This window comes from Brachybacterium sp. EE-P12, from assembly GCF_003711805.1.
Lineage (GTDB): Bacteria > Actinomycetota > Actinomycetes > Actinomycetales > Dermabacteraceae > Brachybacterium.
Window position 1 is genome coordinate 57,672 of sequence record NZ_QXCP01000005.1, and the last position, 56,957, is coordinate 114,628.

Genomic DNA, 56,957 nt, shown 5'->3' on the forward strand with positions numbered 1-56,957 from the left:
GAGCCGCCCCGCACACGGCTCCCGAAGGGCCCGGACGACGTCCCGCGACGTCGTCCGGGCCCTTCCGCATGTGATCGTGGCGACGCGCAGATCACGGAGCGATCACGGCGCGGAGGAACGGGAGGTCCACGGTGGGTCGAAGTGCTCGCACCACCCTCCGGACGCCGTATGATGACGGGGTGCCGTCAAGTGACGGGGCCACCGGTCCCTCACGGCTCGTTCCCCAGGAGCGGGCGCGGCACTGTGGGCATGTTCAGCCCATGTCAGTACCAGCTCCGCGAGGCGGAGCCGCCAGCGGCCCACGGACCGCGGCGGCGACGAGGACCGGAGACGACGAGCGGAAGGTCATCACCTGTGATCCCCCAGGTCCCCCAGCGTGCGCGGCGCGGACGCCGCGCAGCGGCAGTCGGCCTCGCCCTGGCCACTCTGGTCCTCGCCGGCTGCACCCAGGCGCAGCAGCGCGGATTCCTCCCCGGCCCCGACGACGGCCAGGAGGTCACCGACAGGACCGAGAGGATCACGAACCTCTGGGTCGGCTCCTGGTCGGTGCTCGTGCTCGTCGGCCTCATCATCTGGGGGCTGACCATCTGGTGCGCGATCGCCTACCGCCGGCGCAGGAACGACAAGGGCTTCCCCGTCCAGCTGCGCTATCACGTGCCGCTCGAGCTGATGTTCACGCTCGTGCCGGTGGTCATGGTGCTGACCCTCTTCTACTTCACCCAGCGCGATGCGCGCGAGGTCGAGATGCACGTCGCCGAGCCCGACGTCACCGTCAACGTCGTGGCCAAGCAGTGGAGCTGGGACTTCAACTACGTCGACGAGGACGTCCACGAGCCCGCGGGCGTGCAGTCCTTCGCCACCGGCGAGCCGGGCGCGGCGGACTCGCTGCCCGAGCTGTGGGTGCCCGTCGACCAGACCGTCGAGTTCCGCCTCGACTCCCGTGACGTGGTCCATTCCTTCTGGGTCGTGGACTTCCTCTACAAGAAGGACATGTTCCCGGGCCACACCACGAGCTTCCAGGTCACCCCGACCCGCGTGGGCGACTACTACGGCAAGTGCGCGGAGCTGTGCGGCGAGTACCACTCGGACATGCTCTTCACGCTGAAGGTGGTCTCGCAGGAGGACTACGACGCCCACATCCAGGAGCTGCGCGAGCAGGGCTATGAGGGTCAGCTCGGCGTGGACCTCAACCGCAACCAGGAGGAGTGGAGCATGCGTCAGAAGCAGGACGACGCAGGGCCCCGCTACACCGAGGAGACCGCCACGCGCGGCAACGAGGGAGAGAACCAGTGAGCACCGACGTCACCGCCACGCCGAGCACCGCGGCGCCGGAGCGGTTCCAGGAGGAGCGCCCCACCGGTCTCGGGCGCCAGTTCTTCCAGCTCCTGACCACCACCGATCACAAGCTGATCGGCAAGATGTACATGGGCATGGCCTTCGCGTTCTTCGCGTTCGGGGGTCTGCTCGCGCTGGGCATCCGGTCCGAGCTGTGGGAGCCCGGGCTGCAGGTCGTGGTCTCCAAGGACCAGTACAACCAGCTGTTCACCATGCACGGCACGATCATGCTGCTGATGTTCGGCACCCCGCTGTTCAACGGCTTCGCGAACTACCTCGTGCCGCTGCAGATCGGCGCCGTGGACATGGCGTTCCCGCGCCTGAACATGTTCGCCTTCTGGATCACGCTGTTCGGCTCGCTGATCGTGGTGGCCGGCTTCCTCACCCCGCAGGGCGCCGCGTCCTTCGGCTGGTTCGCCTATGCGCCGCTGTCGGACACCACGTTCTCGCCCGGCCTGGGCGGTGATCTGTGGGTCTTCGGATTGGCGTTGCAGGGCTTCGGCACGATCCTGGGCTCGGTCAACTTCATCACCACGATCCTGTGCCTGCGCATGCCCGGCATGACTATGTTCCGGATGCCGATCTTCACCTGGAACGCGCTGATCACCGCCGTGCTGGTGCTGATGGCCTTCCCGCCGCTCGCCTCCGCGCTGCTGGCCCTGGGCGCCGACCGCCGCTTCGACGCGAACATCTTCGACCCCGCCAACGGCGGACCGGTCCTGTGGCAGCACCTGTTCTGGTTCTTCGGCCACCCCGAGGTGTACGTCCTCGCGCTGCCGTTCTTCGGCATCGCCACGGAGATCATCCCGACGTTCTCCCGCAAGCCGGTCTTCGGCTACAAGACCCTCGTCGGCGCGACGATCTCGATCGCGGCCCTGTCGGTGACCGTGTGGGCGCACCACATGTACACCACCGGCGCCGTGATGCTGGACTTCTTCGCCTTCATGACGATGCTGATCGCCGTCCCGACGGGCGTGAAGTTCTTCAACTGGATCGGCACGATGTGGCGGGGCTCGGTGACCTTCGAGACGCCGATGCTGTTCACGCTCGGCTTCCTCACCACCTTCATCTTCGGCGGTCTGACCGGTGTCATCCTGTCGTCGCCGGTGCTGGACTTCCACATCTCCGACACCTACTTCGTCGTCGCGCACTTCCACTACGTGATGGCCGGGACCGTGGTCTTCGAGATGTTCGCCGGGTTCTACTTCTGGTGGCCGAAGATGTTCGGCTACAAGCTCAGCGAGAGGATCGGCAAGATCCACTTCTGGCTGTTGGCCATCGGCTTCCACATGACCTTCCTCATCCAGCACTGGCTGGGTGTCGCCGGTGCGCCGCGCCGCTACGTGAACTACCTCGCGGAGGACGGGTTCGACTGGATGAACCAGATCTCCACCGTCGGCTCGTTCATCATGGGCGTCTCGACGCTGCCGTTCCTGCTGAACGTGGTCCTCACCCACATGAAGGGGAAGAAGGTCGAGGTCGACGATCCGTGGGGCTACGGCTCGTCCCTCGAGTGGGCGACGTCCTGCCCGCCCCCGCGACACAACTTCCACTCGCTTCCCCGCGTGCGCTCCGAGCGTCCGGCCTTCGATCTCCACCACCCGGAGGTCGCGCTGCAGGACCACATGCTCGCCGAGGAGCCCGCCGCGAACCCGAGGAGCAACTGACATGAGAGCCACTGCCAAGATCTTCTGGATCCTGGGCGCCTTCTTCGCGATCGTCACCATCGCGTACGGACTGCTCACGGGATACTTCGAGCCGCACGGCGTCGAGCCCGTCGGCTTCCCGGCGATGATCGCCCTGACCGGTCTCGCCGTCATGATCGCGATGGCGACCAACCTCGCGGTGCGGAAGAACGATCTCGGGTCCTCCGACGAGGAGGACGGCGAGGTCGAGCACTCCGCCGGTGTGCAGGGCAGCTTCAGCCCCTACAGCTGGGCTCCGCTGTGGGCCTCCATCGGTGCGGCGCTCTGCTTCCTCGGGGTGGCCGCCGGCTGGTGGATCTTCGCCTTCGGCATCCTCGCCGCGATCTACGGCGTCCTGCTGTGGGTGCTGGAGTTCTCCCAGGGCCAGCACGCCCACTGAGCACGCTCCGGCCTCGTCCCCGAGGCCGTACCCGGACAAGGCCCCGCATCGTCGATGCGGGGCCTTCTTCATGCTCGAGGCACGCTCGGCGCCTGCTTCCCGGTCAGAACGCATGCACGGCCTCCGGGTTCGCAGGGCCTGACGGCGGTGCGGCCCGGGGGAGTCGTCCCATCGGGACGCGGGGCGTGATCGCCATCGTGACAGCCAGCTGCCGTCGAACGCCACATGGGTGCACGGCGACGGGTCTTCGCGGTGCGACACCGCTCCAGACGTCGCGGGGATCGCCGCCACGGATCAGCGCGCAGGGATCGAGGGCACCGCGCGGGTGGTCACTCGTGCCGGGGGTCACCCGATACACGCTGTATGGGGCAACACGGCGGAAATATGCTGTAGCGTGCTCTCGTCTACGCCGTGCCGCCGTGCCGCCGTCCTGCGGTGCTCGCGCCGTTGCGTGCGTGCTCGCCCATCGCGGCGGACATCGCGCCCCATAGGAGCGGCACAGCGAGGGAGTGCGCAGGCTGGCGAGTGCTACGTTGTGCTCGACATGCACCGCGAGCGCGCGCTGTGCTCGACGGGGCCGGTCTGGACGCCTCCGGGGCGCCCCTGCGTGCGCTGCGCGCCCTCCGGCGCGGCGCGGACCGCCGTCTCAGCCCGATCGCGGCGCGGTATCTCGTCGACGCGGTCACCGGACGCAGCGACCGGGGAACCGCACGGCCGGCCTGGAACCCGCTCCTGCACTGAGCCCGCCGGGGCCGCGACGGACTCGCGGCTGCCGCCGCGCATCCCGCAGTCGCCCCGTCGGCGTGCGACAGGTGCGGGCCTCGACCGCTCAGGCATCCGTCCGCCCTCGATGCGGCAGCGGCCCCGGGAGCGCTGACGGGAGGGAAGGACGCCCAGCACCCCGCGAAAGCCGGAAGGGCCCCGAGGATCACTCCTCGGGGCCCTTCCGGCGTCGGTCGCCGATGCCTCGGCGTCCGGTACGGCTCAGTGCACGACCTTCTCGGCCGGAGTGCGGTAGTCGCCGCCGGTGGCCTCGTCGATGACGTGCTTCTCGTGTCCCGCGTGCTCGAGCGCCGCACGCAGCTCAGCCGGGGTGACCGGTTCGATGCGGTCCTTGAAGAAGAAGCTCGTCGCCTTCGCCCGGAGGGAGGAGACACCCTTGCCGGCCTTGAGCGGACGGTAGTCGTCGTGTGCGATGAGCTCCCAGCGGTCGTACTCGTTGAGCGGCTCGTGGATCTCGATCATGTCGCCGGAGCCCGTGCGCACGATGCGCGAGGTCTCCTGGCCGTGCAGCGCCAGATCGCGCTTGTGCCGCTGGATCGACAGGCACAGCCGCTTGGTGATGTAGAAGGCGAGCACCGGCCCCACGAAGAACGAGATGCGGAACAGCCAGGTCAGGTCGTTGATCGACAGCTGCAGGGCGATCGCGATGAGGTCGTTGGACGCCGCCAGGACCAGGATGAGGTACATGACGATCCATGCGACCCCGAGTCCGGTGCGCACGGGAGCGTTGTAGGGCTTGTCCGCGAGGTGGTGCTCGCGGTCGTCCCCGGTGACCCAGGCCTCGATGAACGGGAAGAGGGCGAGGAACGCGAGCATCGCGCCGTAGATCGCCATCGGGATCAGCATGTTCAGCGAGACCACGTAGCCGAAGATCGTGAACTCCCAGCCCGGGATGAGGCGCAGGCCGCCGTCGGTCCAGAGCATGTACCAGTCCGGCTGCGAGCCGGCGGAGACGGGGGAGGGATCGTAGGGGCCGTAGACCCACATCGCGTTGATCGACGTGGTCGCCGAGATCAGCGTGATGATGCCGAACACCAGGAAGAAGAAGCCTCCCGCCTTCGCGCCGAACACCGGCAGGACCGGATGGCCCACGACGTTGCGGTTGGTGCGTCCCGGACCCGCGTACTGGGTGTGCTTGTGGACGACCACGAGCACGAGGTGGATCACGATGAGCCCGAGGATCGCAGCGGGCACCAGGAGGATGTGGATCGTGAAGAGCCTCGGGATGATGTCCGTGCCCGGGAACTCGCCGCCGAAGAGCAGCATCGACAGGTACGTGCCGACGATCGGGATCGCCTTCATCAGGCCATCGGCGATGCGCAGGCCGTTGCCGGAGAGCACGTCGTCGGGGAGGGAGTAGCCGGAGAAGCCGGCCGCCATGCCGAGGATCATCAGGGTGAAGCCGATGAGCCAGTTCAGCTCGCGCGGCTTGCGGAAGGCACCGGTGAAGAACACGCGGAACATGTGCACGAAGATCGCGACCATGAACACGAGCGCGGCCCAGTGGTGCATCTGGCGGAACAGCAGACCGCCCTTGACCTCGAAGGCGATCTCCATCGTCGACTCGAAGGCGCGAGAGACCGTCTCGCCCTGGAGCGCGGTGTAGGGGCCGGTGTAGACGACCTCCTCCATCGAGGGGTCGAAGAACATCGTGAGGAAGGTGCCCGAGATCAGCAGGATGACGAAGCTGTACAGCGCCATCTCGCCGAACATGAAGGACCAGTGGTCCGGGAAGACCTTGCGGGCGAAGAACTTCACGAAGCCCGCGCCGGAGAGGCGCTGGTCGAGGAAGTCGCCGCCGACCGCGCCGAGGCGGAGCAGGCGGGTGTCGCCGTCGGAAGACTGCTTCCGGGAGCTGGGAGTCGTGGTCGTCATGAGATCACTTGTCCTTGTGGATGTTCCAGAAGCTGGGACCGATCGGCTCGGTGAAGTCGCCGGGGGCCACGAGATAGCCCTCGGCGTCGACCTCGATCGGGAGCTGCGGCAGCGGGCGGTGGGCCGGGCCGAAGATCACCTTCGCACCGTCGGTGACGTCGAAGGTGGACTGGTGGCAGGGGCACAGCATGTGGTGGGTCTGCTGCTCGAACAGCGCGACCGGGCAGCCCACGTGCGTGCAGATCTTCGAGAAGGCGAGCACGCCCTCGACCCCCATCGCCATGGACTCGTCGTTCTTGGCGACCTTCGGGTCGATGCGCACGATCACGGCCGCGGCCTTCGCACGCTCCTCGAGATGGTGGGGGGTCTCGTGGGTGAGGCCCTCGGGCATGACGTGGAAGATCGAGTTCATCGCGACGTCGGAGAGCTTGATCGGCGTGCCGTCGTGGTCGCGCGCGAGTCGCTGGCCCGGGTTGTGGCCCCAGAAGGTGTGGTGGAGCTTGTTGCCCGGCAGCGGCCCGAGGGTCGAGAGCGGGGCGAGCACGGCGATCGGCAGGGCCGCGATCGCGGCGACCATGGCGGTGACCATCACGGGGCGACGACCGATGCCCGTCTCGGAAAGGCCGCCGGTGATCATCTCGGCAGCGACCTTCCGGGTCTCGTCGGAGCCGCGGATGTCATGGCGCTCCTCGACCCACTCCTTGTCGGGCATGAGGGTCTTCGCCCAGTGCACGGCGGCGGCGCCGATCGCGCCGACCGCGATGGCGAGGCCGAGACCCGTGATCAGGTTCGACCACCACAGGGCCTTCGGCGAGCCCTCCTCGGCGAAGAGGTTCGTGTCCAGCGGCGTGACGAGGAAGTACGCCGCGATGAAGACGGCCGTCCCGACCACGCTGAGGAGGAACATGGCGGCCACGAGCCGCTCCGCGCGCTTCTCCGCGGGCTTGGAGATGTCGGACTGACGGGGGGAGTGGGGAGGCAGACCCGGGTTGGGGAAGCCGCCGCCCTCCTTGGGGGCGAGGGCGCTGACCCGGGCGGGGGAGCTGCCGTCGGTGTTGGTGTTCATGCTCGCATTCACTTGGCCTTCGCCCCCAGCCACACGGCGGAGCCGATCAGCAGGGACAGGATGATCGTCCAGGCGTACAGGCCCTCGGTCACGGGGCCGAGGGAGCCCAGGGAGATGCCGCCCGGCGAGCCGGTCTCGTCGAGGGCCTCGAGGTAGGTGATGACGTCGCGCTTGTCCTCGGGGGACAGGTTCGTCTCGTTGAAGACCGGCATGTTCTGGGGGCCGGTGTCCATGGCCTCGTAGACGTGCTTGCCCTCGACGCCCACGACGGGCGGGGCGTACTTGCCGCGGGTCAGCGCACCGCCCGCGCCGGCGGCGTTGTGGCACATGGCGCAGTTGATGCGGAAGATCTCGCCACCGCGGGTGGCATCGCCCTGAGAGGTGTCCAGCCACTCCTCGTCGGGGACCGCCGGGCCGGGGCCGAGCGAGGCGACGTAGGCGGCGAGCTGGCGGGTCTGCTCCTCGTTCATCTGCTGCGGCTTCTCACGGGCCTGCGCGCCGGAGTGCTGCATCGGCATGCGACCGGTGCCGACCTGGAAGTCGACCGCCGCCGCGCCCACGCCGATGAGCGAGGGGCCGAGGGTCTGGCCGTCGGGATCGGTCTGTCCCGCGGCATCGAGACCGTGGCAGGTCGCGCAGTTGGCGAGGAAGAGGGCCTCGCCGGCCTCGACGTCGCTGTCGGTGTAGGCCTCGGCCTGGGCCGTCTGCGGCTGCAGGGCCGCGTACAGCCCGCCGGTCGCGACGAGCGCGAGCAGCAGGATCACGAGTAGCGCCATCGGATGATGGCGACGTGCGGCGAGAGCCTTCACGGTTCGGACCTCGATTCGTGGAGGGGGCGGTCGGGGAGGGGCAGGTGTACGGGGGAGCGGAGGGGCCCGGCGGCCGCTGGGCGGCTCAGAAGATCGTCCAGTCGAAGTCGACGGGGATGACGTGTCCGGGGGAGGTGGCGGTCATGATCGGGTCGAGCATGTACACGACGAAGAACAGCACGATCCAGACCACGTCCACGAAGTGCCAGTAGTAGGACACGCAGATAGCGGAGACCTGCTCGTGAGCGGTGAACTTGTCCGCCACGTACGCCCGCATCAGCACCATGAGGAAGGCGATGAGGCCGCCGAGGACGTGCAGGCCGTGGAAGCCGGTGGCGAGGAAGAAGATCGAGCTGAAGGGCGAGGACGACATCGTCACGCCGTGGTGCACGAGCTCCGCGTACTCGAAGGCCTGACCGGAGACGAAGAACGCGCCGAGGAGGAAGGTGAGCGTGTACCACTCGATCATCCCCCAGCCGGCGATGTTGAAGATCGATCCCTCGCGACGCTTGCGGGGCGGGAAGGACTGGCCCCAGGGGAAGCGTCCCTCGGCCACGAACACGCCGATCTGGCAGGTGACCGAGCTGAACACCAGGACCGAGGTGTTCAGCAGGGCGAAGCCGTGGGTGAAGTGCGACTGGCCGTCCGCGAAGGTGTCCGGCGCCATCGATCGCAGCGTGAAGAACATCGCGAAGAGGCCGCCGAAGAACATCAGCTCGCTGGAGAGCCAGACGAGGGTGCCGATCTGCGTCGGGTTCGGCCGACCGACCGCTGGAGCGGCAGCGGGAGTTGAGCGCACAGGCAGAGTCGCAGTAGTCACGTCACCATTATGTCGTGTCGTCAGATTCGGTGTGCCGGTTCACGACGACCGGTCACATCGCGGGGCCTGCGCCCCGGGCGGACCGTGCCAGCATATCCCTCCTGACGGTCTGTCACGAACCATGACACGGCTCGATACGCCCAGGTGACCGGCCAGGTGGTCGACCTCGTGGGGGGCCGTGACCTTTCCGTGATCCGATCCGTGATCAGCGCGACGGTGCGCCTCGGCCGAGGTGCGATGATCGGGGCATGAGCGAGCAGACCCCGACCTGGTCCCGGATCACCGCGCGCCTGCTGCGCGGCGAGGAACTCGAGCGCGCCGAGGCCACCTGGGCGATGGACGAGATCATGACGGGCGAGGCGGGCCCCGTCCCGGTCGCTGGGTTCCTGGTGGCGCTGCAGGCCAAGGGGGTGACCAGCACGGAGCTCGAGGCCCTCGCGGACTCGATGATCGCCCACGCCCGCCCCGTCGACGTCACCCGTTCGGCGGTGGACATCGTCGGCACCGGGGGGGATCTCGCGCAGACCGTGAACATCTCCACCATGGCCTCGGTGGTGATCGCCTCCACGGGCCGCACGGTCGTCAAGCACGGCAACCGGGCCTCGACCTCCCGCTCCGGCTCGGCCGACGTCCTCGAGGCGCTCGGGGTGCGGCTGGACCTGCCGGTGCCGGAGGTCGAGCGACTGGTGGGCGAGGTCGGGATGACCTTCCTCTTCGCCCAGGTGTTCCATCCCTCGATGCGCTTCGCCGCCGAGGCGCGGCGCGGCCTCGGCGTCCCCACCGTCATGAACATCCTCGGGCCGATCACGAACCCCGCCCGGCCGAGGGCCAGCGCGGTGGGTGTGGCGGACGCCTCCATCGCGCCGACGGTCGCGGGCGTGTTCGCGGCCCGCGGCACCAGCGCGCTCGTGTTCCGGGGGCAGGACGGGCTGGACGAGCTGACGGTCAGCGCCCCCTCCGACGTGTGGGAGGTGCGCGGCGGAGAGGTCCGCACCCACCTGCTGGACCCCTCCGAGGTGCTCGGGATCCCGCGCAGCCCCCACGATGCGCTGCGCGGCGGGACCGCGGAGGAGAACGCGGCGGTCGCCGACGCGCTCTACGCGGGCGAGCGGGACGGTCGGATGGGCCCCGTCCGCGATGCGGTGCTGCTCAACGCCGCGGCGGGCGTCCTCGCCCACGACGGCATCGGGCAGCCGGCCCAGGACGGCTTCGAGGACCGCCTGCGCGACGCCTACGCCGAGGTCGGCGAGGTGCTCGACGCAGGCGCTCCGGCCGCGCTGCTGCAGCGCTGGGCGGCGGCCTCCCGGGCGGTGCGCGCCGAGGACGGCTGAGCGCCGCGGCGCGGAGGGGCAGGACCGGGACCGGCGGGAGCGGTCAGCCGTCGAGGCCGAGGTCGAAGGCCGCGTCCAGATCGCGCTTCGAGTAGGTCTTGAAGGCGATGTTCGTGGTCGTGTCCAGGACGCCCTCGACCCGGCTGAGGGACCCGGCGATCACGGTGGCGAGGTCCTCGTGATCGCGCACCCGCGCCACGGCGATGAGGTCGACGTCGCCGGTGACCGAGTACACCTGCTCGATCCCGTCGATGTCGACGACGGCCTCGGCGACCTCGGGGATGCGGCTGGGGTCGACGACGATCGAGACGATGGCGGTGATCATGGCTTCTCCTGCGGTGCGGCGTGGACGGCTTCGTGGCAGAGCCTATGCCCCCTGCTCGGCAGAGGTCAGCGCGAAGCGCCGGGCGAGATGGGCCGTCTCGAAGCGGGCGCGGGCGGGCACCTGCCAGCTCCCCTCGCACAGCACCGTCCGCACCCCTTCGCCCTCGAGCCAGCCGAGCAGGATCTCGGCCTCCTGGTGGTAGCCATGGCACAGGGGAGCGGCGAGCTCGGCCTCTCCGGTCCCGGTCATCGCCAGGGAACGGGCGAAGGGCAGCGGATCCTTCGCCGCGGGGACCAGGGTCGTGCCGGAGAAGCGTCCGTGGCGGACGGCGAGCAGCTCCCAGCCGCGCCCGCCGATCACCGCCTCCCGGCTCGGACGGGCCGCGATGAGCAGCGGCACCTCCGCGAGCGCTCGCAGACGTGAGGCGCGGCGGGCGGCGTCCAGATAGGTCCCCGCGAGCCGACGCAGCCGCTCGGCGTCCTCGTACCTGCCGGCCTCGACGTGGACGCGCATGCGCGCGGCGACGTGGTCCAGGACGGGGCGGGGATCGGCGACCATCGCCTGCCGCAGCGCGGCGCGGTGGCCTGCCGACGGCGCCTCCTCCCGGGCCGCGCTCCGCTCGAGGGACGAGCGGCGCCCCAGCACGGCATCGGTGAGCAGGCCCCGCAGCGGCTGGATGTCGTGCCGGGAGGCGAGCGGGCCGATCTGGGCGGAGCCGTCGGCCTCGTCCCGTGCGATCCGGGCCCCGCGCAGCCCCTCGCCCGCGGGCCCCAGCCGGAGCCAGTGCGCGACCTCCGGCCGCAGCCCGCGACGGTTCGAGGGCGGCTTCTCCCGGGCGATGAGGCGCAGCTCGCGCACCGCGGCCTCGGTGGCGGTCGCGCACTCGATGACGTGCACGGACTCGGCGCGCGGCAGCATGTCCAGCACCGCCCGGCGCGTCTCGCCCGCGGTGAAGTAGGTGCGCACCCGGCTGCGCACGTTCCGGGAGGTGCCGACATAGAGCACCGCCCCGGCCGCGTCGAGGAACTGGTACACGCCGGGGACCGGCGGGACCTCGGCCGCGAGTTGCTTCTTGCGCAGCTGGACGGGCTTCGCGCGCCGATGCGCGGAGGTGAGGTCCTCGAGCGTGGCGGCGCCGGCCGGTCCCAGGCGCTCGATGATCGCGTGGAGCACGTCCACCGTCGCGCGCGCGTCCGAGAGCGCCCGGTGGTCCGGGGAGACCGACGCGCCGACATGCGCGGCGAGGGTGGAGAGCTTGTGGTCGCGCACTTCGTCGCGGCGGAACACCGCGCGGGCCAGTGCGAGGGTGTCCAGCACAGCAGGGGAGGGCCAGGTGACCGCGCACTCCGCCGCGCGGGCTCGGAGGAAGCCGATGTCGAAGCGGGCATTGTGGGCCACGAGCGCCGCCTCGGGCCCGACGAAGTCCAGGAACATCGGCAGCACCGTGCGGATCGTCGGGGCCCCCTGCACGGCGGCGTCGGTGATCCCGGTGAGGGACGCGATGAACGCGGGGATCGGACGCTCGGGGTCCACGAAGGTGCGGAACTCGCCGAGCACCTCGCCGCCGCGCACCTTGACCGCACCGATCTCGGTGATCGCGTCGGCGACGGGATCGGTGCCCGTGGTCTCGAGGTCGACCACGACGAGGGTGGCCTCCGCGAGCGGGGTGCCGAGATCGTCGAAGCTCAGCTGGCGGCGGGCGGGCATGGGGGACAGGCTACGACCGGGCCCCGACATCCCGCGGGCGGGATGTCGGGGCCCGGCGGCAGGCGCCGGCGCGCCGCCGGGGCGGCCTGCGTGCGGCTCAGCTGGTGGGCTTGGGCCGGGAGTAGATCTCCTCGATGACGGGGGCGAGGTCCTTGACCACGAGGTTGCGCTTGAGCTTCAGCGAGGGCGTGAGATATCCGTTCTCCTCGGTGAAGTCCGAGTCGATCACCTCGAAGGCCCGGATCGACTCGGCCTTGGACACGGACCGGTTCGCCCGGTCCACGACCTGCTGCAGCTCGGCGCGGACCCGCTCGTCCTGCGCCGCCTCGGTGATGCCCATCTCGGGCAGGCCGTTGTTCTTCAGCCAGGTGGGGAGCATCTCCGGGTCCAGGGTGAGGATCGCGGCGACGAAGGGCTTCTGGTCGCCGATCACCACGCACTGGCTGACCAGCGGGTGCGAGCGCAGCTGGTCCTCGAGCTGGGCGGGGGAGACGTTCTTGCCGCCGGCGGTGACGATGACCTCCTTGCGACGACCGGTGATGGTCACCGAGCCGTCGTCGGCGAGGGTGCCGAGGTCGCCGGTGCGGAACCAGCCGTCCTCCATCGCCTCGGCGGTCGCCTCGGGGTTGTTGTGATAGCCCTTGAAGACCATCACTCCCTTGACGAGCAGCTCGCCGTCGTCGTCGATCGCGACGGAGGATCCGGGCAGCGGCGGGCCGACGGTGCCGGGGCGCACGTCCCAGGGGAGGTTCACGCTCACCGGGGCGGTGGTCTCGGTCAGGCCGTAGCCCTCCAGCACGGTCACGCCGATGCCGCGGAAGAAGTGCGACAGCCTCGCGCCGAGCGGGGCGCCGCCGGAGACGGCCCAGCGCACGTTCCCGCCCATCGCGCCGCGCAGGGTGCCGTAGACGAGCCTGTCGAACAGGGCGTGCTTGAGCTTGAGGGGCAGCGGCACCTTCCCGTCCGAGAGAGCGGTGGAGTAGTCGATCGCGGTCTGCGCCGCGGCGGCGAAGATCTTCCCCTTCCCGCCGGCGATCGCCTTGGCCTCGGCGCCGTTGTACACCTTCTCGAACACGCGCGGGACGGCGAGGAGGAAGGTCGGCTTGAAGGCGGCCAGGTCGGGCAGGAGGTTCTTCGTGTCCGGGGTGAAGGCGGTGGTGACGGGCCATGCGGCGGCGAGCACCGTGATCAGGCGCGCGAACACGTGCGCGAGCGGCAGGAACATCAGCAGGCGCGAGCCCGTGGGGAGCACCTCGTCGCCGAGCAGGGTCACGGCGCTGCGCGTGGTGTCCACGAAGTTCGCGTGGGTCAGCTCGGCACCCTTGGGGCGGCCGGTGGTTCCGGAGGTGTAGATGATCGTGGCGACATCGGCGAGGCGGCGAGAGGTGCGACGCGCCTCGAGATCCTCGTCGGAGATCTCCGCACCGCGTGCCTTGAGATCCTCGAGGATCCCCTCCTCGAGCACCCCGATCCGCGCGAGCTCGGGCAGCTCGCCCCGCACCGACTCCATGTCCTCCCGGTGCCGGGTGGTCTCGACGATCGCGAACCTCGCGGCGGAGTCCGAGGCGATCCACTGGATCTGGCTGGGGGAGGAGGTCTCGTAGATCGGGACGCTGACCCCGCCCGCCCACCAGACGGCCCAGTCCACCAGCGCCCACTCGTAGCGGGTCCTCGAGAGGATCGCGACGACGTCGCCGGGCGCGACCTCGGAGGCGATCAGCCCCTTCGCCACGGCCTTGACCTCGTCGACGAAGTCGGCCGTGCTCAGCGGCCGGTACCCGCCGTCGTCCTGGACCAGCTCGTAGATCGGCACCGACGGGTGCGATCGCAGACGCCCGAGCAGCATGTCCGTCGCGTTCTCGTCAGGGCAGCTCTGATGCTGCGGGGGCGTGGTGAACTGCTTCATCGAATCTCCTTCGATCCGGCGAGGTGCATGGGACCGGCGAACCGGACGACCTGACCGGAAGCGCTGGTGGGGTCCCGCAGAGTCTACGGCAGGGGCCCATTACGATGAGCACGACGGCAGGTCGCCGACGACTCGCGCGGGGCGCGAGAGGAACCAGGGGAACGAGGCAGGCACGGATGCTCTCCATCGGAGTGGACATCGGCGGTACGAAGATCGCGGCGGGCGTGGTCGACGAGGACGGCGAGATCATCGCGACGACCACCCGCAGCACACCGGCCACCGATCCCGAGCAGTTGGAGACAGCGGTGGCCGACGCGGTCGCGGAGCTGCGCGGCGCGCACGAGATCGCCGGCATCGGCGTCGGTGCGGCCGGCTTCATCGGCGCCGATCGCCGCACCGTTCGCTTCGCCGCGAACCTCGCCTGGCGCGATCATCCGCTCGCCGAGCGGCTCGAGTCCCTCACCGGCCTGCCCGTCGTGGTGGAGAACGACGCGAACGCCGCGGGCTGGGCCGAGTACCGCTTCGGCGCCGCCACGGAGGCGCGGCACATGCTCATGCTCACGGTCGGGACCGGGCTGGGCGGCGCGATCGTGCAGGACGGGGTGATGCTGCGCGGCAGCGCCGGCTTCGCGGGAGAGGTCGCGCACATGGTCGTGGTGCCCGACGGGCAGTGGTGCGGCTGCGGGCTGCGCGGCTGCCTCGAGCAGTACACCGCCGGGACCGCACTGGTGCGGGCGGCGAAGCGGCGCGCCGCCGCCGGCGATGCGCTGATGGGCCCCCTCGTGCAGGCCGCGGGCGGGGACGGGCGGGCGATCGACGGCCCGCTGGTGACCGGCCTGGCGCAGCAGGGCGATCCGGGGGCCCGGGAGCTCATCGCCGAGATCGGTGCCTGGCTCGGGCGCGGCGCGGCGACGATCTCCGCGCTGCTGGATCCCGAGGTGATCGTCGTCGGCGGAGGCGTCGCGGCCGCGGGCGACCTCCTGCTGGGACCTGCGCGGGAGGCCTTCGCCCAGAACCTCACCGCGCGGGCGCACCGCCCGCTGGCGCGCTTCGTGCCCGCGAGCATGGGCAACCGGGCCGGGATCGTCGGCGCCGCGGATCTCGCCCGCTGAGCGTTCCCGCGCTCCTGCCGGGCCGGTCCCGGAGCTCGGCGCGGCAGGAGCGTCTGCGCTGTCAGAGCTCCGCGCCGTCGTCCCCCTCGTCGCGAGGCGCGTGCGGCAGCCGCAGCAGCAGCGAGACCATCCCGCCGAGGGCCGCGGCGCCGCCGGCCCATCCCAGCAGGGGAGGGAGCGAGGCGGAGAGCGCCGTGGCCAGCAGCAGCACGAAGCCGCCCACCAGAGCGGTCCACGACCAGAGCACGGCCGAGGTCGCCTGGGGGATGTCGGGGTCCGGCGGCTCGAAGTCGCCGTAGAGCACGTCCTCGTCATCGAGCTCGCGTGGCGGGGCGTCCCGAGGTCCGCGTGAGGGATGCGCCGCCCAGGCGCGCTCCCGGGACTCGGCGCTCGGCGGCTCGTGCGGACCGTCCGCCTCGCCCCCGTCCTCCGCGAGGCCTTCCTCGTCCGGTCCCGGCTCCGGCGCCGCGGGCTCGCGCGGCGCCTGTCCGGGACCGAGCGCGAGCCCCTCGTCACGCAGCATCCGCGCGAACTCCGCGTCGACGTCGCGCGGATCGGGGGAGCGGCCGGCCTCGGCGCTCATGGCCCTGTCCCGGGGGCGGGCACGTGCGCGTCCAGGAAGCGCGCCGAGGTCTCCAGCAGCAGCGGTGCGTCGTGGTCGAGGGTCGCGATGTGGTGGCTGCGGGTCAGCGAGAGCCGCTCGACGGGTCCGCGCACCCGGGCGGCGACGAGGTCGCTGTCCGTGGGCGGGACGGTGTGATCGGTGCGCGAGGTCGCCAGCAGCAGCGGCGCCTCGACCGCGCCGAGCCCCTCGCGCGTCGTGCGGAAGAGGCGACGCAGCTGGCCGACGGCCCGGACGGGCATCCTGTCGTAGGCCTCCTCCGTCACGCCGGGGCGTGCGATGTCCGAGCTGATCCCGGGGATCGTCGGCACGACGGGGGCGATCAGATCGGCCGCGAGGGCGAGGCGGGGCACCGTCATGCCGGGATTGACTGCGACGACGGCGGCGATCCCCTCGGAGAGCCGCTCGTCCTGCGCGAGGGCGAGGGCGAGGGCGCCTCCCATCGAGAGCCCGCCCACCGCGATCCGTCCGTGCCTCGCCAGGAGCGAGAGTGCCGCCTCGCGGACCTCTCCGTACCACTGTCGCCACGTGCTCGCGGCGAGGTCCCGCTCCGTGCGCGCATGCCCTGGCAGCAGCGGGAGCTCGACCTCCCAGCCGAGCGCGGCGTGATGCTCCGCCCATGGGCGCAGCGACTGCGGCGAGCCGGTGAAGCCGTGGCACAGGAGCAGTCCTCCGCGCGGGTTAGAGTGACCGCGCGCACGCCACGGCCGAGACAGTTCGCTGAACGCCATGGGGACATCGTCGCATCCGCATCAGCCCGGGGCATCCTCGCCCCGCCCGCCCACGCCCGCAGGAGAGCAGACGTGCTGTACGAGATCGCCAAGCCGTTCGTCATGGCGGTGGTGCGGGCGGTGTGGCGCCCCACCCTGAGCGGCCACGAGCACATCCCCGAGCAGGGGCCGGTCATCCTCGCCTCGAACCATCTCACCTACGCCGACACCGTCTTCCTGCCCGGCCAGGTGCGTCGCAGCGTCCATTTCCTGGGAAAGTCCGACATCTTCTCAGGACGCAGCCCGATCGCCCGGCTGCTCGGCGCGATGATGAGGGGCCTGCACGTCATGCCCGTGGATCGCAGCGGCGGGGGAGCGGCGCGCTCAGCGATCGAGGCGGGGCTCGAGGTGCTGGGCCGCGGCGACGTGCTCGGCATCTACCCCGAGGGGACCCGCAGCCCGGACGGCCGGCTGCACCGCGGCAAGACGGGAGTGGCCCGCTTCGCCCTGGCCACCGGTGCGCCGATCGTCCCGGTGGCGATGGTCGGGGCGTTCGAGGCGCAGCGGGGGCGCCGCTACCTTCCCCGCCGCCATCCCCGGATCCATGCCGAGGTCGGAACCCCGGTGCACGTCCAGGAGGTCGTCGCCCGTCACCCGGGCGCCGACCAGGCGGTGCTGCTGCGCGCCGTCACCGACGAGGTGATGGACCGCATCGCCGAGATGTCCGGCCAGGAGCGGGTGGACGAGTATGCGAGCGACGTGAAGCGTCGCCTGCGCGCCGAGCAGGAGCGGTCCGCCGATCCGCGCTCCCGGCGACGGCGGCGCTGAGCGGTCCCCTCCTCGGCACGGCCGAGGCCGTTCGACGGTCGCGGACGACGGACAGCGGTGGAACTGGCTACCCTGTCGGCGTGACTGCCTTCAGCCCCGACGCCCCTGCCCGCGCCCACGACTTCACGCTGTCCTCGGCCGACGACGGCCTCGCGGCGCTCGGCGCCTGGCGAGAGCTCCCGCGCGTGCAGCAGCCGGTCTGGCCCGACGAGACCGCCCGCGCCCAGGTCTTCGACGACCTGCGCGCCGCGCCCCCGCTCGTGTTCGCCGGCGAGGTCGACGTGCTCCGCGATCGGGTCGCCGCCGCAGCGAGCGGCGAGGCCTTCCTCCTGGCCGGCGGCGACTGCGCCGAGACCTTCGCGGACTCGACCGCGGACCGGATCCGCAACAAGATCCGCACGATCCTGCAGATGGCGGCCGTGCTCACCTACGGCGCCTCGGTGCCGGTGGTGAAGATGGGCCGGATGGCCGGACAGTTCGCCAAGCCCCGCTCCGCCGACGAGGAGACCCGCGACGGCGTCACCCTGCCCACCTACCGCGGTGACGCGGTCAACGAGTACGCCTTCACCGAGGAGGCGCGGATCCCCGATCCGCGGCGCCTGTGGAGGACGTACACCACCAGCGCCTCCACGCTGAACCTCCTGCGCGCCTTCACCGGCGGCGGCTTCGCGGACCTGCGCGAGGTCCATTCCTGGAACCGCGGGTTCACCTCCTCCGGCGCCGGATACGACCGGTACGAGGAACTCGCCGGGCAGATCGACAAGGCCGTGCGCTTCATGGACGCGATCGGCGCGGACTTCGACGCGCTCAAGGTGGTCGAGTTCTACGCCTCCCACGAGGCGCTGCTGCTGGACTACGAAGAGGCCCTGGCCCGGATCGACTCCCGCACGGGGGAGATCTACGGCTGCTCGGGCCACTTCCTGTGGATCGGCGAGCGCACCCGCCAGCTCGACGGCGCCCATGTCGACTTCATGTCCCGCCTGCGCAACCCCATCGGCGTCAAGCTCGGCCCCGACGCCTCCCGCGACGATGCGCTGCGGCTGATCGACCGCCTGGATCCTGAGCGGGAGCCGGGCCGGCTGACGTTCATCACCCGCATGGGGGCCGGGAAGATCCGCGACCGCCTCCCGGCGCTGGTCGAGTCCGTGCGCGACGCCGGCGCCCAGGTGGCGTGGGTGACCGATCCGATGCACGGCAACACGATCACCTCGTCCAACGGCTACAAGACCCGCCGCTTCGAGGACATCCTCGACGAGGTCGTGGGCTTCTTCGAGGTGCACCAGGAGCTGGGCACCGTGCCGGCGGGGCTGCACATGGAGCTCACCGGCGACGACGTCACCGAGGTCCTCGGCGGCACCGGCGAGATCGACGAGGAGGGGCTCACCCGCCGCTACGAGACCCTCGTCGATCCGCGGCTGAACCACCAGCAGTCCCTCGAGCTGGCCTTCCTCGTCGCGGAGATGCTCTCCCGCCGCTGAGCGGTCCCCGCCGCGCGGCGAGGGGCGGCTCAGAACACCTTGATGGTGATCGTCGAGCCCTTGGCGAGCTCGCCGCCGGCCTCGGCGGACTGCTCGTAGACCTGGCCGAAGACGGGCTCGCCCTTGTCATGGACCACCTCGACCGAGAACCCCGCCTTCTCGAGCGCGGCGCGGGCCTCGTCCTCCGGCTTGCGGAAGACGTCCGGGACCTTCACCATCTCGGGACCGAGAGAGGTGACGAGGTGGACGGTGTCGCCGCGGAAGAGCGAGCCGGAGGCCGGGGACTGCGAGATCACCGAGCCGGAGGGCACGCTCGCGGAGTGCGCCTTCTCGCTCGTGACGCGGAACCCCGCGGCCTCGAGCGTCGACTGCGCGGAATCGGCCGGGGCGCCGGTCTGATCGGGCACGCTCAGGGGCTGGCGGCCCTGCGAGACGACCACGTGCACCTCGCCGCCCGCGGGCAGCGCCTCGGCGTCGGCGGACTGGGAGATCACCACGCCCTTCGGCACGGTCTCGGAATGCTCCGGATCGTCCTCGACCAGCTCGAGGCCGAGCGCCTCGACCTCTTCCCGAGCGGCCTCGAGCTCCGTGCCCTCGAGCGCCGGCACGGGGAAGGTCTCCACGCCCTTGGACACGACGAGACGGACCTCCTCGCCCCGCTTCAACGTGGTGCCGGTGGAGGGCTCGGCCGAGATGACGTGCCCGGCCGGGACGCCGTCGTCGAAGCGCTCCTCGGTGTGGACGGCGAGGTCGGAGGCGGCGAGCTCGGCCTCCGCGTCGCCGAGCGGCGTGCCCGTCACCAGCGGCACGGTGCGATCCGCGCCCGGACCGGTCATCAGATACCAGTCCACGCCGCCCCAGGCGCCGCAGAGCAGCACGGCCACCAGGCTCAGCCCGGACAGGAAGGCCATCGGACGCGAGCGGCGTCGGTGCCCTTGAGGCAGGTGACGGCCGCGTCGGCCCCGCGGCGTGCGCATCACGACGCTGCGCGGGGTCTCGTCCTCCTCAGCATCGGCGTGCTCCTCGTCGGCGCTCCCTTCGGCGCCGTCCGCCGCACCGTCGTCGGCGGGGACCTCGGCTGCGGAGCCGCCGGCGTCCTGCGCCGGCGCCGCGCCGGCAGCACCCCGGGGGCGGAAGGGGCGCGGGCCGCCGTCGAGGTCCGCGGCGACCTCGTCGAGCGATGCCGTCAGGCGCGGCACGTCGGAGGTGTCGGAGGGCTCGACCTCCTCGGGTCGGACGGCGAGCACCGCGGCGGGCAGGGTCGCGGAGAGCTCTCGCACCGCGCGCAGCAGATCGGCGGCGGAGGCGGGACGCTGCTCGACAGTGCGCGCGCATGCCCAGGTGATCAGCGAGTCCAGCTCCCGCGGCACTCCGGAGACGAGGGTCGAGGGGGCGGGGATGTCCTCGTGCACGTGCTGGAAGGCGACGTGCACCGGCTGCTCGCCGCGGAAGGGCTGACGGCCGGTCAGCATCTCGAAGAGCACCACGCCGAGCGAGTAGAGGTCGCTGCGCTCGTCGGCCTCGCCGCGGGTGACGACCTCGGGGCTGATGTATGCGACCGTGCCCAGCAGCGCCGCGCCGGTGGAGGAGTTGTTCGTCCCGATCGCGCGGGCCAGGCCGAAGTCGGCGACCTTCACCGTGTCCTGACGGTCCAGCAGGATGTTCTCGGGCTTGATGTCACGGTGGACTATCCCGGCGTCGTGCGCGGCGACCAGCGCCTCGAGCACCTGCGCGGTGATCTCCAGGGACTCGCCCACGGTGAGCCGGCCCCGATCCACGATCCGCGCCCGCAGCGTCTCGCCCTCGACGAGCTCCATCGCCAGGTAGATCCGGTCCTCGTCCTCGCCCTGGTCGAACACGCCCACGACGTTGCGATGGGCCAGGCGCGCCGCGGAGCGCGCCTCCCGCCCGAAGCGACGACGGAAGTCCTCGTCCATCGCGAGGTGGGGGTGCATGATCTTCAGGGCCACGACGCGGTCCAGTCGCTCGTCGTGCCCGCGGTGCACCGTCGCCATCCCGCCGCGCGCGATCGGCTCCTCGACCCGGTAGCGGTCGTCGAGGAGCAGGCTGATGCCGGGGGAAGTCGACGTCGCCGAGCTCACGGTGCTGAATCTAAGCGGTGGGGAGGCCCGGACGTGGGATCGACACACGCATGCGCGGCACCGTGACGAGAGCGACGGGGAGAGCCTGCGCGGCGCATCGGAGGTCCGGGATGCGCGAGCCGACCGCGGCGTGGCACCCTGGTCCCGTGAACGCCCTGGACACCCTCATCACCGACTGGCTCACCCTCCCCGACGTCGCCGAGCAGCTCGACGTCGAGGTCTCGCGCGTCCGGCGCCTCATCGAGGAGGGGAAGCTCGTCGCCGTGCGCCGGGGCGACCCCGTGGTGAGGATGGTCCCGTCGCTGTTCGTGCTCGACGGGACGATCACCCCGCACCTGGCCGGGACGATCACGGTGCTGCGCGACGGGGGATTCAGCGACGAGGAGCTGCTGACCTGGCTGTTCGAGGAGGACGAGTCGCTTCCCGGACGCCCGATCGACCACCTGCGCCGCGGACAGCGCGGAGAGGTGCGACGCCGAGCGCTCGCGCTCGCGCTCTGAGGCCCCTCGGCGGCCCGTCGAGGTCGACGGGCCGCCGGGCGGGGGCCGCCGCGCCCCGTCGTCCCGGGCGTCCTGCCCCGGGGAGCGGAGCTCACGCGGGCAGCGAGGTGACGTCGGTCGCCTGCGCGGCGAGCGCGGCGAGCCCCTCCCGACCGAGCGCGCCGAGCTCCTCGGCGTCCTCGAGCAGCTCCTGGCCGCGTGCGGCGCGTCGGCGCACGTCGTCGGCGACCGAGGCGACGGCACCGGTGGCGACCATCAGGGCGTGCACCGCCTGGATCGAGGTCTCGTCGGCGGCATCGTCCCCGACCACGCGGTCCAGCAGCGCTCCTCCCGCCTCGTCCGCGGCGCTCCGGGTGCGTGCGAGCAGCACCGTGCGCTTGCCCTCGAGGATGTCGCCGCCGATCGGCTTGCCGGTCTCGTCCTGGTCCCCGATGACGCTGAGCAGGTCGTCCCGCAGCTGGAAGGCGGTCCCCACCTCGATCGCCCACCCGGACAGGGTCTCCAGCGCCGTCCCGTCGGCCCCCATCAGCGCAGCCCCCGCCCGGACCGGGCGCAGCACGGTGTAGGGCACCGTCTTCCAGCGGATCACGGACAGCGCCGCCTGCTCGGCATCCGGAGCCGAGTCGAAGCCGCCCGCCTGATGGAGGATGTCGAGGTGCTGCCCGGCCATCACCTCGGTGCGCAGCGCCTCGAACTCCGCCCGTCCGGCGGCGAGGACGGCCTGCGGGCCCGTCGTGCCGGCGGCCATCTGCTCCGCCCAGCTCAGCGCGAGGTCGCCGAGCACGATCGCGACCGCCACGCCGAAATCCTGCGCGGAGCCCGCGAGCCCTGCGGCCTCGTGATCGTGCTGCGCCTTCACGTGCTGGGCGGGACGTCCGCGGCGCACGGCGGAGTGGTCGATGACGTCGTCGTGAAGGAGCGCCGCGGCCTGCACCAGCTCGATCGCCGCCCCCATGCGCGCGAGGGCGTCGATCTCCTCCGCCGACGGCTCGCGCCCGAGCGCCGCCACCCCGCCCCAGAAGCAGAAACGCGGGCGCAGCAGCTTCCCGCCCCCGAGGAAGGCCGCGAGATCGTCCACGAGAACGGTGCTCTCCGGGGAGATCCGCGCCAGCTGTGCACGGCGTTCGGCGAGCTCCTCGGCGATGATCGCCGTGATCCGCGCGACCAGCAGCGCGTCGAGCTCGTGGAGACGGTCGGCCCGAGGCATCGTCGGGTCAGCGGTCATGGGACAGTCCTTTCGCCTGCGTGCCGCGATCCTCCCATGCCCGCCTGAAGAGCCCGCGGCCGCTTCCGTGCGCCGGCGCCCGCGATCCTGCGCGCAGCGCCCACGACCTCTCCTCCCCACAGGCCCTCCGTCCCCAGGAACGGGCCCGGGCCCCCACGGGCTCCGCTCATCGCCGAGGGTCGGGACATGACGACGAACTTCACCCCCGCCGACCCCGGCCGCCGCCTGCGAGCGGCGGACGACCCCGCCGAGATGATCGCCGAGGCGCGGCTGTCCCTCCACGAGACCCCCGTGGACTGCCTGCTGCTGGCGGGCACCGGAGGGCGGGGCAGGCCACCCGTTCTCACCCGCTCCTCCCTGCGTGAGCTGCTCGGCCCGAGAGGGCCCGGGAACCTGCGCCGACATCTCACCCTCCTGCGGGAACGAGGAGGGGAGGCGGTGCATGCCCTGATCGTGGTCGGGGACGGCCACCAGAGCGTGCTCCCCTCCCTCGTGCACGACGTGCTCACCCGCGCCGCGGCGCAGCTGCACGACGCCGTGGCCGACCTCGCGCCCGAGGGGCCGGCGCTGCTCACGCTGCGCGGCGCCGCCGACGGCCGTTGCTGGGCGGTGGTCCCCTGCGACTGCGACTCCCCACCCGCCGCGGACCCCGGTGGTCCGCGCCCGTCCGAGGACGACGGCGCGGAGGTGAGCGTCGCCGCCCTCCGTCCCGACGGCCCGGACCTGCGCGTCCTGCCCATCGGCCCGCTGCGCGAGTTCTCGGCCACCCGCGCGGCGGCGGCCGCGGTGCTCGACGGACGCGCGATCCCACGGCCCGCCCCGCCCGACCCGCTGCTCGGGGAGATCGGCCGGACGCTGCGCCTGCCGCCGCCGGACCTCGCCTCCGCCGCCGATCCCGGCCGGCTCCTGGCGGAGGCCGGCGCCGCCCTGGCATCACTCCGTGGCGATGCCGCCGGGGCCGCGGAGGGAGCGAGGATGACGGAATGTGAACGCATCGCCCAGCTGCTCGCCGCGCTTGCCGTGGACCGTCTCCACTGGGAGCTGCTGGCCCAGCTGGTCGAGCACGACGGGGCGCCGGCCATCGACCGTGAGACGCTCCTGCAGGAGCTCGTCCGCGATCCGACCAGGCGCCCCCATGAGGACGTCTGTGCAGGTGGGAGGCTCTACGTGCTGCTCGAGGAGATGCGCTGCGTGGCAGCGGCGGCGCTGGACGGCGCCGAGCCCGGCGCCCGCGGCACCGCCCGCCCCGCCTGGCGGGCGCTGACGGCGCTGCTCGTGCTCCTGGGCTGGTGGAACCACCGCTTCGCGAGCGCGGGGAGTCTCGTGGACGAGCTGCGGGAGCGGGAACCGGACTCGACTCTGGCACCCTTGCTCACGAGGATGACTGACACCCCCGTGTTCCCCGCCTGGTGGCCCAGCAGCTGAGGGACCGAGCGCGGGAGCGCCCGCGGCGAGGCCCGCCGGGCAGGAAGGAGCGCTGCCGATGACCCTCCTCGGAGAGCACCGCGATCCCGCGCCGCAGCCGGCCGCCGAGACCACCGCGCTGCTCGGTGCCTGGCGTCCCGAGCGCGGCGCAGGCGAGCGACGGTTCGTCGGGCTCGGCGCGCTGGAGCTCGAGAGCGGGGACCTGCTCGAGGACGTCACGATCGCGTACGAGACCTGGGGCACGCTCGACCCTGCCGGCGGCAATGCCGTGCTCGTCCTGCACGCGCTGACCGGGGACTCCCATGTGCGCGGCGGCACGAGCCCCGCCCATCCCACCGCCGGCTGGTGGGAGGAGATCGTCGGCCCCGGCAGGCCGATCGACACCGACCGCTACTTCGTGATCGCCCCGAACGTCCTCGGCGGCTGCCAGGGCAGCACCGGCCCCAGCAGCATCGCCCCCGACGGCCGTCCCTACGGATCCCGCTTCCCGCAGGTCACGATTCGCGACCAGGTCGAGGCCGAGCACCGCCTCGCCGCCCAGCTGGGGCTGCACCGCTGGGCCCTTGTGATCGGGGGCTCGATGGGCGGGATGCGCGCGATCGAATGGGGCGTGAGCCACCCCGAGCAGGTCGAGCGCCTGGCGGTCATCGCCTCCTCGGCACGGGCGAGCGCGGACCAGATCGCCTGGAACAGCGCCCAGATCGCCGCGATCCGGGTGGACCCGGGGTTCCACGGCGGGGACTACTACGACCTGCCCCCGGCGCAGGGTCCGCATGTCGGGCTCGGCATCGCGCGCCGGATCGCCCACACCACCTATCGCACGGCCGACGAGCTCGAGACCCGCTTCGGCAACCGCTCCCAGGGACCGGAGAACCCTCTCGACGGCAGCGGCCGCCACCAGGTGACCAGCTACCTCGACCACCACGCCGTGAAGCTCTCGCGCCGCTTCGACGCGAACTCCTATCTCACCCTCGCCCAGTCGATGAGCACCCACGACGTGGGGCGCGGGCGCGATGGCACCGCGGCGGCGCTCGGCCGGGTCAGCGCACGGACCCTCGTCGTCGCCATCGACTCCGACCGGCTCTTCCCCCCGGAGCTCGTGCGGGAGATCGCCGATCACGTCCCGGACTCCCGCTGGCACGTGGCGAGCTCGCCGATCGGCCACGACGCCTTCCTGCTCGCGCATCCGGGGCTGGAGAAGTGGATCGCCGACCTCCTGGACGACTAAGCTGGACACGGCGCAGCGCCGCTGTGCAGGGAGGAGACGTCGCATGACCATCGTCGTGGGGTATGCCCCGTCCACGCAGGGGAGGGCTGCGCTGCGCGCCGGCCTCCGCTACGCCGCGCGCACGGGAGCCCCGTTGCTCGTCGCCGCCCACCAGCACGTCGCCCCGGGCGCGGGAGCCACGGCGGCGACCGAGGAGGAGATCCGCGCCGAGCTCGAGGAGCAGGGCGCCGCCGACTCGGAGGTGACGATCCGCCGCGGCCCCGATCGCGAGATCGGCGAGTTCCTGCTCTCGACGATCGAGGAGGTCGACGCCGAGCTCGTCGTCATCGGTCTGCGACGGAAGTCCCCGATCGGCAAGCTCAACCTCGGTGCCTCCGCCCGCCGGGTCGTGCTCGGCGCTCCCTGCCCCGTCCTCGCCGTGAAGGACGAGGACCCCGCCTGAGGCATTCGCCTCCCGCGCCGCCCGTGCTCCGCGGCGGACGTCACGCGCCCGTTGCGGCGGGGTGGGAATACCTGCCCGCGCAGGGCGTTACACTGTTCAGGCTTGACGGCACCGTGCCTTCGTGCGCCCCTTCCGCGGTATCGACCGGGAATGCGACACGCGGCGCGCCCCGTGAGCCGCGCCGAGAAGACCGATCGCCCGAGTGCGGCGGACCGCCCGCACCGGGCCGCCGCCGGAAGAAGGAACTCTGTGACCTCCTCCAAGACTGCTGAGACCGCCGCCGCGGCGAAGGACAGCACCAGCGCTGCGGCCTCGACGACCGACGAGGCCGTCGGGGTCGGCGCCCCCGTGACCGACGAGGGCGGGGCCGCGCAGACCACCAAGACGGCCGCGAAGAAGGCCGCCGCCAAGAAGGCGTCCACGCCGAGCCGGAGCTCCTCCGCCCGTCGGAGCGCCGCGAAGGACGCCCCCGCCCAGGCGCCCGAGACCGACGCCGAGGACACCGCCGAGGAGACCGAGGCGCCCAAGGCTTCTCCCGGCGACCGCAAGGTCGAGGAGTCCGGCGGCTTCGTGTACAACGCCGCGGAGGACGACGCCCCCGCCCAGCAGGTCGTCACCGCCGGCGCGACCGCCGACCCGGTCAAGGACTACCTCAAGCAGATCGGCAAGGTCGCGCTGCTCAACGCCGCCCAGGAGGTCGAGCTCGCCGAGCGGATCGAGGCGGGGCTCTACGCCGAGCAGAAGCTCAAGGGCGACGAGGGCTTCCGCGACAAGAACGGGCGCCTGACCAAGGCCGGCCGCGAGCTGACCATGATCGCCGACGACGGCCGCGCCGCGAAGGATCACCTGCTCGAGGCGAACCTCCGTCTCGTGGTCTCCCTCGCCAAGCGCTACACCGGGCGCGGCATGCTCTTCCTGGACCTCATCCAGGAGGGCAACCTGGGCCTGATCCGCGCGGTCGAGAAGTTCGACTACGCCAAGGGCTACAAGTTCTCCACCTACGCGACCTGGTGGATCCGTCAGGCGATCACCCGCGCCATGGCGGACCAGGCCCGCACCATCCGCATCCCCGTCCACATGGTCGAGGTCATCAACAAGCTCGCGCGCGTGCAGCGCCAGATGCTGCAGGACCTCGGCCGCGAGCCCACCCCGGAGGAGCTCGCCAAGGAGCTCGACATGACCCCCGAGAAGGTCGTCGAGGTCCAGAAGTACGGCCGCGAGCCGATCTCCCTGCACACCCCGCTGGGCGAGGACGGCGACAGCGAGTTCGGCGACCTCATCGAGGACTCCGAGGCTGTCGTCCCGGCGGACGCGGTGAGCTTCACGCTCCTGCAGGAGCAGCTCCACTCCGTGCTGGACACGCTCTCCGAGCGTGAGGCGGGTGTCGTCTCGATGCGCTTCGGTCTCGAGGACGGCCAGCCCAAGACCCTCGACGAGATCGGCAAGGTCTACGGCGTCACCCGCGAGCGGATCCGCCAGATCGAGTCCAAGACGATGAGCAAGCTGCGTCATCCCTCGCGCTCGCAGGTGCTGCGCGACTACCTCGACTGAGACGCCGCCGCAGCGCACCGGCCGGGCCCGGGATCCCCAGCGGATCCCGGGCCCGGCCTCGTCATCGCAGAGCAGGCCCGTCACAGCAGAGCAGGAGAGAACGTGCCGAGCATCCACCGCGTCCGGGTCGAGGACTGGCGCTCGCATCGCGATCTGCGCCTGGCCATGCTCGCCGCCGACCCGGGCGCCTTCTGGGCCGATCCCGCGGAGGCGCAGCGGCGCACGGCCGCGCAGTGGCGCGAGGAGATCGCCGGGCCGCGCCAGCATCTCCAGGCGCGCGAGAGCGAGGAGGTGCTCGGCGGGATCGCGCTGCTCCCGCAGGGCTACACGCCCGCCCACCACATCCCGGAGGACCGCGCCCACATCGTCTCCCTCTGGGTGCGGCCCGAAGCGCGCGGACGGGGAGTCTCCGCCGCGCTGCTGCGTCACCTGGCGCATCTCGCGCTCGAGATCGGCCGTCCCGACCTCCGCCTCGACGTCGACGAGTCCAATGCGCCGGCAACGGCTCTCTACGAGCGAGTCGGCTTCCGCCCGACCGGAGCCCGGGATCCCCGCGAGGGACGGAGCACGGCATGGATCGAGTACGCGATCGACGCCGAGCAGCTCACGCGGATCTGACCATGCGCCGGAATGCATGAAGGGTGCCCGCCGGGACGGCGGGCACCCTTCGTGCAGAGGCAGGCGGGGAAGCGTGGGCGCGCCCCGACCGGGCCCGGCCGAGGATCAGTCCTGCGTGTTCTCGACTGATCTCCTGCCGCTCGTGCCTCGCAGCACGTCGATCAGTCCTCGACAGGCTCGGGCTTGAGATGGAGACGCTCGGTCTCGTCGATGACCTCGGCGGCGATCCCCTTCAGGGCGTCGCCGTGGGCGCGGGCGTGGTGGGCGCAGAACATGAGCTCGCCGCCGGCCTCCAGGAGCACCTTGACGTACGCCTGGGCGCCGCAGCGGTCGCAGCGATCGTGGGCCGTGAGCCGGGGGGCTTCGAGAGTGAGGTTCATGTGCTCCTTTGTAGCATCGCCCCGGGCGCGGGAGTGAGGGTCCGCAGCCCCGGTTCGCCAGGGGCGCAACAGGCTGTGAGCCGGACCGCGCCGCCGCGCTCCAGGGCCGGGGGATCCGCTGTCCGCAGCGCCGCTCGTCGTAGGATCCGGAGCGTGTCCACCACCACCGCCGCGAAGAAGTCCGCCTACGACGCCCGCAACCTCCAGGTCCTCGAGGGCCTCGAGGCCGTGCGCAAGCGCCCCGGCATGTACATCGGCTCGACCGACTCCCGGGGCCTCATGCACTGCCTGTGGGAGATCCTCGACAATGCCGTCGACGAGGCCCTCGGCGGCCACGGCGAGGCGATCTCGGTGATCCTCCACCCCGACCACTCCGTCGAGGTGCGCGACACCGGGCGCGGCGTCCCGGTCGACGTCGAGCCCCGCACCGGGCTCACCGGCGTCGAGGTCGTCTACACGAAGCTGCATGCGGGCGGGAAGTTCGGCGGCGGCTCCTACGCCGCCTCCGGCGGTCTGCACGGCGTGGGCGCGAGCGTGGTCAACGCGCTCTCCGTCCGCCTCGACATCGAGGTGGACCGCGGCGGGAAGACCTATGCGATGAGCTTCCAGCGCGGCGTCCCCGGCGTCTTCGCCGACGACGGCGAGCCTTCCCCCGAGGCGACCTTCACCCCCGCCGACGGTCCGGCCGAGCTGCGCGTGGTGGGCAAGGCCAAGCGCGGGGTCACCGGGACCCGGGTCCGCTACTGGGCCGATCCGCAGATCTTCGTCAAGGGCTCGCACTTCTCCCTCGACGACCTCACCCGCCGCTCGCGCCAGACCGCCTTCCTCGTCCCGGGGCTGCAGCTGTCGGTCACCGACCACCGCCCCGAGGCGAACCCCGACCAGCCTGCGACCCGCACCTTCAAGTACGACGGCGGGATCAGCGAGTTCGTCGAGTACCTCGCCCAGGACCAGAAGATCACCGACGTCATCCGCCTCCAGGGCACCGGTGCGTACACCGAGACGATCCCGGTGCTCGACAAGAACGGGCACATGGTCTCCACCGACGTCGAGCGCAGCTGCGAGGTCGACATCGCCCTGCGCTGGGGCTCGGACTTCGACTCGACGCTGCGCTCCTTCGTGAACATCGTCGCGACCCCCAAGGGCGGCACCCACGTCACCGGCTTCGAGCAGGCGCTCGTGAAGACCATGCGCAAGCAGGTCGAGAACCAGGCCCGGCGCGTGAAGTTCAACGCGAAGAACGAGAAGATCGAGAAGGACGACACCCTCGCCGGGCTCACCGCAGTGGTCAGCGTGCGCATCGACGAGCCGCAGTTCGAGGGCCAGACCAAGGAGGTGCTCGGCACCCCGGCGATCCGCCAGATCGTCGCGAAGGTCGTCGAGGAGCGCCTGACCGAGTTCCTCACCTCCACGAAGAAGGGCGAGAAGGAGCAGGCGGCGCTGGTCGTCGACAAGGTCGTCTCCGAGATGCGGGCACGGATCGCGGCGCGCATGCACAAGGAGGTCTCGCGGCGCAAGAACGCGCTGGAGTCCTCCACCATGCCCACCAAGCTCGCGGACTGCCGCACCCACGACGTCGACCGCTCCGAGCTGTTCATCGTCGAGGGAGACAGCGCGCTGGGCACCGCGAAGAACGCCCGCTCCTCCGAGTTCCAGGCGCTGCTGCCGATCCGCGGCAAGATCCTGAACACGCAGAAGGCGTCCATCACGGACATGCTGAAGAACGCCGAGTGCGCGAACATCATCCAGGTGATCGGCGCGGGCTCCGGCCGCACCTTCGACCTCGAGGCCTCCCGCTACGGCAAGATCATCATGATGACCGACGCCGACGTCGACGGCGCCCACATCCGCACGCTGCTGCTGACCCTGTTCCACCGCTACATGCGCCCCTTGGTCGAGGAGGGCCGCGTCTACGCGGCGGTCCCGCCCCTGCACCGCGTCGAGATCATCCACGGCGGCAAGAAGCGCAACGAGCTCGTCTACACCTACTCCGAGGCCGAGCTGCACAAGCTGCTGAAGAACCTCGAACGGCGCGGCAAGAGGTACAAGGAGCCGATCCAGCGCTACAAGGGGCTGGGGGAGATGGACGCCGACCAGCTCGCCGATACGACCATGGACCCGCGCCACCGCACCCTGCGGCGCGTCCGCATCGAGGACGCCGAGGCGGCCAGCGCCGTCTTCGAGCTGCTGATGGGCTCCGAGGTCGCGCCGCGCAAGCAGTTCATCATCGAGGGAGCCGAGGAGCTCGACCTGGAGAGGATCGACGCATGAGTGTCGCCGTCCGTGTGATCCCGTGCCTGGACGTCGACGCGGGCCGCGTCGTCAAGGGCGTGAACTTCAAGGACCTCCGCGATGCGGGGGACCCGGTCGAGCTCGCGGCCCGCTACGGCGCCGAGGGCGCCGACGAGCTGACCTTCCTCGACGTCACCGCCTCCTCCGGCGGGCGCGAGACGATGATCGATGTGGTGCGCCGCACCGCCGAGCAGGTCTTCATCCCGCTGACCGTCGGTGGCGGGGTCCGCACCGCGGAGGACGTCGACCAGCTGCTGCGCGCCGGCGCGGACAAGTGCGGGGTCAACACCGCCGCCATCGCGCGTCCCGAGGTGATCTCCGAGATCTCCCGTCGCTTCGGCGACCAGGTGCTGGTGCTGTCGATCGACGCGCGCCGCGTCACCGACGAGACCCCCGAGGGCACCGCAAGGGCCGGCTCCGGCTTCGAGGTCACCACGCACGGGGGCCGCCGCGGCACCGGCATCGACGCGATCGCCTGGATCCGCGAGGTGACCGAGCGCGGAGCGGGGGAGATCCTGCTGAACTCGATGGACGCCGACGGGACGAAGGACGGATTCGACCTCGAGCTGATCAGCCTCGCCCGCGAGGCGACGAGCCTGCCGCTGATCGCCTCCGGCGGAGCGGGCCGCCCCGAGCACTTCGCGCCGGCCGTCCACGCAGGCGCCGACGCGGTCCTCGCCGCGAGCGTGTTCCACTTCCAGGAGATGACGATCTCCGAAGCGAAGGCGGCGATGGCGGCCGACGGCATCACCGTGCGGTGACCGCGCCCCTCTCTGTGGCCCCGCGGCACCCGGGCCCGGCCCGGGGCCGGCGCCTGGGGCGGGGCGCCCTCGCCGCGGCGCTCGTGCTGCTGCTCGGCGGGGCCTGGCTGCTGTGGGACAACCTGCGCCTGGACGTCAGCTCGTACGAGGTCGCGGTCGCCGACGCCCCGGACGGGGAGGTGCTGCGGATCGCGCACGTCTCCGATCTGCACGCCTCCGAGGATCCCGGCTTCCAGGACGCGATCGTGCGGAAGGTCGAGGCGCGCGGCGTCGACCTCGTGGCGCTGACCGGGGACCTGGTCGACCGGAGCACCAGGGACCTCGCACCGGTGCTCGAGCTCGCCGCACGCCTGCAGACCATCGCGCCGACGTACTTCGTGCTCGGCAACCATGAGGCGGACTCCCCGCTGCGGCAGGAGCTGCTGGTCGGCCTCGCCGAGGCGGGAGTGGTGATCCTGCGTGACGAGGCGACGCAGCTGCAGGTCAAGGGCAGGACCGTGACCGTCGCCGGGCTCGACGACCCCCGTGTCGCCTCGGCGGACGGCAGGACGCCCGAGGAGCCGGGGGCGGTGCTGGACCGTCTGGACCTCGCCTCCTCGGCCTCGGACGGCACCGAGGCGGCGGCGCGCGGACCGGTCGTCCTGCTCGCCCACCGGCCCGAGCTGCTCGCGCAGTACGCCGGCCGCGGCGCGGACGTCGTCCTGTCCGGACACGCGCACGGCGGACAGGTGCGCCTTCCCCTGCTCGGTCCGCTCTTCGCCCCGCACCAGGGCCTCTTCCCCGAGCTCACCGAGGGCACGCACGAGGCGGACGGAACCACGATGGTGATCAGCCGCGGACTCGGCAACGGCATCGGCGCGGTGCGCGTGAACGACCCGCGCGAGCTCGTGATCCTCGACCTGGTCCAGGAGGCGGACGCAGGCTGAACGTCCGGTCCGCACCCGGCTGCGCCGACGGGTCCGGTCCGCACCCGGGCCGCGCCGGCGGGCCGGTCGGCGGCTCGGCCCCGTCGGCGCGGCGGGATCACCGCAGGCGGGTGAGGCCCGCGCCGTCGAGGGCCCGCAGCATCAGCAGCTCGTGCTCCTGGCGCGCATGACCCCGCAGCCGGTCCCGGCGCGCGCGACGCAGGGCGCGCAGGCGGGCCAGCACCCGGTGCAGACGGCGATCGAGCTCGCGCTCGTCGGCCGCCTCGAGCAGCGACGGCAGCGTGATGGTGGGAGGGTGATGGGTGAGGGACGTGATGGTGGACATGGCGTACTCCTGGGATCGGGTGACGAGTCTCCCGTGGCAGGCGGACAGCTGCTGTCCGCGGAGCGAGGGGAGGGCTGTGGGGACGGGAAGGTCCCGAGCGGCGCAGGGACGCGACGGTCTCGCGGCGCGCAGGGACCGTGCGTGGTCCCCGGCGCGTGCGGTGACGTGCGCACGTCGGTGCCGTCGGGCTCCTGCCCGGCGGTGCGAAAAGGGGCGGCGCGGTGCCGTGCGGAGGCGGCGCGCCCGGGACGTCAGCGGGAGCGCAGGTCGACGTCGGCGACGGAGCGATCCCCGTCGGACGCGCGTGCTGCCGCGAACGCTCCGCCGAGGCGGAGGGAGGATGCCGTCGCGCCGAGCGTCGACGCGCCGTCCCCGCTGCGGGACGGTGTCGAGGTCGTGTGCATCTCCATGACCACAGTCGACCACGCCCCGTCGCCGGAGGCCAGCGAATATCCGGGGCGGACATGACGGGGCCCGGCCGTCCGTGCGGACGGCCGGGCCCCGGGCAGGCGGAGGCGCTCAGGCCTCGATGCGGTAGGTGATCCCGATCCGGTGCGACTGCCCGGGCTCGAGCGGGACGAAGCCGTCCTTGGCGACGGCGGGCTCGATGCACACGAACTGCGGCCAGGCCTCGTCGGGGATGTCGGCCATCGAGGTGACCAGCTCCTCCCAGGGGTTCCACACGACGGTCCGTGAGGTGCCCCGCGGGACAGAGACCACGCGGCGTCCTCCGCCGCGGGCCGAGCCGTCCACCACCGCCACCTCGCCGGCGCGCTCGACGATGCGATCGGTCGAGCCGGTCAGCCGCAGCGGCTCGGAGGGCATCACGTCCGCCGCGAGGCCACGGGTGTTGTCGAGGAGGTTCGCGCCCTCGAGGCCGTGGATCTCGATCTCCCGCACGTCCCCGACGGCGAGATAGGTGTGCAGCGCTGCCTCGAGCTCGATCGGGCGCTGCCCGGCGGTGAGGGTGAGGTCCACGTCGAGCTGCGCGCCGAGGCGGAACACGGCCTCCGCCCGCACCGCGAGGGCGTCCTGCGGGGTGCGCAGCACCAGCTCGACCTCGTCACCCTCGCGCCGCGCGGAGACGAGGTCCCAGCGGACGTTGCGCAGCCAGCCGTGCTTGACGGTCCGCGCGAGATCGCGGCCCGGGCCGAACCAGGGGCCCACCAGCGGGATCCCGCCGCGCACGGCCACTCCCGGGCCGAACTCGGAGGTCGGGCTGAGCCACAGCAGGTCCTCCCCGCCGGCGGGGACGAAGCTGATCAGATGCGCGCCGTCCAGCAGCAGAGTGCCGGAGGCGGCAGGGGTGTCCACGAGCAGGGCGTCGACGCCGTGCGCCGTGCCGAGGACGACGCCCTCGGGCAGCGGGACGGCGGCGTCCCGGGCGGCGGGATCCTGGGGAGCGCCCTGCTCGGACGCGCTCCCCTCGGGGGTGGGGGACTGGGGGTCGATGCTCATGCCCTCATCGTCCCACGCCCTCCGGCACCTCCGGGAGGGACCTCGTCCCGGGCCCCGGCCGGTCCCGCGGGGCGGGTCCCCGGCCCGGTCGTGACCTCCGGCAGCTCCTCCGCGGCGGCGGAGACGGTCCGGATCAGCAGCAGCAGCCAGACGTACACGATCACCGCCGCGCCCATCTCGAAGGCGGTCATGTTCAGATAGCCCAGCCCCGCGAACAGCACGATCACCGTGACCAGCAGGGCGAAGGCGGCGGCGGTGAACCAGGTCAGCGTCCCCGGCAGGCGCCTCAGCAGCACCGGCAGGACCAGCAGCGCGAGCCCGAAGACCACCACCAGCAGCTGGGCGACGACGTCGTGCCAGAAGACGCTGACGGTGCGGGAGACGAGGGCGACGAGCGCGATGAGGACGCCGACCAGGGTGAGCAGCACGCGCACCGTCGTCACGACGGCCCCGCTCTCGCCCGTGGCCCGCGCCCACCGGTCGAGGTCGTGGGCGATGAACTCCACCACCGTCAGCAGCGCGATCCCGGTCAGCAGCAGGGTGAGGTTGAAGGTGGTGCTCGAGACGCCGCGGCCCTCCCCGAGCTCCGAGAAGTAGCGCTCCCACCAGTACGGGTCCGGGGCGCTGAGCGCGCTGGCGAGCACGCCGACGGTGAGGAATGCGGCCAGCAGGGTCGCGAGCGAGCGGCCCGAGAGCGCCGAGACCGAGGCAGAGGTGACGTATGCCGCAGCGGCTCCCGCCGCCGCGACCCAGAAGGTCCCCGCGAAGCGGTCCAGCGCCACGCCCTGGAACGCCTGCTGGAACACCGCGAACAGCGCGCCGGTGAGGAACAGGCCCAGCAGCCCGTGAATGAGGGAGAGCCCCGCCACGTCCACGACCCGCCGCCAGCGCGGCCGGGAGCCGAGCCAGGGCAGCGAGCGCATAGTGCGGGTCGCGAGCACGAACGCGGACGTCGTCGTGGCGCAGCCCAGCACGGTCAGCGCCGCGACCTGCCCGATCGAGCCGGAGCCCGACAGCGGGGCGGTGCCCCGCAGCGCGAGGAGCCCCACCACCAGCCCTGCCAGGGCGCCCGCGACGCCGATCGCGACATGCGCGGACTCGGCGCGGGTCGCCCCGGTGGCGCGGAGCCGGACGGGCGCGGCCACCGTTCAGCCGACCGCGGCGATCGGCACCGGCACCGGCGTGCCGGAGCCGTCCCGTCGGCCCGTGGGCTCGGGCAGGTCGATCGGCTGGCCCGCCTCGGAGGAGGCGCGCGCCGGATGCGGCACCACCCAGGCGCCGATCAGGCAGTCCTCCCCGCGCAGGAAGCGGTGGCAGCGCATGCCCGCGGTCGAGCGGCCCTTGGCCGGGAACTCGCTGAGCGGGGAGACCTTCAGCGAGCCGGTCTGCAGCAGCGGCAGGGTCGCGGAGCTGCCCGCCACCGTGACGACGTCCGCCGGGGCGGTCACGTCGATCACCCCGAAGGAGAGCACGTGCGCATCGCCCGAGAGCTTGATCCCTGCCACGCCGCCCGCGCCGCGGCCCTGGGGCCGCACGCCGGAGGACGGGAAGTGCAGCAGCTGCGCGTCGGAGGTGATGAAGACCAGGTCGAGGTCCTCGTCCTCCTCGAGATCGACCACGCCCACCACGGCGTCGCCGTCCTTCAGCGAGATGATCTCGAAGCCGTCGGTGCGGGGGAAGTCCAGCTGGACCCGCTTGACCACGCCGGCCCGGGTCCCCAGCGCGATCGCGCCGCCCCGGGAGACGTCCGCCTCGGCCAGCCGGATCAGGCCCAGCGCCTGCTCCTCCTTCTCGAGCTCGACCAGGTCCTTCAGCCGCGTGCCCCCGGCGAGCGAGGGCGCCGAGGCGGTCGGGGCGAGGGAGGGCAGGTCCACGACCGACAGGCGCAGCACGCGCCCGCGATCGGTCACCACCCCCACCTCGGAGCGGGTCGAGGTGCGCACCTCCGAGACGATGACGTCATGGGCGCCGCGCGGACCCTCGCGCAGCACCTTCTCCTCCCCGGTCACGCGGGCGACGAGCCCGGTGCCGGTCAGGAGCACCCCGCAGGGCTCGTCGGCGACCTCGAGGGACGCGCCCGCCTTCGCGACCGGGGCGGAGGCGGACTCCAGCAGCACCGTGCGTCGGGAGTCCCCGTGCTCGGCGGCGACCGCGGCCAGCTCGTCGGAGACCAGCCGGCGCAGGACCTCGTCGGATCCCAGAATCTCTTCGAGTCGCTCGATCTCGGCCATCAGCTCGTCCCGTTCGGCCTCGAGATCGATCTGGGAGAACTTCGTCAGCCGACGCAGACGCAGCTCGAGGATGTACTCCGCCTGCACCTCGGTGAGGTCGAAGACCTGCATGAGCCGGGAGCGGGCGGTCTCCGCGTCATCGCTGCTGCGCACGATCTGGATGACCTCGTCGATGTCGAGGATCGCCAGCAGCAGCCCCTCGACCAGGTGCAGGCGCGCCCTGCGCTTGCCCAGCCGGTGCTCGGTGCGTCGCCGCACCACCGTCAGGCGGTGGTCGACGAACACCTCCAGCAGCTGCTTGAGGCCCATCGTGCGCGGCTGGCCGTCCACGAGGGCGACGTTGTTGATGCCGAAGGACTCCTCCAGCGGAGTGTGCTTGTACAGCTGCTCGAGCACGGCGTCGGGGTCGAAGCCGGACTTCACCGTGAGCACCAGGCGCATGCCGTGATGGCGGTCGGTGAGATCCTGGTAGTCGGTGATGCCCTGGACCTTCTTGGCCTGCACCGCGTCGCGCAGCTTCTCCGCGAGCCGCTCGGGTCCCACCTGGTAGGGCAGCTCGGTCACGACGATGCCCTTGCGGCGCGAGGTGACGTTCTCGATCCGGGTCGTCGCCCGCATCTTGAACGAGCCGCGCCCTGTGCGGTACGCGTCCCGGATCCCGTCCAGGCCCACGATCCGACCGCCCGTGGGCAGGTCCGGGCCGGGCACGAAGCGCATGAGCTCCTCGAGCTCCGCCTCGGGATGGTCGATGAGGTGGCGCGCCGCAGCGATCGTCTCGACGAGATTGTGGGGGGCCATGTTCGTGGCCATGCCCACCGCGATCCCCGAGGCGCCGTTGACGAGCAGGTTCGGGAACTGCGCCGGCAGCACCTCGGGCTGGGTGAGCTGGTTGTCGTAGTTGGGCACCACGTCCACGACGTCCTCGTCCAGCGAGTCCGTCATCAGCAGCGCGGCCTTGGCCAGGCGCGCCTCCGTGTAGCGCGCCGCCGCGGGCCCGTTGTCGAGCGAGCCGAAGTTCCCGTGGCCGTCCACGAGCGGCATGCGCATGTTGAAGCTCTGCGCCATCCGCACCAGCGCGTCGTAGATCGCGGTGTCGCCGTGGGGATGGAGCTTGCCCATCACCTCGCCGACCACGCGCTGGCTCTTGACATGGCCCTTCTCGGGCCGCAGCCCCATCTCCGCCATCATGTACAGGATGCGGCGCTGGACGGGCTTGAGCCCGTCCCGGGCGTCGGGGAGGGCCCGGGAGTAGATCACGGAGTAGGCGTACTCGAGGAACGAGGACTCCATCTCGCTGGTGACGTCGATGTCGACGATCGTCTCGTCGACGACGTCGTCACCGGCGCTGGGTGCGGTGCTGCGTGATCGGGCCATGAGGGACATCATGGCGCATGACCGGCCATGATCCCGGGAAGCGACCCTCCTGCCGGGACGTGAATCCCGTCAAAGACCGCTCCGGCCGGACTAGGATCGCGCCCATGGCGGACAGACGCGACGGCCTGCGGCCCCTTCGACGGCGCGCCCGTGCGGGGGCGGACACGTCCGCCGCCTATCCCGCGCACTGGGAGGCCGACATCGCCCTGCGCGACGGCTCCGCCGCGCACCTGCGCCCGATCCTCCCCGGCGACGCCGACGCGCTCCAGGCCTTCCATCAGCGACAGTCCGAGCACTCGCGCTATCTGCGATTCTTCGCCCCGATGCCGCGCCTGTCCGAGCGGGACCTGGCCCGCTTCACGACCGTCGACCACCGGGACCGGGTCGCGTTCGTCGTCCTGGTGGGGGAGGACATCCTCGCCGTCGGCCGCTACGACCGCACCGGCCCCCGCTCCGCCGAGGTCGCCTTCAACGTCGCCGACTCGCGGCAGGGCTCGGGCCTCGGCTCCGTGCTGCTCGAGCACCTCGCGGCCGCGGCCCGCGAGCGCGGCATCGACGAGTTCACCGCCGAGGTGCTCCCGCAGAACACGAAGATGATCAAGGTGTTCACCGAGGCGGGCTTCGACGTGGACCGCACCCTCGACGACGGCGTGGTCATGGTCTCCTTCCGGATCGACCCCACCGCCCGCTCCCTCGAGGTCATGGCCGAGCGGGAGCACCGTGCCGAGGCGCGCGCCATGGAGCGCCTGCTGCACCCCGAGTCCGTGCTCGTGGTCGGGGTGTCCTCGCGCCGCGACTCCGTGGGCGGCCGCTTCCTCACCGCTCTCGAGGGCTCCGGCTACACCGGCAGCATCCACCTCGTCTCCCGCGAGGCGCTCGAGCTGCGGGGACGCCGCGCCTGGTCCCGGATCTCCGAGGTCCCCGGACCCGTCGACCTCGCCGTGATCGCCCTGCGTCCCGAGGCCTGCCTCGAGGCCGTCGAGGAGTGCGCCGCGATCGGGGTGCACGGCGTCGTGATCCCCACCGAGGGCTTCTCCGAGAGCGAGGACGGCCGCCGCCTGCAGCGCGAGCTCGTGGCCCGGATCCGCCTGCACGGGATGAGGCTGCTGGGCCCGGGCTCCCTCGGGATGCTCCGCACCGGCGACTCGCCGATCAGCCTCTCCCTCGCCCCGCACCTTCCGCGCCCCGGCCGCGCCGCGCTCGCCGGGCAGTCCAGCGCCCTCTCGGCGATGCTCCTGGCCGGCACCGACGCTCGCGGGATCGGGCTGCACGAGTTCGTCGGCGTCGGCAACCGCGCGGACGTCTCCCTCAACGACACCCTCCAGCACTGGGAGGAGGACGAGGCGGTCGGCGTGATCGGGCTCGCGCTGGAGTCGATGGGCAACCCGCGCAAGTTCACCCGCATCGCGCGGCGCCTCACGCGCCGCACGCCGCTGATCGTGCTGCGCCCGCCCGGCAGCGAGTCCCATCTGCCGCCCGGCCACGACGTGCGTCCCTCGACCCTGCCCCGCCGCGCCCTGGACCAGGTGCTCGACTCCGCCGGGGTCGTGCAGACCGAGGGCGTCGACCACCTCCTGGACGTCGTCGACGGCATCGAGCGACAGGGGCTCCCGCTCGGGCCGCGGGTCGGCCTGCTCTCGAACACCGCCGCGCTCGGCGCCTCCCTGCGCGGCGCCGCGGACCGCGCGGGCCTCGAGATCGTCGCCGACAACCGCAGAGTCCCCCTCTCCCCGGACAGGCGGCTCGTCCAGCGCGCCTTCACCTCGATGGCGGCGCTCGGCGAGGTGGACCTCGTCATCGCCGGGGTGCTCGACGCCCAGTCCGGCGAGCTCGAGGAGCTCCTGCGCCAGATGGCGATGGTCGCGAAGCACTCCGAGGTGGTGATGCTGGTGTGCGTCGTCACCGCCGCCGACCGCTTCGGCGCGCTGCGGGAGGCGGTGCGCTCCGATCCGGAGCTGCCGCCGGTCCACGCGACCCCCCTCGCCGTGGTGCGCGCCGCCGCCGGGATGCTCCGGGCCGCCCAGCGACCGCAGGCCGACGAGGACGAGCCCGCCCGCCGCGAGGACCTCGACCGCGCGGCCGCCCGGGAGCTCGTCGACGCCCGCCTCGCGGCCGCCGGGGGCGGAGAGGTCGTGCTGGAGGGCGATGACGTCGCCGCGCTGCTGGCCGCCTACCGCATCGACCTGCTGCGGGGAGACCGGATCTCGGGGGAGGAGGATGCGCTCGCCGCAGCCGCCGAGATCGGCTACCCGGTCGCGTTGAAGAGCACCGATCCGGTGCTGCGCCATCGCGCCGACCTCGGCGGGGTGCGGCTCGGGATCCCCGACGCGGTCCAGCTGCGCCACGCCCTGCGCGCCATGCGCCGGGACCTGTCGTACTCCACCGCGCCGCTCGAGGTCCAGGCCATGGCCCCGGCGGGCGTGCCGATGGTGGTGCGCAGCGTCGAGGACCCCTCGCTGGGGCCGGTCCTCTCGCTCTCCGTCGCCGGCGACGCGACGGATCTCCTCGACGACATCGCCTACGCCATCCCGCCGTTCAGCGAGGATGCCGCGCAGCGGCTCGTCGACGCGCCCGCCTCCGCGGTCAAGCTGCGCGGCACCCGGGGGCTGCCGCCCGCGGATCGCGATGCCCTCGCCGACCTGGTGGTGCGCGTGGGGCTGCTCGCGGAGGACCTGCCCGAGCTCGCCTCCCTCGAGCTGTACCCGGTCCTCGTCGCGCAGCACGGCGTCAGCGTGGTCGGGGCGAACGCGCGCCTCGCCCCGGCGCCGAACCGGACCGACGGCGCACGGCGCACCCTCTCGGGACCCCCGGGGGCATGAGGGACGGGATCGTCCGGCCCGCATGGGAGGATGGGCCGATGACCACTGCACTGCCCGCCGACCTCCAGAAGGACCTCGAGACCGCCGGGTACTTCCCGCAGGCCGCCTCCCGGAGCATCGAGCGCTCCCTGCGCGGAGCGCGCGTGCTCACCCATCTGGTCCGGGCCGAGACGACCTTCGACGGGCCGGAGGTGCGCCGCCACCTCACCGTCGTCGTGCTCACCGCCTCGCACCTGCTGATCACCCATCTGGACGACGACCCGGCCGATGCCCTGAACCCCAGTCAGGTCGTCTCCACCACCGAGCGGGTGCGGCTGCGCAGCATCTCGGTGACGGGCCTGTCCCAGGTCTTCGACACCGACGGTCAGCGCGCGACGGGCGCCGAGTCCGAGGTCACCCTCGGGGTGAGCTGGGACGGCAGTCGCCGTGTGGACCTCGAGCCGGCCGACTGCGGCGATCCCACCTGCCAGGCGGACCACGGCTACACCGGCACGACCTCCCCCTCGGACCTCGCCCTGCGCGTGAGCGCCCTGGCCGACGGCGATGCCGCGGTCGAGGCGGCCCTCGCCTTCCACGACCGGCTCGTCGAGGCGATCGACGCGCTCGAGGACTGAGCGCGGTGGCGACCGACCCGCGCCCCCTGCCCGGCGGGGACGCTCTGCCCGGCGAGAGCGGTCTGCCCGGCGGAGACGTCTCGCGCGGACGGACCCCGCCCGCCTGGCCCGAGGACCTGCTGCCGCCGCCTTTCGCCGCAGGGGAGCGGCCCGGGCAGCTCGACGTGCTCGCCCCGCTGCTGCGCGAGCCCGAGCCGGGGCGCGACCTCGTCGTGCTCCTGGACGGCGTCGGGGCGCAGCAGCTGGCCGAGCACCGGGCGCTCACCCCGACGCTGCGCCGCCTCGAGGACGCGACCTGCCAGGTGCGCACCGTCACCCCGGCGACCACCGCGACCGCCATGGTCTCCCTGCACACCGGCCTGCCCCCGCTCGAGCACGGGGTGCTCGGCTATCTCGCCCTCGACCCCGAGCGTGGCAGACCGGTGAACCAGCTCACCGGAGCGCCCGGCATCGACCCGCAGGCCTGGATGCCCGCGCCGACCCTGCTCGAGCGCTTCCCGCGCCGCGCGGTGCAGGTCGCCCCGGCCAAGCACGCCGGCTCCCACCTCAGCGGCGTCGCCTATCGCGGCTGGGAGTTCCTCGGGCACGGCCGCGGGGACCGGGTCGAGGCGGTCCGCACCGCCCTGCACCGGGGCGGCCCCGACGCCCTGGTCCATCTCCACGTCGACGACGTCGACCACGCAGGGCACGTCCACGGCGTCGACTCCGAGGCCTGGCGCACGGCGCTCGCCGAGGTCGATGCGCTCGTGGGGACGCTCCTGCGCCGTCTGCCCCGTGGCACGCGCGTGCACGTCACGGCCGACCACGGGATGGTCGACACCTCCGCCGCGCGCACCGTGGACCTCGCCGAGCAGCCGCAGGTGCTCTCGCTGCTGGCCGAGGTGACGGGGGAGGCGCGGGTCCTGGCCCTGCACGCCGTGCCCGGGGAGGGCGCCGCCGAGGAGCTCGCCGAGCGGATGACAGCGCTGATGGGGGAGCGGGCGCTCGTGCTCAGCCGCGCCCAGGTGCTCGCGGCGGGCCTGCTCGCGCCGGCCGGCACCGACGTTCCCGCCCACGTGGCGGGACGCCTCCCGGAGGTGCTGGTCCTCGCGCGCGGCCGCTGGGGGGTGGACGACTTCTCCCGCCGCCCGGAGACGTCACGCCGCATGATCGGCGTGCACGGCTCGCTCACGCCGGCCGAGGCGGTCGTCCCGCTGGTGCGCGCGCAGACCTGAGCGCAGCCCGGGAGCGGGCGGACGGCTCAGGGCCCGCCGCGCGACCGGGCGCACCGCCCGGGGCCGGCGGGGCGGGATCAGTCGTGCTTGGAGCCGAAGACGATCTCGTCCCAGCTGGGCATCGAGGCGCGCTTGCTCTTCGCGCGACCGGGCTTCCGCGACGCCTTCCGGCCGTCCTCCGCACCATCGGACACCTCGTCCTGCGAGCCCTCGTCGTCCGCGGCCGCGCCTCCCGCCGCCGCGGCGTCGTCGAAGCCCGGCAGAGGGGTGAGGTCCACCGTGTCCTGGTAGCGGATCGCCGTCTCGTCCTCGGACGCCTCGGCGGGCTGCTCCTCGAGGTCGTCACCGGTCGCGGGATCGAGGCGCTCGGCCTCCGCGGCGCCCGGCTCCTCGCCGGCGCCCGGGAGATCGGTCGCCGCGTCGGTCGGGCTCGAGGTGTGCTCGCGCAGCGCCTCCGCATCGGGGTCGTGGGCACCGGGGGCCCGCGGGCCGTCCGCGGCGGCGGGGGCGATGTCGGTCGGGGCGGAGGAGCGCTGCGGATCGTCCTCGCGGCCGGCGGTCTCAGGGGCCTCCTCCTCGCCGGTCTCGTCCAGCCCCGACCAGACGGTCGCGGAGTCGTCCGGACGCGGCACGCTGCGCATGCCGCGGCGGGCGTTGAGCGCGTCGAGCTCGCTGTCCTCGAGCACCGAGGGATGCTCCTCGGCGACCGGCCGGCGCGGGGGCCAGGTCCGCTCGCGACGCGGGTCCCCGTCGCGGGAGCCGTCGGCCTCCTGGTCGTAGACCGAGCTCTTCACGGCCTGCAGCCGGCCTCGTCCGCGGCTCGGCTCCGGCGGCGCGTCCTCGTCGCTGATCCAGCGGGCCTCGTCGTCCACGGGGGAGACGGCGCGGGTCTCGACGTCGGCCGCCCAGTGGGCCTGGCGGGTGCGCCCGCCGGCGGAGAAGGTGAGCTCCAAGGTCCAGGTCCCGTCGGGGCGCCGCCAGGCGTCCCAGGCGACCTCGCCGGTCGCCTCGCGGGCGGCGAGCCGCTCGGCGACGACCTCCTGGAGTGCGGGGCCCCCGCGGCCGACGGGGAAGGTGCGGGCGCGCTGGGCGGTCCACTCGCGCTCGGCGAGCACGGGGCCCTCGTAGCGGCGCACGTGCTCGAGGGGGATCTCGGAGGTCTCCGAGATCTCCTCCGCGCTGCGCCCGGCACGGAGCATCGCCTGGATCTCCTTGGGGCGCAGGGGGGTGGCGTCGGCCGCCTGGATCATGCCCAGCGCGGGACGGTCCGAGCGCACCGCGGCACGCAGCGCGCGATCGATCCTCAGGGTGTACCGATCACCGTCGGAGTCGACCAGGAGCAGATGCTCCCCGTCGTCGTGGATCCCGTCGAGATCGAGCTCGCGCATCGTCGTCCTCTCCGTCCGAGAATCGCCTCGGAGCCTGGTCGCTCGCAGGCACAGTCTAGGCCGTGACCCTATCGCGCCCGACCTGGGCGCGGACGGGACGCGCCGGGGAGGCGGCCGGCTCCTCCGCGACCGCCGCGGCACCCCTGACACGCGTGTTGCCGCCCACGGGGAGCTCTGCAATAATGCCGCCGCATTCAGCGTTGGGACCCGGACCGGTCGGATGCGGTCCCTGTGGCCGCACCGACGCGGAGATGCCCCCACCCAGGTCGTACGACCCCGCAGACAACCAGGAACGGACCGTAGATGGCCACTGATTACGACGCCCCGCGCAAGAACGACGACGAGTCGAACGACGACTCCATCGAGGAGCTGAAGGGCCGGCGGAACGAGGCGGCGACCCCCACGGTCGACGAGGACGAGGCCGAGGCGGCCGACTCCTACGAGCTCCCCGGCGCGGACCTCTCCGGCGAGGAGCTGTCCGTGCGGGTGCTGCCCCGCCAGGCCGACGAGTTCACCTGCGCCAGCTGCTTCCTCGTGAAGCACCGCAGCCAGATCGATCACGTCGAGGGCACCCTCATCATCTGCAAGGAGTGCGCGGCGGCCTGATCCGTCGCGCGGGCGCCGCGCGTCGGCCCCGCCTCGCAGGAGAACCGGAACGGCACCTCCCTCCGGGGAGGTGCCGTCGTGCTTCCCGGACTCGGGCGGCCCGTCCCGGGCGCTGCGGCTCAGGCGGCGCGGCGCGCCTGCTGCTGGGCGGTGCGCAGGGCGAGGGCGAGATCCTCCGGACGCCGGGTCGAGGCGACCCACGCGGTGGTCGGGTCCTCCTCGTCCAGCACCTCCACCCGCAGTCCTTCCCGCGTCCACCCGCGCACCGAGTGGTGCGCCAGCGGCTCGAAGTCCTGGCCGATCGTGAGCGCCCACTCCTCGCCCCGACGCACCTCCGGCTCGCCCAGCAGCGTCACGTCGATCTGCGCCCGGCCCAGCCGGAAGACGCCGCCGGAGACCTCGAGCACGGGGGAGTAGGCCAGGAGCACCGCGATCGCCGCGATCACGGCGAGGACCGACAGTGCGATCGCGGCAGGAAGGCTCAGGGGCACGATCACGAGGCCGAGCGCGGCGCCGATCACGATGCCGATCACCCAGGTCCCGACCCCGGGGAGGAGGCGCTCGCGGTAGAGCGGCTCCTGAGCGGCGGGAACGGCGGCGGGCGACGCGGCGGAGTCGGGCATGCCCTCATGATCTCACGCCCCGGCTGGACGCCGGGGTGCGCGAGCGGGCGCCCCGCACCCCATACGCTGGGGGTCATGTCTGCCGAGCCTGCCGATCCCGCCGCCCCCGCGCCGCTGCGCCTCCGCCGCACCGGCGACGCCCCGCTCCCGCACCGCGCCCACGCCGACGACGCCGGCCTCGACCTCGCCAGCGCCGAGGACCTCGTGATCCCCGCCGGCGGGCGGGCCCTGGTCGACACCGGGCTCGCGGTCGCCCTGCCGGCCGGCACGGTGGGCCTGGTCTGCCCGCGCTCGGGCCTCGCCGCGAAGCACGGGATCACCGTGCTGAACGGCCCCGGTATCGTGGATGCCGGCTATCGCGGACCGCTCAAGGTGGCGCTGCACAACACCGATGCGAGCGAGGACTTCGCCCTCCACATCGGGGACCGGATCGCGCAGCTCGTGGTGGTGCCGTTCCTGGCCCCCGTGCTGCAGGAGGTCGACGACCTCGAGGAGACCGAGCGCGCCTCGGCCGGCTTCGGCTCGAGCGGCGGCTTCGGCGACGCTCACCATCAGGAGGGATGATCATGGGACTGTTCTCCCGCAGGAAGCGGCAGGAGCCCGAGGAGGTCGGGGGGCCGCGGAGCCCCGACGTCGCGGAGCTCGACGACGGCGGCGCCGGCACGGACGAGGCCGGCGAGGAGTCGGCCGCCGTCGAGACGGCGGCCGAGGAGGCCTCTGACTCCACGGAGGACGCCCCGCGGCCGGATCACCTCGAGGACGGCCCCTACGACGAGGCCGACGCCCCCGAGGAGGACCGGATCGACCTCGGCGGCCTCCTCGTGCCGACGGTCGACGGCATGGAGCTGCGGATGGAGGTGGACCAGCGCACCAGCGCCGTGACCGGGGCGAACCTCGTCATCGAGGGCTCCTCGCTGCAAGTCCAGGCCTTCGCCGCGCCGAAGTCCCGCGGACTCTGGGAGGACGTGCGCACCTCGCTGCGGGACTCGGTGGTCAAGCAGGGCGGCACCGCCGAGACCCGCCCGGGCGTGTTCGGCACCGAGCTGATCACCCGCCTTCCCGTCAAGCGCGCCGACGGGCGCACCAGCTACCGCCCCGCCCGCTTCCTCGGCATCGACGGCCGACGCTGGTTCCTGCGCGCCATCCTCACCGGCAAGGCGCTCGGCGACCCCGAGCAGTCCCGTCGCTTCGAGACCCTGGTCTCCCGCCTGGTCGTCGTGCGCGGCACCGAGGCGATGGCGCCGCAGGAGCTCATCCCGATGCACCTTCCCGGGGAGCGCCCCGGGCTCAGCCAGATCCGCTCCGGCCCCCTGGACCCGCTCGCGCGGGGGCCCGAGATCACCGAGATCGGATGAGCAGGCACCGACGCGGCGAGGACCCCGCCGCCGAGCGCTCCGCCGCCCCTGTGCCGCAGTCGCCGCCCGAGGCGGAGGACGGCCCCGCCGCCCGCAGCGGCCTCGGGGCCGTGCTGCACGAGGAGGAGTTCTCCGTCGCCGACGCGATCGGCGGGCGACGCGGGATCATCGAGTCCGTGCTGCCGACGCTGCTGTTCGTCGTGATCTTCGTCGCCACCGGCGCGGTGGCGCTCGCGGCGGGAGCGGCGGTCGCCGCGGTCGTGGTGATGCTCGTGGTGCGGCTCGTGCAGCGCCAGAGCCCCTCGACCGTGATCGGCGGGCTGCTCGGCGTCGCCCTCGGCGCGATCCTGGCCGTCCGCTCCGGGGAGGGCTCGGACTTCTACTGGCCGGGGATCCTCACCAACGCGGTCTCCCTCGCGGTGCTGCTGCTCTCCCTCGCGCTCCGCCGTCCCCTGGTCGGCGTGCTCGTCGCGCTGCTCGACCCGCGGGTGAAGGACTGGCGCGAGCACGAGGACGGGCGCCGGGTCTACACCCGCGCCACGCTCCTGTTCGTCGGGCTCTACGCCGCCAAGCTCGCCGTGCAGCTGCCGCTGCTGCTGACCGGGCACGTCGCCGCCCTCGGCGCGGCGAAGATCGCGATGGGGCTGCCGGCCTTCGCCGTGCTCGCCTATCTGGTCTGGCTCATGCACCGCGGCCTCCTCACGCGCCGCGGGCTGCGCTGAGCTCGAGCCCCTGCGGTCATCGGATCGTCCACAGGATGAGATGATGGTGACCGAAGTGCCCGCCGTACGCAGTGCCGTCGTCCGAGCCGCGGCTCGGGCCCGGAGTGGAGGAGTGTGGTCCGATGACCCCCGATGTCGACAGCGCGCCGAGCAGCCCCGCCCTCGGTGACCGCCTCCTCACGCTGACCGCCGGCCCGCCCGCAGCAGGAGGCACCTTCGTGGCCCGCCATGAGGGCCGCGTCGTGTTCGTGCGCGGCACCGCCCCGGGCGAGACCGTCACCGCGCGGCTCCTCGAGGACCCGCGCGAGAAGGCCGATGCACGGTTCTGGCGCGCCGAGGCGCTGGACGTGCTCGAGGCCGGACCGGACCGCGTCCCGTCCGTCTGGGAGGAGGCCGGGGTCGACGGCGTCGGCGGCGCGGAGTGGGCGCACATCGCCCTGCCCGCCCAGCGCCGGATCGCGAGCGAGGTCATGCAGGAGCTGCTGCGGCGCGCCGGGGTGACGAGCTTCCCCATCGAGCAGGTGCAGGTCGAGCCCGCCCCGCACGACGTCGACGGGCTCGGCTGGCGCACCCGGGTGCGCTACGCCGTCGGCCCCGACGGGGAGGTGGGCATGCGCGGCTGGCGCTCGCACGAGGTGCGCCCCGTCGGCGCGGACCCGCTCTCCGCGGAGGCGGTGCGGGCGCTGCGCCTGGGGGAGTGGACCGCCCCCGAGGGCGCCGAGGCCGTCGACGCCGTCGCCCCCTCGGCGGGACCTGCCTCGGTCGTGCTCATCGGCCGGGACCTGGACCCCGAGAGCATCGAGATCCCCGAGAGCTGGGGGGACGCCGACGTCGCGGTCCGCACCGCGCGGGGCCTCGTCCCGCTGCGCGGCGACGGCACCGTCCACGAGCGGCTCGGCGACCGCCTGTTCACCGTGAGCGCGACCGGCTTCTGGCAGTCCCACCGCCGTGCCGCCGAGCTGCTCACCGAGGTCGTCGGCCGGGTGCTCGAGGCCCCCGTCGGCGGCAGCGCCTGGGACCTCTACGGAGGGGTTGGCGTGTTCGCGGCCCTCGCCGCGGAGCAGGTCGGCCCGGACGGCTCGGTCGTCTCCGTCGAGGGCAACCGTCGCGCCTCCCAGCTCGCCGCCCAGAACCTCGAGGACCTCCCGCAGGCCGCGACCGCGACCGCCGATGTCCCGGACTGGGTGCGCGCCCGTCGCGGCGGGGTCGACGTCGTGGTCCTGGACCCGCCCCGCGCGGGGGCCGGCGTCGAGCTGATGGGGCTGCTCGCCTCCGCGGTGCGTCGGCGCATCGTGTACGTCTCGTGCGAGCCCGCGACCCTCGCCCGCGACCTCGCCGCGATCGAGTCGAAGGGCTGGCGGATCGCGGATCTGCGCGCCTTCGACCTCTTCCCGCACACGCACCACGTCGAGTCGGTCGCGGTCCTCGAGCCCGTCGCCTCCTGAGCCCGCGACACGCACCTCGAAGCTGACGACCTGTCAGCACCATGCCCTCCTGCGTGGTACTATTTATCTTGACTTCAAGATAACTGCCGGGGATCCCCCTCGGCACCCCTCTCCCGCCCTCGCTCCGCGCTGCGCGAGCGAGGTGCGCGTTCGGCCGCCCTGCGCGGGCCGCGCGCCTACGATGGAGGGGTCGAACACCTACCGAAGGAGAGCGTCCGATGAGCACAGTCGACTCATTCGCCGCCAAGCAGGATCTCAGCGTCGGCGGCATCGACTACGAGATCTACGCGCTCGACGCCGTCGAGGGCGCCGACAAGCTTCCCTACAGCCTCAAGATCCTGCTCGAGAACCTGCTGCGCACCGAGGACGGGGTGAACATCACCGCCGACCACGTGCGCGCGCTCGCGGGCTGGGACCCGACGGCCGATCCGTCGGTCGAGATCCAGTTCACCCCCGCCCGTGTGATCATGCAGGACTTCACCGGGGTCCCCTGCGTCGTCGACCTCGCGACCATGCGCGAGGCCGTCCAGGACCTCGGGGGCGATCCCGAGAGGATCAACCCCCTCGCTCCCGCCGAGATGGTCATCGACCACTCGGTGATGATCGACGTGGCCGGTCGCCTGGACGCGCTCGAGCAGAACATGGAGCACGAGTACGAGCGCAACCGCGAGCGCTACCAGTTCCTGCGCTGGGGCCAGACCGCCTTCGACGACTTCAAGGTCGTCCCCCCGGGCACCGGCATCGTCCACCAGGTCAACATCGAGTACCTGGCCCGCACCGTCATGACCCGTGAGGTGCCCGACAGCACAGGCGAGGGCTCCGTCCTCCGTGCTTACCCGGACTCCTGCGTCGGCACCGACTCGCACACCACCATGGTCAACGGCCTGGGCGTGCTCGGCTGGGGCGTCGGCGGCATCGAGGCCGAGGCCGCGATGCTCGGCCAGCCCGTCTCCATGCTGATCCCGCGCGTGGTCGGCTTCAAGCTCACCGGCGAGATCCCCCCGGCCGCGACCGCGACCGACGTGGTGCTCACCATCACCGAGATGCTCCGCCAGCACGGCGCGGTGGGCAAGTTCGTCGAGTTCTACGGCGAGGGCGTGGCCCAGGTGCCGCTCGCGAACCGTGCGACCATCGGCAACATGAGCCCCGAGTTCGGCTCCACCTGCGCGATCTTCCCGATCGACGAGGTGACCGTCGACTACATGCGCCTGACCGGCCGCACCGAGGAGCAGCTCGAGCTGGTCGAGGCCTACGCCAAGCGCCAGGGCCTGTGGCACGACCCCTCCAAGGAGGTCGAGTACTCCGAGTACCTCGAGCTGGACCTGTCCACCGTGGTGCCCTCGATCGCCGGCCCGAAGCGCCCCCAGGACCGCATCGTCCTCTCCGACGCCAAGGAGTCCTTCCGCGAGGTGCTGCCGTCCTACGCCGCCGACCACCCGGTGGCCGGCAACGGCGACGGCTCCTTCCCCGCCTCGGACCCGGCCGCGCCCGACTCCGACAACGAGTCCGGCGGCACCGCCCCCGAGCACCAGCACGTGGCCGGCCGCGCGTCGGCCCCCGTCCAGGTCCAGGGCGAGGACTTCTCGATCGACCACGGCATCGTCTCGATCGCCTCGATCACCTCGTGCACCAACACCTCGAATCCCTCGGTGATGATGGCGGCGGGCCTGCTCGCGCGCAACGCCGTGGACCGGGGCCTGGTCGCCAAGCCGTGGGTGAAGACCTCGATGGCGCCCGGCTCGCAGGTGGTCACGAACTACTACACCAAGGCGGGCCTGTGGCCGGCGCTCGAGTCGCTCGGCTTCCACCTCGTCGGCTACGGCTGCACCACCTGCATCGGCAACTCCGGCCCGCTGGCGCCGGAGATCTCCGAGGCGATCGCCGAGAAGGACCTCGCCGTCACCGCAGTGCTCTCGGGCAACCGCAACTTCGAGGGCCGCATCAACCCCGACGTGAAGATGAACTACCTGGCCTCCCCGCCGCTGGTCATCGCCTACGCGCTCGCGGGCACGATGGACTTCGACTTCGAGAACGACGCGCTGGGGCAGGACAAGGACGGCCAGGACGTCTACCTCCGCGACATCTGGCCGAACCCCACCGAGGTGGAGCAGGTCATCGCCGAGTCGATCTCCCAGGAGATGTTCCAGGAGGACTACAAGGACGTCTTCACCGGCGACGAGCGCTGGCGGAGCCTGGAGACCCCCGAGGGCGCGACCTTCGACTGGGACCCCGAGTCCACCTACGTGCGCAAGCCCCCGTACTTCGAGGGCATGGAGGCGCAGCCCGAGCCGGTCTCGGACGTCTCCGGTGCCCGGGTGCTGGTCAAGGTCGGCGACTCGACCACGACCGACCACATCTCGCCGGCGGGCTCCATCAAGCTCGACTCCCCGGCGGGCCGGTACCTCCAGGAGCACGGCGTCGCCCGCAAGGACTTCAACTCCTACGGCTCCCGGCGCGGCAACCACGAGGTGATGATCCGCGGTACCTTCGCGAACATCCGCATCAAGAACCAGCTGCTGGACGGCGTCGAGGGCGGGTACACGAAGAACTTCCTGACCGGCGAGCAGGAGTTCATCTACGACGCCGCCCAGGCCTACGCCGAGCAGGGCATCCCCCTCGTGGTCCTGGCCGGCAAGGAGTACGGCACCGGCTCCTCCCGCGACTGGGCCGCCAAGGGCACCAAGCTCCTCGGCGTCGAGGTCGTCATCGCCGAGAGCTTCGAACGCATCCACCGCTCGAACCTCATCGGCATGGGCGTGCTGCCGCTGCAGTTCCCCGCCGGCGAGACCGCGGAGTCCCTCGGCATCGACGGCACCGAGACCTTCTCCTTCACCGGGATCACCGCCCTGAACGAGGGCGAGACCCCGAAGACGGTGAAGGTCGTCGCCGAGAAGCAGGACGGCACCTCCGTGGACTTCGATGCGGTGGTCCGCATCGACACCCCCGGCGAGGCGGACTACTTCCGCAACGGCGGCATCCTGCAGTACGTGCTGCGTTCGCTGGTCGCTGCGTGAGGCACGCGCCGCACGGCGAAAGGCACATGCCCGCCCCGTGAGCGTCTGCTCTCACCGCGCCCCGGAAGTCCTCTCGGCTCCGGGGCGCGGTCGCGTGCTGGAGCGGCCCTGAGCGCGTCCCTGTGCGGGGCGTCAGCCGATGCTCGGATCTCAGCCGGTTCCATCCTGAGAGCGGCTGAGAATCACGCATCGCCGGATCCGGAGCCATTCGGCTCGGCGCGGCGGGCGGCGCGGTGTGGCGGGTCAGCCGAGCGAGCTGTGCGGGGCCGGGCGGCGGTCAGCCGAGCGAGCTGCGCGGGGAGGAGTCGTCCGCGCGAGCCGTGAGCACGATCGGTGCCCCGTCGGTGACCTGCAGCGTGTGCTCCGCATGCGCGCCGCGCGAGCCGTCGACCGCAAGCTGCGTCCAGCCGTCGCGCTCGTCGACGACGAGCTCCGAGGTGGTGGGCACCAGGAACGGCTCGACGGTGATCAGCTGACCGGCCACGAGCTCGACGCCGCCGCCGGGGGTGCCGTGGTTGGGGACGAAGGGCGCCTCGTGCATCGTGCGGCCCACGCCGTGGCCGCCGAAGCGGTCGTTGATGGAGTAGCCGAGCGCGGTCGCCTCGTTCATCACCGCGAAGCCGATGTCGCCCACGGTCGCTCCGGCGGTGACCTGGTCGATCCCGGCCCACATCACCTGCTCGGTGTCGCGGATCAGCTGCAGGTCCTCCGCGCGCGGGGTGCCCACGGCGATCGTGAGGCAGGAGTCCGCGACCCAGCCCTCGACCGAGACCGCGAAGTCCAGCGAGAGCAGGTCCCCGTCCGCGAGGATCCGGTCGTAGGGTCGCCCGTGCAGCACGCCCTCGTTCAGGGAGGTGCAGATGACGTGCCCGAAGGGGGAGGCGCCGAAGACGGGGTGGTAGTCGATGTAGCAGCTGGTCGCTCCCGCCTCGCGGATGAGGCGATGCGCCTCGGCGTCGACGTCCAGGAGGTTCCAGCCCACGTCCACGACCTCGCGCAGGTGCGAGAGGACGGAGGCGACGAACTCGCCGGCCGGCCGGGCCTGGGCCAGGGTGGGCAGCTCCTGTGCGGAGCTGCGTCGGCGCCTGCCGAGGATCATCGTGCCTCCTGCCAGGTGACGAGCCGGGCGCCGACCCAGGCGATCATCGGCGCGAAGAGCGCGGCCCCGATCAGGTGGCCGAAGACCACGAGCTCCGGCAGGCCGGTGAAGTACTGGATGTAGCCGATCACTCCCTGGGCGAGCGTCACGATCACCAGCCACCAGGCCGCGGTGCGTGCCTCCCGACGGCCTCCGGTGCGGTGCAGCGCGATCAGCAGCGCGGCGAGCAGGGCCAGGAAGAGATAGACCGCGACGGCGTGGAAGCGTGTGATCAGCACGGGGGAGATCATCAGCCGCGTCACGTCCCCGGCATCGCCCGAGTGGGGGCCGGTGCCGGTGACGAGCGTGCCCAGCACCAGCACGGCGAAGCCCACCACGGCCAGCGGCACGAAGAGGGCGAGGAGCCGGGGCGGTACGGCGAACCGCATGGGGCCGTCGCCGTCGTACAGCCGCACCAGCAGCACCATCGAGACGGCGCCGAGCACGGGGGAGATCAGGAAGTGGGGACTGACGATGCCCGGGTGCAGATCGAACCAGACCACGAACGCGCCGAGCAGCGCCTGCACCCCGGTGCCGATCAGCGGCACCAGGGCGAGCAGGCGGAAGCCGCGGCCCTTGTGGCCGAGCCACCGGTAGGTCACCAGCAGCACGGCGATCGCGAAGATGCTCAGCACCCCCGTCAGGGTGCGGTTCCCGAACTCGACGAACGGGTGGATCCCCGAGGCGAGGGTCAGCTCGGGGGTGAAGTTCCCCGGCTCGCAGTAGGGCCAGCCGGAGCAGCCCAGTCCGCTGCCCGTCAGCCGCACCGCGCCGCCGGAGAGGATGATCCCGATCTGGCTGAGGAGATTGCCCCAGAAGGCGACGGCGGCGAGCCGTGCGCGGCGCTGCGGCCCCCAGCCGGTCAGGCGGCGGTCGGGCAGGGTGGTGATCCGACCGTGGCGCTCGGGGGAGCGAGGATCGGCGAGGGCGGGGCTGGACATGCCTCGAGTCTAGTTTCCGCGGCCGTGCGATGCCTGGACGCGTCCCTCGGATGCGAGGGATCCCCCAGCTGCCGGCCGCCGTCGCGGGAGGCCCCGGAGACGCTGGGTGCTCAGGAGTCCGTCCAGCGGAACCAGCGCACCACGGCGGCGACCCCGGCCGCCGCCCACGCCAGCAGCACCACCGCGGACCCGGCCGTGAACGGGCCGTCGGCGAGGCAGGCGCGCATCAGCTCGCCCAGGGCGCCCGAGGGCAGCAGGTCCGCCAGGCCCCCGAGGATCCGCGGGAAGGAGGCGGTGGGGAACGCCACACCGCCGAGCGCGACCAGGAGGACGAACACGAGGTTCGCGACCGCCAGCACCGCCTCCGTGCGCAGCAGCCCCGCGACCAGGAGTCCGAGCGCGCCGAAGGCCACGGTGCCGATGAGCCAGACCGGCACCAGCGCCATCAGCTCGCCGAGCTCGGGACGCCAGCCGAGGGCCGCGGCGAGCACGCCGAGGACGAGCACCTGCAGCACGTGGGTGATGAGCGTGGCGAGGATCTTCCCTGCCAGATATCCGCCGCGCCCGAGCGGTGTGGTCGCGATCCATCGCAGCACGCCGTTGCGCCGGTCGAAGCCCGTCATGATCGCCTGCGAGGTGAAGGAGGTCGAGATCAGCGCGGTGGCGAGGGTCGCCGCGATCGCGGTCTCGATCGCGGGCACGCCCTCGAGGCGACCGACGGGCAGCAGGCGGAGCCCGATCAGCACCATGGCCGGCAGCACGATCGCGACCATCAGCTGCTCGCCGTTGGACAGCAGCACGCGCGCCTCGAACCCGGCATGGGCGAGGACCCGGCGCAGCGGAGGGGCGGGGCGCGGGCGGTGGTCCGGCCGGGCATTCCGCGCGGCGTCGTCGACCTGCGGAGCCTGCGGGGGCGGGGCGGTCATCGTGCGGCTCCTGCGGTCGGGGCGTCGTCGGTCCGGGCCCCGCGCGCCTCGGCGTCGGGCTCGTGGGGGCCGTCGGACCGGTCGCGGTCCATGAGGTCCAGCAGCACGGCCTCGAGGTCCGCGGCAGCGGCGCTGGAGATCTCCAGGCGCGCGCCGTGCCGTGCGGCGGTCTCGCGCAGCTCCTGCTCGAGAGCGGGGACGGCCTCCGGCGCGACTCCGCTCGCGGTGGCTCGGAGGGTCACCCCGCCGTCGGCCCCGCGGTGCTCGCGGATGACCTCCTGGACGCTGCCCGCGGCGAGGACCCGGCCGCGGGAGATGACCCGCACCGCGTCGGCGAGGCCGACCACGTCGTCCATGAGGTGGGTGGTCAGGACCACCGCGGTGCCGGTGCGCGCGAGACCCCGGACCAGCTCGCGAACCCGGCGCCGGATGGAGGGGTCCATCCCGGCGGTCGGCTCGTCGAGGAAGACCAGGTCGGGACGGCCGATGATCGCCAGCGCCAGGGCGAGGCGCTGGCGCTGCCCCCCGGAGAGGCGACGGACGAGGGTGCGGGCGAACTCGTCGATGCCAAGGTGCTCGGCGACCTCGTCGACGTCCAGCGGGGCGGCGTGGAGGCTCGCCCCGTACCGCAGCAGCTGCATGGCGCCGGCGCCCGAGGCGAGACCGCCGTCCTGGATCATCACGCCCACCCGGGCGCGGTGCTCGGGGCTCGCGCGCCAGGGGTCAGTGCCCAGCACGCGCACCGTGCCGGAGTCAGGGCGCAGCAGGCCTGTCGCGCAGGAGACGGCGGTGGTCTTCCCGGCACCGTTGGGGCCGAGGAGGGCGGTGACCTCGCCGGGCGCGGCGGTCAGGCTCAGGCCGTCCAGGGCGCGCACGGGGCCGTAGGAGAGCGCGAGGTCGCTCGCGACGAGGGCAGGGGAGTGGTCGTCCATGTCCGCCCCATCGTAGGCCGGACCGGCCCCGTCCCCGATGTGACGCTCGCCCCGGAGCGGACGGACGCTCCCGGCGGCGGCGTGCTCAGCGGCCGGTGACGTGCAGCGGGGTGTGGGCCGGATCGACCACCTCCGCGGCGAGCGGTGCCTCGGGGGCGGTGCCGCCGGGGCCCCAGGTGTCGGTCTCGAAGCGGTCGCGGTCGTGGGCCTCCAGCAGCGGCTCGAGCGCGGGGCCGAGCGGCACGATCTGCGTGGGGTTGAGGTCCTCGTGCACGTAGTAGTAGTGGCGCTTGATCTGCACGAAGTCGACGGTGTCGCCGAAGCCCGGGGTCTGGAACAGGTCCTTGGTGTAGTTCCAGAGGTTCGGCATCGTCGCCAGCAGCTGCCGGTTGGCCTTGAAGTGCCCGTGGTAGACGGGGTCGAAGCGGATGAGGGTCGGGAACAGGCGCACGTCCGCTTCGGTGAGAGAGGGGCCCATGAGGTACCGGCTGCGACCCAGACGCTCCTCGAGCTCGTCCAGAGCCTCCCAGAGCAGGCGGTACTCCTGCTCGTAGACCTCCTGGGAGCCGGCGAAGCCGACCTTGTACACGCCGTTGTTCACCCGGTGGAGCATCCATCGGTTCAGGGCGTCGATCTCCTCCCGCCGGTCCTCGGGGTAGAGGTCCGGGGCGCCCTCGCGGTGGAACGCCGTCCACTCGGCCGCGAAGTCCAGGGTGATCTGCTGGAAGTCGTTCGTGACCACCGCCTTCGAGGGCACGTCCACGATCGCCGGGACCGTGATGCCGCGCGGGTAGTCGGCGAAGCGGGCGAAGTAGGCCTGCTGGAGCCGCTCGTAGCCCAGCACGGGGTCCACGCCGCCCTCGTCCAGGTCGAAGGTCCACGAGCGCTTGTCGTGGGTGGGGCCCGGCATGCCGACGGAGAGCGCGTCCTCGAGGCCCAGCAGGCGGCGCGAGATCAGCGTGCGGTTCGCCCACGGGCAGGCGCGTGCGGCGATCAGCCGGTAGCGGCCGGCCTCGACGGGCCAGCCGTCCCGGCCCGCGCGCGTGATGCGGTCGTCGATGTAGTTCATGTCCCGGTCGAAGGCCTTGCCCTCGGCGACGTAGGCACCCCGGGTGGAGTGCTGGGCGGTGTCCGTGCTCTGCTCGTCCATGTCGTTCCCCTTCCGTCGGATGCGTCGACGGGACCATGGTAGTTGAAACTGGAAATATAGGGAAGTCCTGCGCCGCTTCTCGGCTCCGGCAAGGAGATTCCGCAGGTAAGGGCACCCTTCGTGGGCGGGGGCACATGCTCCCGGGAGGTATTTGGAAAGCGTTCTGTTGTAAAATGAATGCGGTCGAGGAGGAGGGAGTGACGATGGCTGAGCAGGATCTCGCGACGAGCCCCGCGCACACCACGCGCGACCGGCTCGTCGAGGCGATCTCCACCCATGGCCCCATCACCGCGCGGCAGCTCGCCGAGCGGTTCGGCCTCACCAGTGCGGCGGTGCGCCGCCACCTCGCGGCCCTCCAGGCCGAGGGGACCATCGCCGAGCACGAGATGCCCGTGGCCCATCGCGGTCGCGGTCGGCCGAGCAAGACCTTCGTGCTGTCC

51 protein-coding genes (2 of these 51 cut by a window edge) are annotated in these 56,957 nt (G+C 72.5%); 27 read left to right on the top strand and 24 right to left on the bottom strand.

The genetic code is table 11. From position 1 onward, the window contains the following. The 4 genes from erpA to D1648_RS07850 all read left to right on the top strand — a co-directional run. Positions 1-2, top strand: a 2-nt sliver of a protein-coding gene (gene erpA / locus D1648_RS07835) for an iron-sulfur cluster insertion protein ErpA (RefSeq protein ID WP_122940429.1). It extends 355 nt beyond the left edge of the window; just 2 of its 357 coding nucleotides fall inside the window; its start codon lies off the left edge, out of view; only part of the stop codon is in view: it crosses the left edge, with 2 bases visible at positions 1-2. Positions 3-354: 352 nt separating this feature from the next. After that, positions 355-1,293: a cytochrome c oxidase subunit II gene (coxB, locus tag D1648_RS07840; protein WP_122940432.1), complete on the top strand. Its 939-nt coding sequence runs from the start codon at positions 355-357 to the stop codon at positions 1,291-1,293. Next, positions 1,290-3,002, top strand: coding sequence for a cytochrome c oxidase subunit I (ctaD, locus tag D1648_RS07845; RefSeq protein WP_122940434.1), 1,713 nt, complete (start codon positions 1,290-1,292; stop codon positions 3,000-3,002). The genes coxB and ctaD overlap by 4 nt, the downstream gene beginning before the upstream one ends. A 1-nt stretch (position 3,003) precedes the next feature. Then, entirely contained in the window at positions 3,004-3,420 is a 417-nt protein-coding gene (locus D1648_RS07850) for a cytochrome c oxidase subunit 4 (protein ID WP_122940436.1), read from the top strand. A 984-nt stretch (positions 3,421-4,404) separates the two neighbouring features. Here D1648_RS07850 and D1648_RS07855 read toward each other — a convergent pair. From D1648_RS07855 to D1648_RS07870, 4 genes are all read right to left on the bottom strand, one after another. Continuing rightward, on the bottom strand, positions 4,405-6,078 hold the full coding sequence (locus tag D1648_RS07855; protein ID WP_122940438.1) for a ubiquinol-cytochrome c reductase cytochrome b subunit: 1,674 nt from the start codon (positions 6,076-6,078) through the stop codon (positions 4,405-4,407). A gap of 4 nt (positions 6,079-6,082) precedes the next feature. Beyond that, on the bottom strand, positions 6,083-7,144 hold the full coding sequence (locus tag D1648_RS07860) for a ubiquinol-cytochrome c reductase iron-sulfur subunit (RefSeq protein ID WP_122940440.1): 1,062 nt from the start codon (positions 7,142-7,144) through the stop codon (positions 6,083-6,085). Between the two features lie 8 nt (positions 7,145-7,152). Further along, the gene (locus D1648_RS07865; RefSeq protein WP_122940442.1) at positions 7,153-7,953 is read right to left on the bottom strand and encodes a c-type cytochrome; all 801 of its coding nucleotides are present in this window, start codon (positions 7,951-7,953) and stop codon (positions 7,153-7,155) included. Between the two features lie 85 nt (positions 7,954-8,038). Further along, positions 8,039-8,773, bottom strand: a complete 735-nt coding sequence (locus D1648_RS07870; protein WP_122940445.1) for a heme-copper oxidase subunit III — start codon at positions 8,771-8,773, stop codon at positions 8,039-8,041. A gap of 248 nt (positions 8,774-9,021) precedes the next feature. Between D1648_RS07870 and trpD the strand changes: the two genes are divergently transcribed. Further along, on the top strand, positions 9,022-10,104 hold the full coding sequence (gene trpD / locus D1648_RS07875) for an anthranilate phosphoribosyltransferase (protein ID WP_122940447.1): 1,083 nt from the start codon (positions 9,022-9,024) through the stop codon (positions 10,102-10,104). 43 nt (positions 10,105-10,147) lie between these two features. Here trpD and D1648_RS07880 read toward each other — a convergent pair whose 3' ends face one another. The 3 genes from D1648_RS07880 to D1648_RS07890 form a co-directional block, all read right to left on the bottom strand. Beyond that, the gene (locus D1648_RS07880; protein ID WP_122940449.1) at positions 10,148-10,429 is read right to left on the bottom strand and encodes an Lrp/AsnC family transcriptional regulator; all 282 of its coding nucleotides are present in this window, start codon (positions 10,427-10,429) and stop codon (positions 10,148-10,150) included. Positions 10,430-10,471: 42 nt separating this feature from the next. Then, positions 10,472-12,136, bottom strand: coding sequence for a DEDD exonuclease domain-containing protein (locus tag D1648_RS07885; RefSeq protein ID WP_122940451.1), 1,665 nt, complete (start codon positions 12,134-12,136; stop codon positions 10,472-10,474). A gap of 97 nt (positions 12,137-12,233) precedes the next feature. Continuing rightward, positions 12,234-14,042 (bottom strand): long-chain fatty acid--CoA ligase, encoded by a 1,809-nt coding sequence (locus D1648_RS07890; RefSeq protein ID WP_122940453.1) that lies wholly within the window; start codon positions 14,040-14,042, stop codon positions 12,234-12,236. A 176-nt stretch (positions 14,043-14,218) separates the two neighbouring features. On the opposite strand from D1648_RS07890, the gene D1648_RS07895 reads away from it, so the two are divergent. Beyond that, positions 14,219-15,154, top strand: a complete 936-nt coding sequence (locus tag D1648_RS07895) for an ROK family protein (RefSeq protein WP_122940455.1) — start codon at positions 14,219-14,221, stop codon at positions 15,152-15,154. Positions 15,155-15,215: 61 nt separating this feature from the next. On the opposite strand, the gene D1648_RS07900 is transcribed toward D1648_RS07895, so the two are convergent. Both D1648_RS07900 and D1648_RS07905 read right to left on the bottom strand, forming a co-directional pair. Then, positions 15,216-15,737 carry a hypothetical protein gene (locus D1648_RS07900; protein WP_122940457.1) on the bottom strand — a complete coding sequence of 174 codons (522 nt, stop codon included), beginning with the start codon at positions 15,735-15,737 and terminating at the stop codon, positions 15,216-15,218. Further along, positions 15,734-16,507, bottom strand: a complete 774-nt coding sequence (locus D1648_RS07905; RefSeq protein ID WP_122940459.1) for a carboxylesterase — start codon at positions 16,505-16,507, stop codon at positions 15,734-15,736. Before D1648_RS07905 ends, D1648_RS07900 begins: the two co-directional genes overlap by 4 nt. A 72-nt stretch (positions 16,508-16,579) precedes the next feature. Between D1648_RS07905 and D1648_RS07910 the strand changes: the two genes are divergently transcribed. Both D1648_RS07910 and D1648_RS07915 read left to right on the top strand, forming a co-directional pair. After that, positions 16,580-17,314, top strand: a complete 735-nt coding sequence (locus D1648_RS07910; protein WP_122940461.1) for a 1-acyl-sn-glycerol-3-phosphate acyltransferase — start codon at positions 16,580-16,582, stop codon at positions 17,312-17,314. A gap of 80 nt (positions 17,315-17,394) precedes the next feature. Continuing rightward, positions 17,395-18,792, top strand: coding sequence for a class II 3-deoxy-7-phosphoheptulonate synthase (locus D1648_RS07915; protein WP_122940463.1), 1,398 nt, complete (start codon positions 17,395-17,397; stop codon positions 18,790-18,792). A gap of 29 nt (positions 18,793-18,821) precedes the next feature. On the opposite strand, the gene pknB is transcribed toward D1648_RS07915, so the two are convergent. Beyond that, on the bottom strand, positions 18,822-20,894 hold the full coding sequence (gene pknB / locus D1648_RS07920) for a Stk1 family PASTA domain-containing Ser/Thr kinase (protein WP_122940465.1): 2,073 nt from the start codon (positions 20,892-20,894) through the stop codon (positions 18,822-18,824). A 146-nt stretch (positions 20,895-21,040) separates the two neighbouring features. Here pknB and D1648_RS07925 point away from each other — a divergent pair, with 146 nt between their 5' ends. Then, complete coding sequence (locus D1648_RS07925; RefSeq protein ID WP_122941072.1) at positions 21,041-21,394, top strand: Rv2175c family DNA-binding protein; 354 nt, start codon at positions 21,041-21,043, stop codon at positions 21,392-21,394. A 91-nt stretch (positions 21,395-21,485) separates the two neighbouring features. On the opposite strand, the gene D1648_RS07930 is transcribed toward D1648_RS07925, so the two are convergent. Next, on the bottom strand, positions 21,486-22,619 hold the full coding sequence (locus tag D1648_RS07930) for a polyprenyl synthetase family protein (RefSeq protein WP_122940467.1): 1,134 nt from the start codon (positions 22,617-22,619) through the stop codon (positions 21,486-21,488). Positions 22,620-22,805: 186 nt separating this feature from the next. Between D1648_RS07930 and D1648_RS07935 the strand changes: the two genes are divergently transcribed. From D1648_RS07935 to D1648_RS07955, 5 genes are all read left to right on the top strand, one after another. Then, positions 22,806-24,044, top strand: coding sequence for a hypothetical protein (locus D1648_RS07935; RefSeq protein WP_122940469.1), 1,239 nt, complete (start codon positions 22,806-22,808; stop codon positions 24,042-24,044). Positions 24,045-24,102: 58 nt separating this feature from the next. Next, complete coding sequence (locus tag D1648_RS07940; RefSeq protein WP_122940471.1) at positions 24,103-25,272, top strand: homoserine O-acetyltransferase; 1,170 nt, start codon at positions 24,103-24,105, stop codon at positions 25,270-25,272. A 43-nt stretch (positions 25,273-25,315) separates the two neighbouring features. Then, on the top strand, positions 25,316-25,714 hold the full coding sequence (locus tag D1648_RS07945) for a universal stress protein (protein WP_122940473.1): 399 nt from the start codon (positions 25,316-25,318) through the stop codon (positions 25,712-25,714). Between the two features lie 150 nt (positions 25,715-25,864). Beyond that, on the top strand, positions 25,865-27,265 hold the full coding sequence (locus D1648_RS07950; RefSeq protein ID WP_122940475.1) for an RNA polymerase sigma factor: 1,401 nt from the start codon (positions 25,865-25,867) through the stop codon (positions 27,263-27,265). A gap of 102 nt (positions 27,266-27,367) precedes the next feature. Continuing rightward, the gene (locus tag D1648_RS07955) at positions 27,368-27,883 is read left to right on the top strand and encodes a GNAT family N-acetyltransferase (protein ID WP_241155403.1); all 516 of its coding nucleotides are present in this window, start codon (positions 27,368-27,370) and stop codon (positions 27,881-27,883) included. A gap of 161 nt (positions 27,884-28,044) precedes the next feature. On the opposite strand, the gene D1648_RS07960 is transcribed toward D1648_RS07955, so the two are convergent. Continuing rightward, on the bottom strand, positions 28,045-28,263 hold the full coding sequence (locus D1648_RS07960) for a hypothetical protein (RefSeq protein WP_122940478.1): 219 nt from the start codon (positions 28,261-28,263) through the stop codon (positions 28,045-28,047). A 153-nt stretch (positions 28,264-28,416) separates the two neighbouring features. On the opposite strand from D1648_RS07960, the gene D1648_RS07965 reads away from it, so the two are divergent. Genes D1648_RS07965 through D1648_RS07975 form a run of 3 tightly spaced genes read left to right on the top strand, consistent with a single transcriptional unit; the run spans position 28,417 to position 32,242 of the window. Further along, complete coding sequence (locus tag D1648_RS07965; RefSeq protein WP_122940480.1) at positions 28,417-30,534, top strand: type IIA DNA topoisomerase subunit B; 2,118 nt, start codon at positions 28,417-28,419, stop codon at positions 30,532-30,534. After that, the gene (hisF, locus tag D1648_RS07970) at positions 30,531-31,316 is read left to right on the top strand and encodes an imidazole glycerol phosphate synthase subunit HisF (protein ID WP_122940482.1); all 786 of its coding nucleotides are present in this window, start codon (positions 30,531-30,533) and stop codon (positions 31,314-31,316) included. Before D1648_RS07965 ends, hisF begins: the two co-directional genes overlap by 4 nt. Beyond that, positions 31,313-32,242: a metallophosphoesterase gene (locus D1648_RS07975; RefSeq protein WP_122940484.1), complete on the top strand. Its 930-nt coding sequence runs from the start codon at positions 31,313-31,315 to the stop codon at positions 32,240-32,242. Before hisF ends, D1648_RS07975 begins: the two co-directional genes overlap by 4 nt. A gap of 97 nt (positions 32,243-32,339) precedes the next feature. Here the strand turns inward: D1648_RS07975 and D1648_RS07980 are convergent, their stop codons facing one another. The 5 genes from D1648_RS07980 to D1648_RS07995 form a co-directional block, all read right to left on the bottom strand. Continuing rightward, entirely contained in the window at positions 32,340-32,567 is a 228-nt protein-coding gene (locus tag D1648_RS07980; RefSeq protein ID WP_122940486.1) for a hypothetical protein, read from the bottom strand. Between the two features lie 251 nt (positions 32,568-32,818). Beyond that, a complete protein-coding gene (locus D1648_RS17880; protein ID WP_164518646.1) occupies positions 32,819-32,977 on the bottom strand; it encodes a hypothetical protein in 159 nt (52 codons plus the stop codon). 109 nt (positions 32,978-33,086) lie between these two features. Continuing rightward, complete coding sequence (locus D1648_RS07985; protein ID WP_122940488.1) at positions 33,087-34,025, bottom strand: D-hexose-6-phosphate mutarotase; 939 nt, start codon at positions 34,023-34,025, stop codon at positions 33,087-33,089. Next, positions 34,022-35,170, bottom strand: a complete 1,149-nt coding sequence (locus D1648_RS07990; protein WP_122940490.1) for a DUF998 domain-containing protein — start codon at positions 35,168-35,170, stop codon at positions 34,022-34,024. Before D1648_RS07990 ends, D1648_RS07985 begins: the two co-directional genes overlap by 4 nt. A 3-nt stretch (positions 35,171-35,173) precedes the next feature. Continuing rightward, positions 35,174-37,630, bottom strand: coding sequence for a DNA topoisomerase (ATP-hydrolyzing) subunit A (locus tag D1648_RS07995; RefSeq protein ID WP_164518647.1), 2,457 nt, complete (start codon positions 37,628-37,630; stop codon positions 35,174-35,176). A 104-nt stretch (positions 37,631-37,734) separates the two neighbouring features. On the opposite strand from D1648_RS07995, the gene D1648_RS08000 reads away from it, so the two are divergent. Genes D1648_RS08000 through D1648_RS08010 form a run of 3 tightly spaced genes read left to right on the top strand, consistent with a single transcriptional unit; the run spans position 37,735 to position 42,277 of the window. Further along, a complete protein-coding gene (locus tag D1648_RS08000; RefSeq protein WP_122940495.1) occupies positions 37,735-40,449 on the top strand; it encodes a GNAT family N-acetyltransferase in 2,715 nt (904 codons plus the stop codon). Between the two features lie 38 nt (positions 40,450-40,487). Further along, a complete protein-coding gene (locus tag D1648_RS08005) occupies positions 40,488-41,063 on the top strand; it encodes a DUF5998 family protein (RefSeq protein WP_122940497.1) in 576 nt (191 codons plus the stop codon). A 5-nt stretch (positions 41,064-41,068) separates the two neighbouring features. Next, entirely contained in the window at positions 41,069-42,277 is a 1,209-nt protein-coding gene (locus D1648_RS08010) for an alkaline phosphatase family protein (RefSeq protein ID WP_241155404.1), read from the top strand. A gap of 77 nt (positions 42,278-42,354) precedes the next feature. On the opposite strand, the gene sepH is transcribed toward D1648_RS08010, so the two are convergent. Beyond that, a complete protein-coding gene (gene sepH, locus D1648_RS08015; protein ID WP_122940499.1) occupies positions 42,355-43,665 on the bottom strand; it encodes a septation protein SepH in 1,311 nt (436 codons plus the stop codon). 303 nt (positions 43,666-43,968) lie between these two features. On the opposite strand from sepH, the gene D1648_RS08020 reads away from it, so the two are divergent. Then, positions 43,969-44,271 carry a DUF4193 domain-containing protein gene (locus D1648_RS08020; protein ID WP_010550618.1) on the top strand — a complete coding sequence of 101 codons (303 nt, stop codon included), beginning with the start codon at positions 43,969-43,971 and terminating at the stop codon, positions 44,269-44,271. 119 nt (positions 44,272-44,390) lie between these two features. On the opposite strand, the gene D1648_RS08025 is transcribed toward D1648_RS08020, so the two are convergent. After that, positions 44,391-44,894, bottom strand: coding sequence for a DUF3093 domain-containing protein (locus D1648_RS08025; RefSeq protein WP_122940501.1), 504 nt, complete (start codon positions 44,892-44,894; stop codon positions 44,391-44,393). A 75-nt stretch (positions 44,895-44,969) separates the two neighbouring features. Here D1648_RS08025 and dut point away from each other — a divergent pair, with 75 nt between their 5' ends. The 5 genes from dut (at position 44,970) to acnA (ending at position 51,430) form a co-directional block, all read left to right on the top strand. Beyond that, the gene (dut, locus tag D1648_RS08030; protein WP_122940504.1) at positions 44,970-45,458 is read left to right on the top strand and encodes a dUTP diphosphatase; all 489 of its coding nucleotides are present in this window, start codon (positions 44,970-44,972) and stop codon (positions 45,456-45,458) included. Positions 45,459-45,460: 2 nt separating this feature from the next. Next, on the top strand, positions 45,461-46,249 hold the full coding sequence (locus D1648_RS08035) for a DUF3710 domain-containing protein (RefSeq protein ID WP_122940506.1): 789 nt from the start codon (positions 45,461-45,463) through the stop codon (positions 46,247-46,249). Next, the gene (locus D1648_RS08040) at positions 46,246-46,971 is read left to right on the top strand and encodes a DUF3159 domain-containing protein (protein ID WP_241155405.1); all 726 of its coding nucleotides are present in this window, start codon (positions 46,246-46,248) and stop codon (positions 46,969-46,971) included. The genes D1648_RS08035 and D1648_RS08040 overlap by 4 nt, the downstream gene beginning before the upstream one ends. A gap of 122 nt (positions 46,972-47,093) precedes the next feature. Continuing rightward, positions 47,094-48,416 carry a class I SAM-dependent RNA methyltransferase gene (locus tag D1648_RS08045; RefSeq protein WP_122940508.1) on the top strand — a complete coding sequence of 441 codons (1,323 nt, stop codon included), beginning with the start codon at positions 47,094-47,096 and terminating at the stop codon, positions 48,414-48,416. Positions 48,417-48,634: 218 nt separating this feature from the next. Continuing rightward, the gene (acnA, locus tag D1648_RS08050) at positions 48,635-51,430 is read left to right on the top strand and encodes an aconitate hydratase AcnA (protein WP_122940511.1); all 2,796 of its coding nucleotides are present in this window, start codon (positions 48,635-48,637) and stop codon (positions 51,428-51,430) included. A 277-nt stretch (positions 51,431-51,707) separates the two neighbouring features. Here acnA and map read toward each other — a convergent pair whose 3' ends face one another. The 5 genes from map to D1648_RS08075 form a co-directional block, all read right to left on the bottom strand. Further along, the gene (gene map, locus D1648_RS08055; protein WP_122940513.1) at positions 51,708-52,529 is read right to left on the bottom strand and encodes a type I methionyl aminopeptidase; all 822 of its coding nucleotides are present in this window, start codon (positions 52,527-52,529) and stop codon (positions 51,708-51,710) included. Further along, positions 52,526-53,509 (bottom strand): heme A synthase, encoded by a 984-nt coding sequence (locus tag D1648_RS08060; RefSeq protein ID WP_122940516.1) that lies wholly within the window; start codon positions 53,507-53,509, stop codon positions 52,526-52,528. The genes map and D1648_RS08060 overlap by 4 nt, the downstream gene beginning before the upstream one ends. Before the next feature lie 110 nt (positions 53,510-53,619). Continuing rightward, the gene (locus D1648_RS08065; RefSeq protein ID WP_122940518.1) at positions 53,620-54,435 is read right to left on the bottom strand and encodes an ABC transporter permease; all 816 of its coding nucleotides are present in this window, start codon (positions 54,433-54,435) and stop codon (positions 53,620-53,622) included. Next, a complete protein-coding gene (locus tag D1648_RS08070; RefSeq protein ID WP_122940520.1) occupies positions 54,432-55,367 on the bottom strand; it encodes an ABC transporter ATP-binding protein in 936 nt (311 codons plus the stop codon). The genes D1648_RS08065 and D1648_RS08070 overlap by 4 nt, the downstream gene beginning before the upstream one ends. A gap of 85 nt (positions 55,368-55,452) precedes the next feature. Continuing rightward, positions 55,453-56,517, bottom strand: a complete 1,065-nt coding sequence (locus tag D1648_RS08075) for a glutathione S-transferase family protein (RefSeq protein ID WP_122940522.1) — start codon at positions 56,515-56,517, stop codon at positions 55,453-55,455. A gap of 203 nt (positions 56,518-56,720) precedes the next feature. Between D1648_RS08075 and D1648_RS08080 the strand changes: the two genes are divergently transcribed. Further along, positions 56,721-56,957 carry the 5' portion of a metalloregulator ArsR/SmtB family transcription factor gene (locus D1648_RS08080; RefSeq protein WP_122941080.1) on the top strand. It continues 504 nt past the right edge of the window, so only the first 237 of its 741 coding nucleotides appear in the window; it begins with the start codon at positions 56,721-56,723; its stop codon lies off the right edge, out of view.

Coding starts and splice junctions, on each gene's coding strand:
- D1648_RS07850 (WP_122940436.1), top strand. CDS start 3,004: ATGAGAGCCACTGCCAAGATCTTCTGGATCCTGGGCGCCTTCTTCGCG.
- D1648_RS07855 (WP_122940438.1), bottom strand. CDS start 6,078: ATGACGACCACGACTCCCAGCTCCCGGAAGCAGTCTTCCGACGGCGAC.
- D1648_RS07860 (WP_122940440.1), bottom strand. CDS start 7,144: ATGAACACCAACACCGACGGCAGCTCCCCCGCCCGGGTCAGCGCCCTC.
- trpD (WP_122940447.1), top strand. CDS start 9,022: ATGAGCGAGCAGACCCCGACCTGGTCCCGGATCACCGCGCGCCTGCTG.
- D1648_RS07880 (WP_122940449.1), bottom strand. CDS start 10,429: ATGATCACCGCCATCGTCTCGATCGTCGTCGACCCCAGCCGCATCCCC.
- D1648_RS07885 (WP_122940451.1), bottom strand. CDS start 12,136: ATGCCCGCCCGCCGCCAGCTGAGCTTCGACGATCTCGGCACCCCGCTC.
- D1648_RS07890 (WP_122940453.1), bottom strand. CDS start 14,042: ATGAAGCAGTTCACCACGCCCCCGCAGCATCAGAGCTGCCCTGACGAG.
- D1648_RS07895 (WP_122940455.1), top strand. CDS start 14,219: ATGCTCTCCATCGGAGTGGACATCGGCGGTACGAAGATCGCGGCGGGC.
- D1648_RS07900 (WP_122940457.1), bottom strand. CDS start 15,737: ATGAGCGCCGAGGCCGGCCGCTCCCCCGATCCGCGCGACGTCGACGCG.
- D1648_RS07905 (WP_122940459.1), bottom strand. CDS start 16,507: ATGGCGTTCAGCGAACTGTCTCGGCCGTGGCGTGCGCGCGGTCACTCT.
- D1648_RS07930 (WP_122940467.1), bottom strand. CDS start 22,619: ATGACCGCTGACCCGACGATGCCTCGGGCCGACCGTCTCCACGAGCTC.
- D1648_RS07935 (WP_122940469.1), top strand. CDS start 22,806: ATGACGACGAACTTCACCCCCGCCGACCCCGGCCGCCGCCTGCGAGCG.
- D1648_RS07940 (WP_122940471.1), top strand. CDS start 24,103: ATGACCCTCCTCGGAGAGCACCGCGATCCCGCGCCGCAGCCGGCCGCC.
- D1648_RS07945 (WP_122940473.1), top strand. CDS start 25,316: ATGACCATCGTCGTGGGGTATGCCCCGTCCACGCAGGGGAGGGCTGCG.
- D1648_RS07950 (WP_122940475.1), top strand. CDS start 25,865: ATGCGACACGCGGCGCGCCCCGTGAGCCGCGCCGAGAAGACCGATCGC.
- D1648_RS07960 (WP_122940478.1), bottom strand. CDS start 28,263: ATGAACCTCACTCTCGAAGCCCCCCGGCTCACGGCCCACGATCGCTGC.
- hisF (WP_122940482.1), top strand. CDS start 30,531: ATGAGTGTCGCCGTCCGTGTGATCCCGTGCCTGGACGTCGACGCGGGC.
- D1648_RS07980 (WP_122940486.1), bottom strand. CDS start 32,567: ATGTCCACCATCACGTCCCTCACCCATCACCCTCCCACCATCACGCTG.
- D1648_RS17880 (WP_164518646.1), bottom strand. CDS start 32,977: ATGGAGATGCACACGACCTCGACACCGTCCCGCAGCGGGGACGGCGCG.
- D1648_RS07985 (WP_122940488.1), bottom strand. CDS start 34,025: ATGAGCATCGACCCCCAGTCCCCCACCCCCGAGGGGAGCGCGTCCGAG.
- D1648_RS07995 (WP_164518647.1), bottom strand. CDS start 37,630: ATGGCCCGATCACGCAGCACCGCACCCAGCGCCGGTGACGACGTCGTC.
- D1648_RS08000 (WP_122940495.1), top strand. CDS start 37,735: ATGGCGGACAGACGCGACGGCCTGCGGCCCCTTCGACGGCGCGCCCGT.
- D1648_RS08005 (WP_122940497.1), top strand. CDS start 40,488: ATGACCACTGCACTGCCCGCCGACCTCCAGAAGGACCTCGAGACCGCC.
- sepH (WP_122940499.1), bottom strand. CDS start 43,665: ATGCGCGAGCTCGATCTCGACGGGATCCACGACGACGGGGAGCATCTG.
- D1648_RS08020 (WP_010550618.1), top strand. CDS start 43,969: ATGGCCACTGATTACGACGCCCCGCGCAAGAACGACGACGAGTCGAAC.
- D1648_RS08025 (WP_122940501.1), bottom strand. CDS start 44,894: ATGCCCGACTCCGCCGCGTCGCCCGCCGCCGTTCCCGCCGCTCAGGAG.
- dut (WP_122940504.1), top strand. CDS start 44,970: ATGTCTGCCGAGCCTGCCGATCCCGCCGCCCCCGCGCCGCTGCGCCTC.
- D1648_RS08035 (WP_122940506.1), top strand. CDS start 45,461: ATGGGACTGTTCTCCCGCAGGAAGCGGCAGGAGCCCGAGGAGGTCGGG.
- D1648_RS08040 (WP_241155405.1), top strand. CDS start 46,246: ATGAGCAGGCACCGACGCGGCGAGGACCCCGCCGCCGAGCGCTCCGCC.
- D1648_RS08045 (WP_122940508.1), top strand. CDS start 47,094: ATGACCCCCGATGTCGACAGCGCGCCGAGCAGCCCCGCCCTCGGTGAC.
- acnA (WP_122940511.1), top strand. CDS start 48,635: ATGAGCACAGTCGACTCATTCGCCGCCAAGCAGGATCTCAGCGTCGGC.
- map (WP_122940513.1), bottom strand. CDS start 52,529: ATGATCCTCGGCAGGCGCCGACGCAGCTCCGCACAGGAGCTGCCCACC.
- D1648_RS08060 (WP_122940516.1), bottom strand. CDS start 53,509: ATGTCCAGCCCCGCCCTCGCCGATCCTCGCTCCCCCGAGCGCCACGGT.
- D1648_RS08065 (WP_122940518.1), bottom strand. CDS start 54,435: ATGACCGCCCCGCCCCCGCAGGCTCCGCAGGTCGACGACGCCGCGCGG.
- D1648_RS08070 (WP_122940520.1), bottom strand. CDS start 55,367: ATGGACGACCACTCCCCTGCCCTCGTCGCGAGCGACCTCGCGCTCTCC.
- D1648_RS08075 (WP_122940522.1), bottom strand. CDS start 56,517: ATGGACGAGCAGAGCACGGACACCGCCCAGCACTCCACCCGGGGTGCC.